Origin of the sequence: Tardiphaga sp., assembly GCF_041424195.1 — a bacterium.
Classification (GTDB): Bacteria; Pseudomonadota; Alphaproteobacteria; order Rhizobiales; family Xanthobacteraceae; genus Tardiphaga.
In genome coordinates, this window is record NZ_JBGMOE010000111.1 from 1 (window position 1) to 57,671 (window position 57,671).

Here is a 57,671-nt window from a genome sequence, read left to right on the forward strand (position 1 = left end):
GCCATCGGTGAGCCAACCAGTTCCTTGCGGCCTTCCTGCGTCGCGCCAATCAGCACGAGGAATGCATTGCTTTTCGTCCTCGAGGTGCGCTTCGAGATGGATGCCGTCCGCCCAGATCTAAACGTAGCGCTTCGCCGACAGATCGCGCTTCTGCCAGGCGGCGTGCTCGTCGAACCAGCCGTCCTTCAGCCGGCCGACGGCTGATGCCGGCAGCATCCTTGCCGAGCAGCGCCGCCAGCGCCTCGGAGAAGTCGCCGGTCGGGATACCCTTCACGTAAAGGATCGGCAGCAACGTCTCGATCGATTTCGAGCGGCGCAAGTAGGGCGGCGGGATCGATGGCGTGAACCGGATGCGGCCGGGATCGCCCGCAGCGGCCTCGCGGTCGCGCACCCGCGGCTGGCGGACGGCGACCGGACCGATACCGGTCATCACCTCGCGCTCCGGCAGGTGACCGTGGCGCACGACGCGCTGGAGGCCGTCCGCGGTCTTCAAATCGGCGTGCTTGCCGAGAAAGTTAGCAACCTCGGCCTCGACCGCCTGGACCAACAGAGCGCACGGGGCTCGAACCACCGACCCCTGTTCCACAAACAGGCGCTCTAACCAACTGAGCTACAATTGCATCGTGCACGAAGCCCCAAACGGAGCACGAAGGGTTCGACACTAGGTGCAAGGGGTTAGCGCCTTCTGCGGGCGAGGATCTACAAGCGACAATCTCCAGATGAGGTCCGCAAAAGCGCCCGGCCGAATACACTTGGCGACCGCAGGCGGCCGGCTGACGCTCACCATGACCAATGACCGGCTGAACGAAGCGGCGAAGTCACACGTCGCGTCACGGCAGGGGCGACGCCACGGCACGGAATTCTCAATTACGCTAGTTGGCCATCAGCAATTGCCAGCTCGCTTGTTGGTGCCTGTGCCTCACTCGATCAATAGGGACACCATAATACTCGCTGACGGCGCGAGTCCTACTCGCATCACCCCAATTCCAGTCGTTCTCTGAACGGTATTTTGCCGCACCACGAAGTTGGCTTTCTGTCGCGGTCGTTCGGTAACCATCAAGGCTCGTATCGTACTTTAACGACTCCCAGGGCAGGGGATAATGATCGTCGCCAATTCCCAGAAAGCCTCCAAACCTTATACGGCGTAAGCGACTTTGCCGCTGGCCTTATCGATCATCACGCGTTCGATAAAACCGATTTTCGTTTCATCCGTACCGTAAACCGCCGTACCTTCAACTTTATCGCTGCCGATCAAATTACTAGTTTCGTTCGCTTCCATCGTCATGGGAATCTCCTCATTTACCTATTGGATGGCAACATGCATTCACCGTCGATGTTCCAATCTGCCCGCGGGGACGAGCTAGAATTTCGAAACAGCGATTATCTCGGGAAACAGCGGGTTGTGGCAACTAAGCTGATAGCTTTGCAGGATCAAATTGAACCAACAATGTGATTCGACCGTTCTGAGCAATCCCTTTGATCAGCGAATTTGCGGGCATCTCCCGCTTCCCCACCAGCTGCCAGCTTGGGAGCGGTGGTTCGTACCTCCTACGTCAGGGCTATTAAACTTATACCGTCCTTGTTCGTTGGAAATTTCTTAGGCGGTTATACCTGCTCAACCGGAATGCGGTGGAACATTCGCATACGCGTCGGGTTGTACAGGAACAATTCTTGGAGGACTTACGATGAAAGCATTCGTTGGCACCGTTTTGGTAAGCGTTTCAGCACTGTACGGCTCGGCTTATGCCCAGACCGCTCCAGCCGCCGCAGATCGCCCGGCTGCGACAGCAACCACGAATTCAAATACACCAATGATGCAAAAGGGTAATTGGCGCGCCTCCAAGCTCATAGGCCTCAAAGTTTACAACGAAGCAAATGAAAGGCTTGGGGATATTAATGAGTTGATCCTGGATAGCGGCGGCAAGGTCAATGTGGTCATTATCGGAATCGGCGGCTTCCTGGGAATGGGAGAGCATGACATCTCGGTTTCGATGGACAAACTTCAATTCCGGGAAAAAGAAGTTCACACGAGTTCGACCGCTACCACGACTGCGTCTAACGAGCGCGAGGCGAAGACCGGACCAGCATCGACGCCTGCAAAGACCGGAGTACCCATCGCGCATTCGCCGGATGCCAATGATTGGAGGCCCGATCACGCAGTCATGAGTGGCACGAAGGATCAGTTAAAGGCGATGCCACAATTTAAATATTCAGATGTAAAGTAGTTTCGGCAACGTTGTTGAAGTGAAGGCGGCGATTGTGGTGTCCGGTTTTGCTTCAAACAAGGTGCGCCTCGCGTGTAGTTGCAACGTACGACCGTTCCGCCGATCCTGCTCGCGCCGAACGAGCAGGATCCGCCAAGAAAGCTGTGCAAAATTTCAGATGCAGGTTTGTTCGCCTGATGTTAGCGCACGTGCAACGTTCTCGATTCAAAAGTGCAGCCCGCTAACACGAGCAGCTGCTACGGCCAGGCTCAGCGCGACAGGGTCCCTAACCCCAGGTAGGCTATTAAATAAACCTTGGCACGACATCAGATGCACGGCATCATATGCTGTAACATCCCCGTCACCCCGAGCGGCAGAGTTAAGCCTGCAATTGCGCAAACGCCGAAGCGTGGCGTCAAAGCAAAGCTGCGTGAGGACCGCAGGGAAGCCGGCGATCAAGGAGACCTGGGCGATGGACTTCGCTCAGGACCAGCCGGGAAAACCGCCGGACAACAGCTTCAAGTTTTCAATGGCATGTTAAGAAGCAGTGTCTGAACACGCATTGAAACCCCGGAAAAATGCCTGCTGGAGGGTTAAGTGAAAGCCGATCCAAACTTTGAGCCTACCTTCCATCCAAGGCTCCGGGGCATCGCCTTCCGAATGAAATCAAAAGAAGATCAGGCGCATTGTAAGGTCAGGGTGATAGTCACCCTTCATGCTCTTGCTGAGATGGGCCGAACAAGCGTTGACAATGAGACAACTGCTCTCGATTCCTTCAAGCGATTTCGAAGTAGGATAGAGGCTGCGGCCAGCATCAAGTTTGGTCTGTTAGGTCCCACAGTTGAAGAATTTGAGGGTCTTCCAACGTTTTTGCTGATGACGGGAGATCAAATCTAACGACATCCCCGCCCTAAGGGCGACAGTCGACCCGCCGGTCTCCGCGCCTGGCATCGTGCGCCGGACTACGACCGCCGCCGTCTACGGACCTGTCGTAAAAAAAGCGGATTGTCGAGTAAGGCCATTCGCCACGTGTTCTGGACTCGCACATCCGGCGACCTCGGTTCTGTAACTGGGCTCCTGTGCAGTACGCGGGGCAGCGCGGGGCACACAAATCGGATGAGCGCGCCCGCTCGCCCCGCAGGCTCATTGCCACCTTTTCAAACCAAATTGTCAGTTAAAGTCGAGACTTCTACACCTTATTCCTACCTGATCGCACCCGTCACACGCTCTTGTCCCGATACGCAAGCAGCCTCAGCGCATTGAAGACGACGAGCAACGTCGAGCCCTCGTGCACGGCGACTGCGGGGCCGATACCGAGGCCCAGGATCGTCGCCGGCACCAGCAGGGCCACCACGCCCAGGCTGACGAACACGTTCTGCAGGATCACCGAGCGAGTCGTACGGCTAAGCCCCACCGCGAACGGCAAATTGGCGAGGTCGTCGGCCATCAAGGCGACGTCGGCTGTCTCCAGCGCCACATCGGACCCGGCGGCGCCCATCGCGATGCCGACCGTCGCATTGGCCATCGCCGGCGCGTCGTTGACGCCGTCGCCGACCATCGCGACCTTGGCTTCGGCCCGCAGTTTCTTGATCGCCTCGACCTTATCCTCCGGCATCAGGTCGCCCCAGGCCTCGTCGATGCCGACCTGCCTGGCCACCGCCTCGGCGACCTTCTGATGGTCGCCCGAGATCATGATCATCCGCTTGATACCGAGCGCGTGAAGGCGGGCCAGCGCTTCCTTGGCGGCCTCGCGGGGCGTATCCATCAGGCCGATCGCGCCAAGGTCGCGATCTCCCTTCCGGACGACCATCGTGGTGCGACCGCCCTCGCGCAAAGTCCCGATCGCCTGTTGCATTGCTTCGGACAGCGGCGCGATACCCCCCGTGCCGAACATCTCGGCCTTGCCGATCAGTACTGCCTCGCCGTCGATACGCGCCGCAACGCCCCGTCCGGTTAGACTGTCTAGATCGCCGGCCTCAGGCAACGGCCGTTCGCCCAGCCGCTTGCGGCCGTCGCGGGCGATGGCCTTGGCCAGTGGATGATCGCTCAGGCTTTCCACCGCGACCGCAACCGCGAGCAGTTCCTCCTCCGTATCTCCCGCCGCCGGCACCACATCGGTAATCCGGGGTTTTCCGGCGGTGAGCGTCCCGGTCTTGTCGAAGGCGATGGCCGAGAGCGAACCGAGATTCTCGAGCGGACCACCACCCTTCACCAGCACCCCGCCGCGTGCCGCGCGCGCCACGCCCGAGAGAACCGCGCTCGGCGTTGCAATCGCAAGGGCGCAAGGACTGGCCGCAACCAAAACCGCCATGGCGCGATAGAAACTGTCGCGGAAGGGTTCGTCAATTACCACCCCGGCGAACAGCAGCAGCACCGCCAGAGCCAGCACCGCAGGCACGAAGAACCGTTCGAATTGATCGGTAAAGCGTTGCGTCGGCGATTTCTGCGTCTCCGCCTCGCTGACCATGCGAACGACTTTGGCTAGTGTCGTGTCGGTCGAGCGCCGCGTGACCTCGATCTCGATGGCGCCGCTTCCATTGATGGTGCCAGCGAACACGCGGTGGACGGCATCAAGCTTGTCAAAATTGGCCCGCGCCTCCCCCTCGTCCGTCACCGGTCGCTTGTCGACCGGAATACTTTCGCCCGTCACCGGCGCCTGGTTGACGCTACTTTCGCCCTTCACCAGGAAGCCATCCGCCGGTAACCGCGCATCCGGCTTGACCGCCACGACGTCGCCGACGGCGAGATCCTCGATCGGCACATCCTGCAATTCGCCATTGCGCCGGACCAGCGCCGTTCGGGGCGCAAGTTCCGCCAGCGCCTCGATCGCGCGCTTGGCCCGTCCCATGGCGTAATGTTCCAGGGCGTGACCGAGGCTGAACAGGAAGAGGAGCAGTGCGCCTTCGGCCCATGCACCCAGCGCCGCGGCACCTGCCGCCGCCACCAGCATCAGCGTGTCGATCTCGAACCGCGCCAGGCGCAGGTTGTCGATCGCCTCGCGCAGCGTAAAGAAGCCGCCGAAGAAATAGGCGCCGAGATAGGCGGTGAACGGCAACCACGCCGGCACCGCCAGAAATTTTTCGACGACATAGCCGCCGATGAGGAGCGCACCGCATGCGAGCGAGAAGATCAGCTCGGTGTTTGGCCCAAGGATTCCGCCCTCATGGGCGTGTCCCGCCTCACCGTCGCCGTGGTCATGTTTGCCTTCTGCATGACGATGACCGGCGTGGTCGTCCACCGGTGCTCTAGCCGTGGCGCCCGCCTGCATTCCGTCGAGTTGTTCTCGAAGCGACGCCTCGGTGGTGACCGATCGATCGAACTCCACCCGCACGTTTCCAGAAGCGCTGGCCTCGGCTTCGAGCACACCCGGGAGCGTACGCAGTCGCCCGGCGAGCGTGCGCGCCCGTCTTTGATGCCGAATGTCGAGTTGCCACAGCACGTGACCGTAGCGCTCCGCAATCCTGGCGCCGGTACCGGTGACGAGTTCGCGAATCCGGGCTAGCGGCAGGATGTCGGCATCGTAGTGAATGCAGAGCTGCGACGGCTCGCCGTCGCGGGCCGCCGTGACATGGACATTTTCAACACCGCGTCGCGCGCGCAGCTCAGACGTTAGGCGCGCGACACACGCATCCGCTGCATCACTCACTTCTGGCAGCAGAATCGGGACGTCGAGACGAAGCTTTTCGGTCATTTTCCATCCAATTTGCGGCGCAACTCTGCCGGAAACCCAGTCTTACTGCTTTTTTGTTTAGAACAAACATCCCAACGTTTTTTGATCTGCTCTCAGAGAAAAAGCGTGCACCTGACTCCTGCCGACCATGGCATCCGTGCGGGGGCGGCCTTTGACCCGCGCGCTGTCCCATAGATGAGGTCGGCAGTGCATTTTCACCAATCTGTTGCCTCCTGAAGACAACGTCGCCCAACCGCGTGCGGCGTTCTCGGGAGACTGCCGCACGTTCCCGTGGAAATCAGAGGTCGGACGGAGCAATTACTCTATTTTTGGCAAGATTGCTGGGGCAGCGATGAGGACCCTTTCCACCGTCCACAAGGAGGCCAGCATTGCCCGCCGTCCAGCCTAGCACAGGGTCGACCAAAGCGTAACCAACGAAGGCGAGCAGCGACCACAGAACGAGACCGACAAGAACGACGGTCATTGGTAGCCGCCTCGGCCGGCGCCGAACTGTATCGTAGGTGCCCGGATCGTCGATCATCCTAGGGCCGCCGCGGTCGTCGGCCGTGGCTGCTGCTAGACCAGCGCTTATCGTAGCCATGCCTTCCCATCTCGACCTCCATTGTTTCGCGGGGCGGGCTTTGGGGAGGCTTCCCTTGCCTATAGAAGTTCAATTCACCCTCGGCCCGCGCAGACTCTGATCCTCGACCTGGATCGTCACATGCGTCAGGCCGAAGCGCTTCATCGCCTCTTGAGTACTCAGAAGGGTCTTTCGCGCCTGGGCCACGTCAGACACGACGAGGTGACAACTCACGGCGTCGAGGCCGGACGTGATCGTCCAGACGTGCCGATCGTGGATGGCTGTCACGCCGGGAATGGCCAGCAGCCTGCGCTCCAGCCGCGCGATGTCGATTTCGGGCGGCGTGCCTTCATCAGGGTGTGAATCGCCTGCTTCAGCAGCATCCAAGTACGCGGAACGATGAAGAGCCCAATGCCGGCGCCGATGATCGGAAGCCAAGGTCCACCCCGTGAACATGACGACGCCCGCGGCGACGATGACGCCGAGCGAGCCCAGCGTGTCGCTCAGACGTGTCGCTCAGAACTTCGAAGTACGCCCCCTTCAGGTTGGCTCCCGAACACCCGGCCGAAAGGAGCTTCATGCTAATGAGATTCACCGCGAGCCCGACCGTCGCCGCCACAAGCTTTGGGCCGGTCAAAATTTTCGCGGGTTCAGAAAGCGCTGGTAGGCTTCGTAGAGGATGTAGATCGTCAGCAGCAGAAGGACGAGAGAACCTCCACGCGGACAAAGCCATACGGTCTCTGCGGCGTCGCGGCGCGTTCTGAAAAGCGGATCGTGACTAGCGTCAGCGCCAGGTCGCCCGCGTCCGTCAACATGTGCGCGGCATCCGCGAGAAGCGCGAGGCTCCACAGGCCGCCGATCACCTCAGCCGCCATGAACGTCGTCGTGAGGGCAAATGCGCCGATCAATCTGGTCTTATATCGGCCCGCTGCAGTGCCGGCCGACACTGCCGCCGAATCTGCATGTCCTGCGCCCATGCTTGGATCTCCTTCATGTCGGCGCAAGGCGGCGCCGCGACGATGGTCGCGCCACTCCGTAGCAAGCCCTCAATCAAACAGCCGCCCGAGGAAGGATCCATGCCGGCGACCGCCACCATGGCCGCCGCCATAGCCCGAGCCATGGCCGCCGTCATAGTAGCCCTGAGACGGATAAGGCTGCCATTGCGGTACCGGTTGCGGCGCATTTGGCTGCGTCGGTGCAGCTCTCGCATCTTGGCTCGCGCTGCGCTCGATGATCTTGTCCAGTTCGCCGCGGTCCAGCCAAACGCCACGGCACTTGGGGCAATAGTCGATCTCGATGCCGTGCCGCTCACTCATAACCAGATCGACCCGGCAGGCGGGGCAAAGCAGCCCGTGACCTTTGGTGTCTGTAGCAGTATTGGTGTCAACCATTTACATCTCCTTAATTCGGAGCAGAGCCGCGTCGATCCGAAGTTTTAAGCGGCCACGAGCGCCTATATAAGATTAGCGCCTTAGGGGATCAGGGGTGGCGACAAGTATTCGAAAACACACCTTTCCGGTGTCTTTTCAAAGCCTTAAGCAAGCCATCGCCGCTCTGCGCGCCTTAGCCCGTCTGATACGATAGCGGAGTTTAGTCGCCGGACATCGCGTTCGGACGAGGCTTCGTCGCACACTTGCGGTTTCGCGAGGGGCCCCCGTTCCGCAATGAATCTTCCCTGAGCCTGCAAATACAAGAATCTGCGCCGGACTCCTCGAACAGCGGAACAATTTGCAGGCGGTCGCGTTCGTCGATTGAACGAAGATGCGGCTGGCGAAAGTCGTTTGTGCCGGTGGTGGTAGCCGATGAGGAAAATGTCAGGTTTGATCGCAGGGATCGCGGGGTGCATTGCCTTCAGTCAAGCCGCAGGCGCGATGTCTGTCGATAACACAATTGCCGTTCGGATCACAGGGGGAACGGACGCATTCTACCGGGTGCATTACCGCCACCGTCACGGGTCTTCCGTCCATCATCGTTATCAAAGTGGGCGGTACATTTATCGACCTGAACCTTACTATTACGGCTCTTCTGGTTATTACGGTTACTCGGCACCGGCCCATATAGGGTTTGACCACGGTTACCCGAGTCACCATTTCGACCATTCCGGCTATCCTGCTTGGTACGGTTACTCGGCGCCGCTGTATAGACCCTTTGACCACGGTTACGGGGGCCACCATTTCGAGGGCCACCTCTTTGAAGGTCATCACCTCTACGGCCATGATGGCCATCATTAAAGCAGCACTCGAACGGAGAGTGAGTACGACCCCGATGAAGCAATGGCGGATTAAGCCGAGTGCGGACACCGCCCGTTGTTTTCATATCTTGTTCAACTCGTCGGCCAATACTCGGGATAGGCCTGATAATAGCAAAGCGCCGTTAGGGCGCCGGTCGCCCGCTGGCGCAAAATCCGTCGACTCTAGGCAATCAGTCCAGACGTACTCTCGCGCAGCAATGGTGCTGATAGTTGGTCTGATTATTGGCGGTTCTGGTGGTCCCGTTTTCGCCGGTCCGTGCTCAGCCGAGATCGCGCAATTGGAAGCCGCACTCGAGGCCTTGCCCGACCCTACTGCTCGTCAATCGACAGACGCGACCTTGCACCGACAGCCAACCCCAGAGTCGCTGGCGCGTGCCAGAAAGGAAGCTGCTGCCCACGAGCAACAGCACCGCGACGCGCTAGCGCGGGCTCGCGCCGCCGATGCCCGAGGGGATCGCGATGCCTGCCGGAAGGTGCTTTCGGAAGCGGGCCATAAGTTAGCACCGCGCTAAATCCATCTGTTTTTTGTCAGACCGTCTGATCCTGGCATTCCATCGGAAGACCGGCATGCATCGCCCCTGGTGGGTCCAAATCTGGAACCCGGCAGGCCTCTCGCAAGGCACTTGCGTCTTACGAAGTCTCCTACATGACATCTATTGATGTGCGGCGTTCGACCGGGTGGGTGCTGTTGGCGATGCTCATTGGCGCTGCATATTCGTCAGCGTGCGCGGTTTGCTTGTTCCGTTCAGCGGGTAGATGTAGATGCGTTTAAAATAGTGCGTCCCTCTGCTTAGATTCATTTTGAAAATTGGATCATGGTCGGCGGCGTTGATCCGCGGGTTTATCGGTAGCGCGCGACAGGTTAAGTGCGGTCCCCAGCAGCGCCAAATGAGTGAAGGCTTGGGGAAAATTACCAAGTTGCCGTCTGGCGCGGGGGTCATATTCTTCTGCCAGCAGCCCCACTTCGTTTTGTAAGGCGAGGATGCGCTCAAAAAAAGAGCGCGCTTCCTCGGTTCTGCCTTGAAGCAACATGTTATCGATGAGCCAAAAACTGCAGGCAAGAAATGCCCCCTCTCGGGGCGGTAGTCCGTCTCCTGAGCTTTCCGTCCTGTAGCGCAATACCAAACCGTCGACGATAAGATTGCGTTCGATTGCGCTGATTGTACCTCGAACACGGGCATCCTCTGGCGGAAGAAAGCCGACCAGAGGCAACAGTAACAGGCTCGCATCGAGCGACTTCGAGCCGTAGGATTGCACGAAGCTGCCCAGCGAGACATCAAAACCATGTTCGCAAACTTCTCGGTGGATTTGCAGGCGCAGCGCACGCCACCGCTTCATCGGGCCTTCGAAACCAAATCTTTCCGCCGAACGAATTGTGCGGTCAAGTGCGACCCATGCCATTACCTTGGAGTGAGTGAATTGACGTCGTCCACCGCGTACCTCCCAAATGCCTTCATCGGGCTTGCTCCAGATTGACTCGAGATGCTCGATTAGCGCTGACTGCAGCATCCAGCCCTGCTTGCTCTCGGTTAAACCGCCGCATCGCGCCTGATGCAAGGCATCCATGAGCTCTCCATATACGTCGAGCTGCAGTTGACCCGCCGCACCATTGCCGATTCTGACGGGAAGCGATCCCTCATAACCTGGCAGCCACGGAACCTCCCATTCCGGCAGCCGTCGCTCACCTCCTATCCCATACATGATCTGAATTTGGGAGGGGTTTCCGGCAGTAGCCCGCAGCAGCCAGTCGCGCCAAGCGCGCGCCTCGTCAAAATAGCCAGAATCCATCAGCGCAAGCAGCGTTAGCGTGGCATCGCGTAGCCAACAGTAGCGATAGTCCCAATTGCGTTTTCCTCCGATCCATTCAGGCAATGACGTCGTCGGAGCAGCCACGACGCCGCCGGTCGGCGCGTAAGTCAAGGCTTTCAGGGTAATTAATGATCGCCTGACGGGGTCTAACCACTCGCCCGCATAGGTGCATCGCTCTGTCCAATCACGCCAGAACGTTTCTGTGTCGGCTAAAGCCTGGTCGGGATCGATCGGCTGCGGGATTGATCCATGTGAGGGAGCGTATGTCAGTACGAACCGGGCTGTCTGGCCGGCACGCAACTCAAATTCGCCAACCGTCTTCTGATCTTCACCGCGCAAAGGAACGTCGGCCTTCAGGACGACCATATCGGGACCGGCAACCGCCTGCAGAAGGCCGTTCTCAAGCCGACTCACCCACGGCACGATCGAACCGTAATCGAAGCGCAGAACCAATTCAGTACGCATCGAGATCCGCCCGCGCCGGCCAACGGCAATGCGCACGAGATCGGAGGCTGATCCGCGGGGTGGCATAAAATCGATCACCGTCACCGCGCCGTCAGCGGTTTCAAAGTGCGTTTCAAGGATTAACGTGTTCTGACGATAAAGCCGCCTCACCTGTGAGGTTGGGTCGATCGGACCTAGGAGCCACCGTCCCTGCTGAGACGTCCCAAGCAATGCAGCGAAGCAGGCACCCGAATCAAAGCGCGGCCAACACAACCAGTCGATGGACCCATCGCGCCCGACAAGCGCCGCTGTCTCGCAATCGCCGATCAACGCGTAGTCTTCGATCCGGCCCGACATCGACAATCCAACCTACAATGTGAAATCGATCGTCACCTTGATATCGTCGTTTCGGCGCTGGAAAGCTTTGTTCCAATCTGCAGGCGCAACACGACGTGTTATCAATTTAGCAAGCCAAAAGGGGTCGGCGCGGGATAGAGCTTGCGCGGCCGCTTCGTAGTGGCGGCGGTTGGCGTTGACCGACCCGAAGATAACGTCGTTTTCTAGGACCATCGTGAGATTCAGTAGCCCCATATCAATGTCGATCTTGTGTCCTCCGGACGAAATCCCCGCAAGGCAAACGATCCCGACGGAAGCGGTGCGATTGATCGCATCTGCAATCACGGACGCAGCGCCTGTGCACTCAACAACTATGTCTGGCTTAAGTTGCAGGCCAGCAAGCGGGCCGCTGTGATAGACGCCACCCAGTTCATTAACCAGCAGGGGCTTCGGGCCGCGAGCGGCGCGATCGAAGACGTGCACAGCCAATCCGCGCTGCGAACCCATCAATGCGGCCAGAAGGCCCACCGGTCCCGCGCCGGTGATGAGAACGGTTCGTGGTTGCCAATCGGCAAGACGTCGTCCAATTCTCTCGATCTGTTCCCATGCCTTGGCAACGACGCTCGCTGGCTCCGTTAGAACAGCCGCGTAACCGAGTTTTGGATCGACCTTCACAACAAATTCCGGCTCAATCCGAAACCTATCCGATGCGAAGCCATGACGCGATTTGATGCCGCATTCGGTGTATAAGCCGTTGCGGCACATATCCCATTCGCCCGCCGCACAGCTTGCGCAAGGAATTGGATCAGGTCTTCGAACAATTCCGACGACACGGTCGCCAATCCTAAATGAACTATCCGACGGAGCATGGAGAACCTCGCCGAGCACTTCATGGCCGACGATCAAGCGCTGGCTCAAGCTGGGCGCCGAACCGTAACGCCCCTGGACAATCTCCAAATCAGTTCCGCAAATGCCGACGGCCAAGGTCCGGACAAGGATGTCGCCTTCGGCCTCGCTTGGCTCAACGACCTGTTCGAGCCTTGCCGAATTGGACTTGCCAGGCGACACGGTTATTGCGCGCAATTGCTTCTCCGTTCAGATGATACGTAGCTGCCCGACATGGTGCGATCTCGCACAGAGAGAGAGTTGCCAGTCCGATATCTGGGCGCAACCAAGGCTTGCGCCGATCCAAGCGCGTTGCTTTGGCAACCCGGCCCGCCGGGAACCCGAGCGCTCAACCTGCGTTATGAACGGAACTGCTATTGCGCCGGCGCGCAGGATGGAGAAAACGTTGCATGCGAATGACGGCGCTGACATTTTGGGAGGTCGCATCTCACCTTGTGGATCTTGCAATCGCATACATTCTTGCTTTGCCCGTAGGGTGGGACCGGGAGCGCGAGGAGCGCAGCGCGGGAATCAGAACCTTTCCGCTTGTGGCGATCGCGAGCTGCGGTTTCGTCTTGATTGCAACGAGGGTGCTCGGTGAAGGTTCCGTGGGGCAAGCGCGCATTCTCGAGGGACTCATGACAGGCGTTGGCTTCATTGGCGGTGGCGCGATCATCAAGCACGCCGGAGCAGCGTCCGGTACCGCAACCGCCGCAAGCCTCTGGGCTACGGGGGCGCTCGGGGCCGCTGTTGGCTACGGGCTTTATGATATCGCTACTATCATCAGCATTGTGACGTATCTGACCCTTCGTACTGTTCTTTTTAAGAAGGCTGCGCGTGAGACTGCGGAGCCCGAGGCGCGAACAAGATCCTAGCTGGCGCGTGCCAGCCCCAGCCACCCATTATTCAGGTAACCCATCAGGCTGTCGAGCTTAGATGATGGGTACATAATTGCCGCTGTTCGCGACCGGCCCGGGCGGCAGAAAGCCCGCGTAGGAGAGCACGGTGGCGCAGCAGCAGGCGGAGAACGTTCATCTCAGGAGAGCGAGACCGAAGACGAGTTCGTTGCCCTTCGCGAGGCGCGCCATTGGGAGTTTCCCATGCCGAAACTGATCCTACACTCGCTGCAGGTGAATATTCGCGGCGGTCAGCTGCCCGAGCCCGAGGACAACGGTAGGCATTATCTTAAGATTCCCCTCGACGCGCTCGAAGGCGCCGCTCGGGACTAGACTAAGGCAGGAAGAACATGGAAAGGAAGAGCGTGAAAGATTTATTTGCGCAAGAAAGCAGATCGAGTCCCTCGCCGCGGACGACGCCGTGAAGCTCACGAACGACCCAAACGTAATGTTCTTGGATATGCGCGAAGGCGAGGGCTTGAAAAAGACCGGAAAGCTCAAAGGCGCCGTGCAGGCGCCCCGTTGGTCTTTATCTCGGGCAGAAGCCAGGAGTAACGCCCGCGATCAAGCGCGAGCTCCGCCGCAGGTCTGCCATCGAGCCCGTCATCGGCCATCTCAAAGCCGAGCACCGCATGGGCCGCATCTATCTCCGGTTCCGGCGAGGCGACGCCGCCAACCCGCTCTCGCCGCCGCCGGCTACAACTGCCGCCGCCTGATCCGCTGGCTCAAACTTTTGTTGCGCCAAATCCTCAGCGCTATCCTCGCCAAGCCATCGATAAATCCGGCCTGAAATTAGGGTTCTTCATGGACGACTGAGGAAAACAGGCTCAAATCATCGAAGTTCGCCTCTGCATCGAGAGCGTGGATTGCGCTTGGCCCAGATATTCAAGTACGTCGGCCTTCCTGATGCGGCATCTTGCAGCGCAGACCAAGCGACCAATCGAAATGATTACTTGGGTATAGGGTTGCGTTTACCGTTACTGCACGCCTTGCCAGAGCCAGAAATGGTTCCGCATCTAGACCCGCAGAGTCGGCTCTGCCATCCGAATTTCCTCATCCTCTACCTGAATGGTCACGTGATCGATCTTGAACTTTTCTTCCAAGACGGCCCTCGCGCCCTTCAGGACCGCGGCTGCGTCTTTCATGTCGGATACGACGACATGTCCCGTGAAGGAGTCCGTGCCCGATGTGATCGTCCAGACGTGCAGATCATGAGCGGCAACGACGCCGGGGATACGCAGCAACGCCTTCTCGAGCTCCGGTAGATCGATTTCGGTAGGTACGCCCTCCATCAGGATATGAACCGCCTGGTTCAACAGCTTCCAGGTGCGCGGCACGATGAAAAGGCCGATGCCCGCCCCGATGATCGGATCCGCCAGCGTCCAACCGGTGTACATGATAATTAGCGCTGCGGCGATCACGCCCAACGATCCCAGCATGTCGCTGAGGACTTCGAAGTAGGCGCCCTGGACATTGAGGCTCTCCGATGATCCTACAGAGAGCAGCTTCATACTGAGAAGATTCACGACCAATCCGACGGCTGCAACGGCCAGCATCGGGCCACCCAGTATTTCCGGTGGAGCGCGAAAGCGTTGGTAGGCTTCATACAAAATGTAGACGGTCAACAGAAGGAGCACCACTGCGTTGACCAGCGCGGCAAGAATTTCAGTCCGGAGATAACCGTAGCTCTTCTGCGGGGTAGCGGCCTTTTGCGCAAAATGGATCGCAAACAGCGCCAATCCCAGGCCACCGGCATCCGTCGCCATATGCGCGGCATCCGCGATCAGCGCGAGACTGCCTGTCCAGATCCCGCCGACGATTTCGGCTGTCATGTAAGTCAACGTCAGCGCCAGTGCCGCATACAGCGGCTTGCGGTGACGTCCCGCCGCTGACGGAATTGCGCCTCCGTGCGAATGACCTTTACCCACCGCAGTACTCCCAAGTTTTTGCGAAATCGGTCGCCGGCCCAGCTAGGGCAATACGGTTGTAAAATCAAATTTACGAAAAACCGCCGAGTTCCCAGGCCTTTTGCCAACATTGTAATAGTGTTCGCCAAGACAATTTGCTAACGCAACCATATGGAACATCAGGTCGGTCAGAAATTGCCGAAACTGCAGGCCCCGGGACTTCGCCGGATGCTGCTGATGTTGCTTGCTTTTTCGTATCTTTTCGTCGGTGTGGCGCATACCATTTCCTGCACGGACGAAGCTGTCGCGGCCACCATCTCATCTGACATTGGCAATATCCCGGATGACGGCCCGGATGAGGATGGCTCGAAGAAAGCGCCCGTGGTCGCCGGGCATTGCTACGTGTGCGCCCCGGTGCTGATGCCCGCCCTCGTACCGGATGTGGGACCCTCCGCACGTCCGGTCAAACTGGCATTCGTATCGCCAAAGTTCCCCTTCGAAGACCATCCTCGGCTGGATACGCCCCCGCCAAAGCATCTGATCTGAATATCGCCGCCGCGCGGTCTCACCGCGCCGTCGTCTTCATGCTTTTCAGGTCGTTTGTATGTTTTTGGTCCGAGATGCTCTGCGCCTGACGTGCGTATTGCTTGTATTTACAATCCCAGTCCAGGCTGCCGAGCGCTCTCCGCGCGCCATCTTGTTGCGAGAAGCGCTTCAGCGTGCGTTGGCGGCGAACCCGCGCCTGACCGCGGCGGAGCGCGATATCGGTATCGCGGGCGGCCTCCGTATTCAGGCAGGTGTGCTTCCTAATCCAGACGTTTCGTTCGAGCTCGACAACGCGTTGGGGTCGGGGCCCTATAAGGGCTTACGCTCGGCTGAAACTAATCTACAACTCAGCCAACTGGTTGAACTGGGCGGCAAGCGGGAGGCCCGGATTGCGGCGGGCGAGGCTGGCATCGGCGCCGCCGTTTGGCAGCGTCGGGCGACACGGTTGCAGGTGTTGTCCGAGGCCGCGATTGCGTTTATTACCATCATCAGTCTGCAGCGCCGCATCGAGATCTTCGACGAGCAGATCGCAAGCTTCGACCCGCTTATCCCATTGCTGCAAAAACGCGTCCAGGAAGGTGCTTCCTCGCCGGCCGAGACTCTAAGGGCGCAGGTTGCAGCCGACCTTTTCCGCGTCGAGCGCGAACGCACCAAGACCCAGCTGGCACTCGCGCGCCGTGATCTCGCTATCCTCATGGGCGACAGTAGCCCGCACTTCGGCAATGCTATCGGGCGGCTCACCAATATCGGTCAGCCCCCGTCATTCCAATCAATTGTCAAGGCCATCGAAGCCAATCCGCAGTTATTGCGCTGGACCGCTGTAGCCGCCCAACGCAATGCCGAACTCCTCATTGCACGCCTGAAGGCCATCCCCGACCCCCGCATTTACGCCGGTTGGCGACACTACCAAGATACCAACGACAACGCGGTCCGGCTCGGCGTCTCGATTCCGATCCCGGTGTTCGACCAGAACACAGGCAACATCATCGCCGCCCAGGAGACGCTCGCGAAGACCGACGCGGAGCGGGCGATCAACAAACTGGTCCTGATCAGCATCGTAGGCCGCGCCTACGACACCCTGACCGGTGCCCTGGCCGAGATCAAGCTACTGCGGTCGTCGGTCATTCCCAACGCACGCAGCGCGTCAGAGACGATCTTCAGCGGCTATTCGCAAGGCCGTTTCACCCTGCTGGAATTGCTCGACGTCAGGGGGGCGCTGTTGCAGGCGCTGCTGCGCGAACAGGAAGCCCTGCAGAATTTCCATGTTGCCATCGCGACCATCGAAGGTCTTGCCGGTAATCCGTTTACGCTAACCCGCGAGAGCGCACGATGATCAAGGGACTTATCCGTTATTTCGTCTTCATACTGGTCGCCGCAGCGCTGGTCTACGGCGGCTACCGCATGCTGATGCCGGCGACCTCAAATCCGACCCCGACCGAAAAATCGGAAAAGGAAGAACATGCCGATAGCATCGCCTTGAGCGACGCCAAGGTCGAGGCGGCCAGAATCGAACTAGCGAAGGCCTCACCCGGCGTGCTGAGGGACAGCCTCCTTTTGAACGGCATCGTCCAGCCGAACCAGGAATCGCTGGTTCAGGTCACGCCGCGCTTTCCCGGGATCGTCCGCGACGTGCGCAAGCGGATCGGCGACGTCGTCCAGAAGGGCGATGTCCTGGCAGTCATCGAAAGCAACCAGAGCCTAACGCAGTATGAACTGAAGGCGTCGCTGGCGGGCACCGTCATTGATCGCCAGATCTCGCTGGGTGAGTTCGTCTCCGAGCAGAAATCGGCATTCGTGGTAGCGGATTTGTCGAACGTCTGGGTGGATTTCTCTGTCTACCGCCGTGATCTGAAACGCGTGAGCATCGGTGATCAGATACTCATCGATCCCGCCGACGGCGGGCCGGCGATAGAAGCCAAGGTTTCTTATTTATCGCCGGTCGGCAGCAGCGACACCCAAAGTGCGATCGCGAGAGCAATCGTAACCAATTCCAGCCAACGACTGCGCCCGGGACTGTTCATTACCGGACGACTGACGTTGTCCGCGAAAAAGGTCGGCGTCGCGGTGAAGTCGTCGGCGCTTCAGACGGTGGAGAATCGCACGGTGGTCTTCGTCCGCAACGGAGAGAAATTCGAGGCGCGCGATGTCGAGGTGGGCGACCGCGATCCGCAGCTCGTCGAAATCCTTTTTGGCGTTCTCGATGGCGATCTCTACGCGGCGCAGAACAGCTTCATCGTTAAGGCGGAGATGACTAAGGGAGCGGGCGGAGATGAGCACTGATAGCAGCAAGACTTTGATTACCGCGTTGATCAGGCCTTACATGGAAGGCCACGTCGTTCGCGCGCTCCACGACCTTCCGGATTTTCCCGGCTTCACCTTTGACGAGGTGCGGGGGCAAGGAAAGGGACGCGGGCAAGGGGGCAGCTATGTCTCGACTGATACCGACCTTACATATCATCAGTACCTGGAATTGAGGCTGGTCTGCCGGTCCGAACTCGCCGATGACATTTGCGGCCGCATCGCTTCGGCCGCGTGGACCGGCAGAAAGGGCGACGGGGTCGTGTACACGACCCCCGTCCAGGCGTTCGCCCGGATCAGGGAAATCGGCAACCGCCCGGAGCAACCCAATGATTGACGGTATCCTTTCCTTTGCCATTCGCCAGCGATGGCTGGTGATGATCGGCGTCCTGGTCATGGCTGCCTTTGGCGCCTGGAATTTCACGCGCCTGCCGATCGACGCGGTGCCGGATATCACCAACGTCCAGGTCCAGATCAACAGCCGGGCTCCCGGCTATTCGCCACTTGAGGTCGAGCAGCGGATTACGTTTCCGATCGAGACCGCGATGGGAGGGCTCCCTCATCTCGAGAGCACCCGCTCCCAGTCCCGTTACGGCTTGAGCCAGGTCACGGTCATCTTTAAGGACGGCACCGACATCTATTTCGCCCGGCAACTGGTCAACGAACGGATTCAGCAGGTCAAGGACCAGCTTCCTCCCAGCATCGAAACAGCCATGGGGCCGGTTTCGACAGGTCTCGGCGAAATCTACCTCTTCACGGTCGAAGCGAAGCCCGAAGCCCGAAAGTCGGGGGGCGAACAATACACGCCCAGCGACTTGCGGACGATCCAGGACTGGATCATCAAGCCCCAGTTGCGAAACGTGCCCGGCGTGATCGAGGTCAACACCATCGGCGGGTTCGAACGGCAGTTCCACGTGCTGCCCGATCCCGCGCAACTGATGGCCTACAAGCTCAGCTTTCGGGAGGTGATGACGGCGCTGGCGGCCAACAACGCCAACGTCGGCGCCGGCTACATCGAACGGAACGGCGAACAGTATCTCGTCCGCACGCCCGGACAAGTCGCCAACGTCGAGGAAATCAAGCAGATCGTGATCGGATCCCGCAACGGCGTGCCGGTGCGGGTCGCGGACGTCGCCGACGTCAAGGAAGGGAAAGATCTTCGCACCGGTGCGGCAACTCTCGATGGCAAGGAAGTGGTGCTGGGCACCGCCATGCTGCTGATCGGCGACAACAGCAGGACTGTGGCGCAGCGCGTTGCCGCGAAGCTCAAGGAGATCGGACGATCGCTTCCGGATGGCGTGATCGCTCGCGCAGTTTATGACCGGACTCGGCTGGTTGAAGCAACAGTCGCGACGGTCGAGAAGAACCTCGTCGAAGGCGCTCTGCTGGTCATCGTGATTCTGTTCCTGATTTTGGGGAATTTCAAAGCTGCGATTGCCACCGCCTTTGTGATTCCGCTGGCCATGCTGTTCACCATCACCGGCATGGTGGAAAATAAGGTTAGTGCCAATCTTATGAGTCTCGGTGCCATCGACTTCGGCATCATCATTGATGGCGCCGTCATCATCGTGGAGAATTGTTTGCGCTTGTTGGCACACGAACAGCAGCGACTGGGCCGCGTCCTTAACCGACAGGAACGGTTCGAAACCATCTTGACGGCTTCCAAGGAAGTAATCGGTCCAAGTCTGTTTGGCACGTTGATCATCGGCGTCGTGTATCTGCCGATCCTGACGCTGACCGGCGTCGAGGGAAAAATGTTCACGCCGATGGCCTTGACGGTCCTGATGGCGCTCACCGGCGCCAGCATCCTGTCGCTGACCTTCGTACCGGCTGCCGTGGCCCTCCTGGTAACCGGCAAGGTGTCAGAGCATGAGAACTGGTTCATGCGCGGCGCGCGCCATATCTATACGCCGCTGCTCGCCGCCTCAATCCGTAACAGATGGGGTGTCGCTGCGATCGCGGCCTTGCTGATGGTCGTATGCGGCATCGCGGCCTCCCGCATGGGTGGGGAGTTCATCCCCAGCCTCGACGAAGGCGATGTCGCCCTGCAGGCGATCCGGATCCCCGGCACCAGCCTTACCCAGTCGCTGGAGATGCAGGCCATGGTCGAGCAGCGGCTGTTGAAGATACCTGAGGTCAAGGAAGTCTTTGCGCGCACCGGAACGGCGGAAGTGGCTACGGACCTGATGCCGCCGTCCACGTCCGACGGATACGTCATGCTGAAGCCGCGAAAAGAATGGCCCGACCCGGAGAAACCGAAAGCTACCGTCGTCTCCGAAATCCAGGAGGCCGCCGAGGAGATTCCCGGAAATGTCTACGAGATTTCGCAGCCTATCCAGATGCGATTTAACGAGTTGATATCGGGTGTCCGGAGCGACGTCGGCGTCAAGATTTTTGGCGACGACCTGGACGTGCTCGTCCAGTCCGCGGCTCAAGTTCAGGCGGTCCTACAGAACGTGCAGGGCGCAGCCGATGTCAAGACCGAGCAGGCGTCCGGATTGCCGGTGCTGACGGTCAAGCTGAACCGTCAGGCGCTGTCGCGCTACGGCATCAGCGTCGGCGATGTCCAGAACCTGGTCGAGATAGCGGTCGGCGGGAAAAACTCCGGGATGGTGTTCGAAGGGGACCGCCGTTTCAATATCGTCGTCCGCCTTCCAGAGTTTCTACGTTCCGACATCGACGCCATCAAAGCGTTGCCAGTGCCACTGCCGCCGCTGGAGAGCAAGGCCAAGGCGGTGACCGCGCTGTGGAGCAACTCGCCTCTTTCTCAAATCCGCTATGTCCCGTTATCGGAACTCGCTCAAATCGACGTCGCGCCCGGACCCAATCAGATCAGCCGCGAAAACGGCAAACGGCGCATTGTCGTCACCGCGAACATACGGGGGCGCGACCTCGGGTCGTTCGTCGCCGACGCCCAGAGCCAGGTCGAACAAAAAGTGAAGCTCCCGGCGGGCTACTGGATTGGATGGGGCGGCCAGTTTGAACAATTGGTCTCAGCCACCCAGCGGCTGACCATCGTCGTGCCGGTCGCTCTGCTTCTGATCTTCCTGCTGCTCTTCATGAGCCTGGGATCAATGCCCGATGCGTTATTGGTCTTCAGCGGCGTTCCGCTAGCCCTGACGGGGGGAATTATAGCTCTGCTGCTGCGAGGCATTCCGCTCTCGATCAGCGCGGGCATCGGCTTCATCGCGCTGTCCGGCGTGGCGGTGCTCAACGGCCTGGTGATCATCACGTTCATTGAGAGGCTTCGCAACGAGGGGCATGCCCTCGTGGACGCGGTCAGCGAAGGTTCGCTCACTCGTCTGCGGCCCGTGCTGATGACCGCCCTCGTCGCGTCGCTCGGGTTTGTCCCGATGGCGATTGCGACCGGCGCCGGCGCAGAGGTTCAACGGCCGTTGGCTACCGTCGTCATCGGCGGAATCATCTCGTCGACTATCCTCACATTGTTGGTATTGCCGGCTCTCTACGTCCTGTTCAGGCGGGAAGACCTGGAGAACGGCGAATCGAAATCACCCGCCACGGAAGGAGCAGCGTCATGAAATACCTCGCTATTGTTTTTCTTGCCCTCATGTGGTCCGCGCCTTCCTATGCGCAGCATGCGCATGGCGGCGAGAAAGGGCCGAACGGCGGCCCGATGGAAGACGTTGCGGGCATCGATGCCGAGCTAGTCACGTCCGGTAACAAGATCACCATTAACGTTTTCGATCCGAAGAACGCAAAGCCGGTGGCGACAAAGAATTATTCCGCTGCGGTGATGATCGCCAGCGGGAGTGCGCGGGAGACGGTGACCCTGGCGCCCCAAGGGGACAACTCGCTTCAAGGCGACGCCAAGAGCCCGGTGGCGCCCGGCTCCACGATCACCCTCACGATCAAGACGGCCGAAGGAAAATCCGGCCAGGCCAAATTCAAAAAGTAAAAGCCGATGGGTTGCAGGACAGGCGGATGTTGAACGAACGTCGAGCGATGTGCCACTGCCTCGGCCGCCTAATTGCGGCCCAGGTCTACGTGCGCGCCGCCGGCCGACGTAAAGGCCGTTTGCTCTTTGTTATGACGGTATCTCTGATCGCCGTATTCGCAACCGACGCATCGCGCGACCTTCGAGCGGAGGCACCCAAGGCAAGAATTGTCGGTCTGGGCGCCACAACATGTCAACGGTTCAGTGACGACGTCAAATCCAATCCCCTGCTTCGGAGAGACTATTTGGCGTGGGCCCAGGGGTTCATGAGCGGCATCATCCTGAGCAGGCCGCCGGGCGTCGATGAGGGGTTGGATCTCAATCCGGTAACCTTCGACCTCATCAATCAACTGCATTTCCTGGAAGATCACTGCGCGCGGAATGTCGCGCTGGATTTTTCCAATGCTGTCGAAGCCCTCTACAAACGGCTGCGTCAGGAGGGCAAGACGTGACCGGGGAGCAGCCCTGCAAACGCTCTCCCGCACTACCCGGAGGCTTGAGCCATGACCGACGCGCCGCATACCGTCAAAGTTCGTCTCCATGTCGAGGACATGGACTGCGCCTCTTGTGCAACAAAGATTGAAACCGCCCTGCAGCGGTTGCCCGGCGTCAGCGATGTGGTCGTCTCGGTGCCCGCGGGCACGGTGACCGTGACGCATGATCGAAGGGAACTAGACGACAGGATCCGTGATCGGATTTACGGCCTGGGTTATCAGGTGGCCGGTAGCGAACAGCTAGGCGTCAAAACGGCTCCGCCTGAACCAGGATATGAAAATCAATCTAGCGATGTTGGGGAAACCCATTCGCACATCCATGACCATACCTCGAGTGGTCAGCCTTGGTGGCAAACGCGGAAAGGCATGCTTACCATCGCGTCCGGATTAACCTTGGCGATGGCCTACCTGCTTGGCAAGTTGATGCCAGCGACGGAGCGTTGGGCGTTTTTGCTGGCAATGCTGGTCGGTCTGATCCCGATCGCGAGGCGTGCGATCTCGGCGGCAAGGGCGGGCACGCCATTCTCGATCGAGATGCTGATGACCATCGCTGCAGTCGGCGCAGTGATCATCGGGGCGACGGAGGAGGCGGCAACCGTCGTCTTCCTGTTTCTGATTGGTGAACTTCTGGAAGGCGTCGCGGCTAGCCGTGCGCGGGCTAGCATTCAGAATCTGACCAAACTGGTACCGAAGACCGCGAGACTTGAGGAAGATGGCCAAGTACGTGAAGTGCAGGCTGACACACTTTCCGTCGGGGCGACGATCCAGATAAGGCCCGGTGACCGCATCCCCGCCGACGGTGTCATCCTTTCCGGAGAGAGCGCGATCGACGAGGCGCCGGTCACGGGCGAAAGCACGCCGGTTCGAAAGGGGCCTGACGAAACTTTGTTTGCCGGCACCGTCAACGGCGATGGCTTGTTGCGGGTACGCGTGACCGCCGCTGCGGCCGACAACACCATCGCCCGCGTTGTACGTCTCGTCGAGGAAGCCCAGGAATCGAAGGCTCCCACGGAGCGTTTGATCGACCGGTTTTCCCGCTTCTATACGCCGGGCGTCGTCGCGGTCGCGGCATTGGTCGCGGTCATTCCGCCGCTGCTGTTCGGCGGGGTCTGGGCCGCGTGGATCTACAAGGGTCTGGCCATCCTGCTGATCGGCTGTCCCTGCGCGCTCGTCATCTCGACCCCGGCCGCGATCGCCGCCAGCCTGTCCGCCGGCGCCCGCCGAGGACTGCTCCTGAAAGGCGGGGCGGTTCTCGAGCAGATCGGCAAGGTCAATGTCGCGTGCTTCGACAAGACCGGTACGTTGACCGCTGGCAGACCTCGGGTCACGGACATCATCGGCTTCACGCGCAGCGAGGCTGATGTCCTGCGTTTCGCCGCGGCGCTTGAGTCCGGTTCAAGTCACCCGCTCGCTACCGCGATTTTATCCAAAGCAGCGGAGCAGCAGATTTCGATTCCCTCAACATCCGGCTCCAACGTCATGGGCGGAGTTGGCATTCGCGCCACTGTGGAAGGGGTTGAGGTGTTCGTCGGGTCACCCAAGGCCGCGGGTGAGCGCGCTCGGATGACCGCGGAGCAGAGATCACGAATTTTCGATCTCAGTCATGAGGGGAAGTCTGTCGCACTGGTCATTGTCGAACATCAAGTTGCCGGAGCAATTGCGATGCGCGACGAGCCTCGTCCAGACGCCCTTGCCGGACTGAAAGCACTCACCGATATGGGTATTAAGACAGTCATGCTGACCGGGGACAATCGGCACTCGGCCTCGGCAGTCGCCGAGCAACTCGGAATCGAGGTCCAGGCGGAGCTGCTGCCTGAGGACAAGCAGCGGATCGTCAGCCAGTTTCAAAGAGCCGGCTGGTCTGTCGCCAAAATCGGGGACGGAATCAATGACGCCCCGGCGCTGGCGGCCGCCGATGTCGGCATCGCCATGGGAGGGGGCACCGACGTCGCGTTGGAAACGGCCGATGCGGCGGTGCTGCACGGGCGGGTTTCCGATGTTGCCGCCATGGTCGACCTGTCGAAACGGACGATGACCAACATCCGGCAGAACATCGCGGTCGCGCTCGGGCTGAAGGCCGTCTTTCTGGTCACCACTGTTATCGGATTGACGGGGTTATGGCCAGCCATCCTTGCCGACACCGGCGCGACTGTTCTGGTGACGATGAACGCTTTGCGCCTGCTTCGCTTTCCCCAACCGAGCCGTCCAAATCTTGAGGAAACCTGCAATTGAGTGCTTTCTCGTGGCTTCGCACCCTCAGTAATTCCATGTCTCAAACATTGAGCCGGTTATCCATGCCAGAAGGGACACACCCAGCGGCGGCCAAACTTGCAGTCGTCACCCTTATCTTCGGGGTGACAACGGACGCCGCATTCGCAGCTACAGGCGAGGCTGCGGGACTACAAGGTTCGATTTGGCGCTGCTTGTCCGGATCGGAGTTGCCGTCGCGCTCGCCTTTCCCATTGGATGGGAACGCGAGTTTCGCGGTTCGGAGGCCGGTGACCGCACCTTCATGCTCGTCAGTCTGGGTGCAGCCGCATTTACCGCCGTCGGCGTTGAGAACTTCCCGGCGAGCGCCGAGAAGGTGATGGCGGGCGTCGTTACTGGGGTAGGATTCCTGGGTGGAGGTATGATCCTTAAGGACGGGGGCGATGTCCGTGGCTTGACCACTGCGGCCGCCATTTGGGCAACGGCTGCAGTCGGCATGCTCGCAGGGGTTGGCGAACTTCTCATAGCCGGACTTGTGACCGGAATGGTGATCCTAATTCTTGAGTTCGAATTCCTGCCTGTGATCGGCCGGCTCGACGCACGGCGCTGGAGGCCAAAGAAAATCGAACGGGAAGGAAACGGACGTGAACTCTAATGGTATGCACGCGCCAGAAACGAAGCGGTTGCAACCATTTTCTAACGCTTGTTTGCAACCGTAAAGCCGAGTGTCGACGAATTTACGCTCCCGGAGGAACGATGACCAACACCAGCGTTCAGAACATCTGCCGGAACTTACGGACGGAACGGACAAAGATCAATTGTTCAGGACGAAGTGTGGCTTAGGCCGAATGGGCCTGCATCCTCAGCGTTAGCAGAACAGATTTTTTATCTAGAATTACCTTCACTCTCGCCTTGAACAACTCAATCTTAGCACATGATTTAACAGGAGACAGACAATGGGCTTCGATCAGTATCACGAACCGGCGGATGAACTTTCGCAGGAAACTCGGACCTTTGCGCGAATGATAACATCGTTGATCGAGGAGGCTGAAGCCATTGGCTGGTACGAACAACGGATGTCGCTCGAAAAGGACAAGGAAGCCAAAGCCATCATGGCGAATGCGCAAAAGGAGGAGTTCAAGCACTTCGGCATGAACCTCGAATTCTTGCTCCGTCGCAATGAAGACTGGCGGACCGAACTCCAAGGCATCCTGTTCACGAAGGGTGATATCGTGAAGCGCGCCGAGGCGGCCGAGAAAAAGGTCGATTGATCCCTTTCTTGAGGCGGTTGCGATGGTCGAGAAAAGGATTATTCCGCGGAAGAAGGTGCTGAAGGCCGGCACGATCGCGTTCGGCGGTGCCGCTATCAACTGCACCGTCCGGAATTTGTCGGGCACAGGCGCCATGTTGGAGGTCGAGAGCCCGCTCGGAATCCCGAGACAATTTGTACTGGATATTGCGGCGGACCACTTCCGGCGTGAGTGTCGAGTCGCTTGGATTCAGGAGAGGCGGCTCGGAGTCGTTTTCTTGGCCGGCAATGATCTGGAAGACTGATGTGTACCGGCGGACCGTGGGGAGGCGATCGATGTTGAAAATCTTTGTTATACTGATGCTTTGCCTTGCCGCTACCGATGCTCGAGCCAGAGCGTCCGGCATCGCGCAGGGCGGATGGTCCTACCTGTCGGCCGAGCAAATGAGCCGTTTTCCGACGGCTGTTAGTCTTGCGCTTAAAAGCGCGCAGGACCTATGCGGCGGCGAAGCGACGAGAATCCGAACTGGATTTCTACGGTACCTGCCGGGCCTTAACGGGGTAGAATTCACAACGATTCACTTCGAACACTTTGATTGCTCTGGCAAAGACTTGCTCTGTTCGACGAGCGGATGCCTTCATCGATTGTTCGTTACGAAAAGCGGACGCATGCGCGAGATATGGCGAGGCCATATCCGCGAGATCGATATGTCTAACGAAAACGGCATTCCGTCGATCGACTTTAACTGCGGCCGAGGTGGCTCATTTTGTCACTTTCGGAGAAAGTGGAATGGCCCGCGGTTGCAATGAATATGCGACGCTTACCCACCATATACGGACTGGTGGGTCCTGCTGGGGTTGAGCTAAAGACGCGGTTGCTATGCTCATGCCTTCGGGAAATCTAGGCGAAGATCGCATGCTGGAACGACGCGAAGACTAGCTAGTGACGACGATGCGATCGACCACGCCACCTTACAAATTGAAGCTAGGGAAACAACGAGTTTGCGTTTGCTCTGGACAATGTCGTCTAAGGAAGCTGGCTGATGGGATGCACGGAAGAAGCCGAACGTGTTGCGCTCGCGCATCGGATCAAGGTATCCGTGGAGGCGAAGCTCGCGGATGGATCTAGCAGGGGCACGCTCTGCTGCCTGGGCTGCGGACATGACGGCGAGTGGTCTCGCCAAGGGTCTGGATGGATCTTTCTCTGCGAGGATTGCGGACTGAACGCGACAGGTATTCTCTCCCCGAGCAAGTCTCGGCACTGACGCGCGACCTAACTGGCAGCCGAACTACAGATCGCGCTCGCCTCCAGGAGATCGAACGCGAAAAGGGAGCCGCACTGAAAATCGCCGACATTCACGATCAGGGGGCAGGCGTCTACCGGAAGGTGATGCTCGATGGCGACATGGATGGCGCCTGGAGGTGCGGATGGTCAGGCCTCATCCATGCTGTACCGACCCTCAAGAAACGGATCGATCGGATCAAGGCGGAAGCCGACCGCATCAATCGCGGCCGGCTGATGGGCCTTCTCCATGGTACCGTCGAGCTAGGGGCCCGATGGCGTGCCGCTTCCTAAGTAGGGGGCGTCAATCGATTGTAATCATGTGAGTACTTGATACAGCTTGCGCAGAGATGGATGAAGGCGGCCGACTGTCCGCGGCCGGCCTCCCCCCGCGAACCCCAATAATGGGGGATTTGCTGCTTTGGAAAGGAACTTCGATGGCAACGCCCCGCCAGATGGATATTGTGCGCCGCGCCTACCAGCTATGGAAGGAAGCCGGACAGCCCCAAGGCAGGGACGAAGAGTTCTATCTTCAGGCGGAGCGAGAGTTGCAAGGAGGGCCCGACAAGGACAAGTCGTCGGACGGCAAGCCGGAGTAGAGCGGGTCCGGACGTGATGAAGCGGCAGAAATTAAGCGTGATTTCAATGATATCTCAGTATCAACATGGCGAAACCGGCCTCAGCGGAGCGTTTTTCCTGAGGACCTACACGTCTACTCTTGGTTCTGAAGAGCCGAGCTTCCGCCAGGCGATCGTTCTCCGCCCCGCCGACGAGATCATCGTCGTTGTTGCCGCCCTTTGAGATAAGTCATTTCCGCCACCCTCAAACGCCACTTCATGGTGTCCGAACCGGATAACGGTTCGTCCTCGCGGTGCAAAGTGGCCGGCGACTGCCTCGTAGCTGGCGGTGGCACTAGAACCGCACGGGGCATACCGCGAACCGCTCATATGAAACTGGTGCTCAAGCGGTCGCGCGAGCGGCCGAGCTTGATCTTCAGACCTCCTTTTTTCGCCCGCTGCGGCGTACTGATGCGCCCGGACGATGGGGAATCGTCACTTTGGCGGCGCTGACGCCAATCACTGATCAGGCGCGGAGTGCCCATTGGCAAGTACCATGAGGTGCCGCGACTCGTTTAATGCCACGCAACCGTGGCGGGCTCACGAGATTTAGACGCCGGACTTGCGCGCTCAAAAAATCAGGCCCCGGATTTCTCCGAGGCCCGCTCTCCGGTGCGCTAATGACGAGGCTCTATTTTTGAGAATGCGAGTGCGCCGTCGTCGTATGTTTGTGAGCTTGTTCGCTATGCTCGTGAGCCGCTTTTGCGTGATGCGTAGCGTCCGCGTGCTCGCCGCGCGCGTGATGATGCTCGGCCTGATGATGATGATGGGCGGCCGCATGGTGATGAGCCGCGGCCGTGTGATGATGCTCTTGAGAGGGGTGCTTTGGTGATTGTGCCATTTGAGTTTCCTGAGTGGTTGATAGATTCCAACAACCATCGTTTCGGCCTTTAGTTCCTACGGACGCCGGAGGTCGCATCAGTGGGCCGTTACATATCCCATTCAAAAGAATGAGGATCTCTAGGTGACAACGAAGGAGCCGTGTGTTGCGACCTCGTTCCTATGGTAGCGGTGTTGTCCAAAGACACGCGGTGCGCCGCCTAGTTCGTTTACCCTCTGTCTCATTTTTGCAACGGTTCTCGATATTCTCACGAAGTCGGGCGAGATTGATCTAAGCTGGCTTTCACGGTGCGGAATTGAGAAATATCGAGAGGAATCGGATTTTAGCCCGCGCGATGGCAGCACCATCCCGGCAACCTGGACCACGTCGGCCGGCGGGGGTGGTAGGAGAACTACCGGAACTTTTGGCAATGCAGGCGGCGCGCTGCCAATGACATGAGCAACACGGCGCGGGCGGCGGCCGGCGGACCGCCTGAGCAAGGATCGAGACGCACTGCTGGCTTTCTACGACTTCCTGGCCGAACACTGGAAAACACTGCTGACGACCAATCCCATTGAAAGCACCTTCGCTACCGTGCGCCACCGCACGATCCGATCGAAGGGATGCTTGTCCAACAGGACGGCGCTCGCGATGGTCTTCTAGCTGTTCGAGGCCGCGCAGAAAAGCTGGCGTGGTCTCGATGCCAGTTGCCAAAACTCGTTCTCGGTGTGACGTCCAACAACGGGATCGAGGTCATCGCAAAGCCGAATGATCGTCCGCCCGCAACCGCTGCCGCCTGACCGGCCCAGGCCTCACCAAGACTTGGCGATACCGCTGCCGGGGGATCGGGAACAATTGGAGGAAGGCAAAAAACCGGTCTCTCCGGAGCGTGGTCAGTGCCGGTGCGGCGCGAACAACCCGGCGATCCTCGACTGGATCGCGGGTGCGGAGACGAGCACCACAGCGCCGATCGCCCACAGAACGACGATAGCCGGCTTCGCAACCACGCGCAGCAACGCGATGGCCTGACTCGTCAAGCTGCCGAGGTTGAGCCTGTCGATCGCACCGACCCCGTCTTTGCCGACGCCGACCGCCGTTGCGAAGTCTTTCCCTTTGTCCACCGCGAGGCCTGCATTGGCCTCGACCCACCCCAGGACGCCGTCGACGGTAACGTAGCCGATCCAGGCACTCAGCGACCAGACCGTTAGGCCGACAACTACAGCGATCCAGGAGATCGGCCTCAGCATTTGCAGCCCTTGCCGACTGTCGGAGCGAACACTAGGATTGCCCGGCTCCGCCGCCTGATCCCGACGGATTGGCTGAATCGCGGAAGATGTGTCAAGGCGCTTTCCGCATTGCTCACAGAATTGATTGCCGGGCGCATTGCCGACCCGGCAGTTCGAACACACGCGCACGGGCTGCACCGGGGCCGGGCCGAGCGATCCATAGCCCTGATGGCCGCCGCCATCCCCTCCTGAAAGACGTCCGAAGGAATCAAAACTCATGATGGCTTCCTTACCGGAAATGCATGGGCCGCGAGGCGCTTCTCACGTTGAGGGCGGATTTCGACCGGGTTGACCAAATGGGTCAGCGCCTTTCATGCGTGCGATATATAGGCTTTTCCCGACGCAGCTGTTTCCGCCAAATTCGCAATAGCTTAAGAGGTGCCCGAATTAAGACATTATGCCGCATTCAAGCAAGAGATTCAGATCAGCGCAGAGCCTTCTGCGCGGGGGTTATCTTTTTGTAATGTTGGTGCTCTAGCTTGCTCTAGCAATTATCGCAATTATCTAGTTGAAAGTAGGCATGGGCCGGAAGGTCGTTTGCGCTCAATTAGCATCGAGATTGACACATGAGTTCGCATTTTCTGGGACGGTTGTTAGGCGGTCATGGCGGTAGCGGTCATGGCGGTGGCGGCCATGGTTCGCCTTGGGATGCTGCCCGCCTGGCCCAGGGCCCGTTTAGCCAGCCGGGGCCACAAGCGCCGGGTCATGGCAGCATCCCCGCCACTGCTCAGCGCGTGCTGGTGTGCCCTAATTGCCGGGGCGACAATTCGCCCGACAGCCGGTTCTGCGGGCAATGCGGACAGCGCCTTGGGCCGCCCGAACAGGCCTGCGCCAAGTGCGGCGTGACGCTCGCGTCGGGCGTCAAGTTCTGCCCATCCTGCGGAGAAGCCGCGGCGGGGGCGAAAGCCTGAAGGCGTCGGCGCCAAGTGCCTGCGTCGCGCGAACTGATGTTGCACCGAAGCGTTTGAGATAGACCCCACCGGAGGAAGGTCCATGCCGCAAGCCCGGCCAGCATCACGATCACCCCGGTCACAAGTCGGGAGACGTGGTGGACCAACACGGCCACCGCGACAGCAGTGGACAGGGTAAAAAGTAGATCTGCTCAAACCGTCAGATGCTATGAAGGCTCCGTGCGTCCGCGCGGAGCCCTTTTGCGGTGATGGTTTGGTGGACGAAGCCCTACGGTCTTGCTTAACTTGGGGGGAGGAGCTCGCCGCGCCTGACAGCGTTTCACGCCGCGCGGCGTCGATTCGTGTCGCTGGCCTCGGCTCGAATGGACTCGTTCTCACAGGTCAAAGCTCTACCCCTCGCTCTGGCCGTGGAGAAAGCCCCTGACTGCGGGCGCCGCATTGGCCGCGAAGCCCTAGTCGGCGAGGACGGGCGATGGGCGTTGCCGTTAATGGCGACCGAATCCGCCACCGCCGAAACCCCCATGCCCACCGCCGAAGCCCCCTCTGCCAAAGCCAAGGCTGATGCTCGGACCTCCATAACCATAGCCGCCACCATAAACCGGGCCACCGTAACCATACCCGCCGCCACCATAATAGGGCTGCGGAGCATAGTAAGAGCGCCGCGGAGCATAGCCATAGCTCTTGTAATATGGACGAGCATAGCCGCGCGAATGAGGGTAACCTCGATGACGTGAACTAAAATCTGTCGATGGAGATGCGTCGGTCGCGGCCTGTGCCTTCTGTGCCTTCACCGTATGGGCCGTGGCGTTTGCTGCGGAACCGCCTAGCAGGGCAGCTGCGCCGATGGCAAGAACGATCGCTCGCTAACCTCGTCATGGAATACTCCAATAGTGTGTGGACGAGTAATTGACGCAGAGCATCTATGTTCCGGCGGGCAACATTAATTTTTTGTAAGTACCTGAACCTCCATTCATATTGAATAGTAAGACGACTTAGAGTTGAGATACTCCGCAATCACGCCGCCCCACCGCCGCCCGGTGCACTCGAACCGCCGCCATTGCCGCCGGTATAAGTCTCGTTCAGCGCGGGGCTGGCGATGTTGAGGGCCGCCGCCGCGCCTTCTCGTGTGGGCTTGGAGCTCTCGATGAAGCGTCGAACGCCAGTTCGGCGCCGGCCTTGGTTTCGGTCATCCAGATTTCCTGCAACGCGCGTTTGGCTTTCGGCGGCTGGCTCTTCGGTAACCTGGCGAGTACGTTGGCGGTCTTGTGCACCCAGCAGCGTTGCTCGCGCGTTTTCGGCCAGACCTCATCGGCGGCCTTCCAAAACCCGAGCGCGCCATCGGCGATGGTAAGCTGCGGCGGCTCGTCGAGCCCGCGTCGCTTCAAAGTCGAGCAGCAGATCGCGCCAGTCCTGCGCGCTCTCGCGGGCGCCTTCGGTGAAGCCGACCAACCTTGCGGCCTTCCGGCGTCGCGCCGATCAGCACAGGATGCACTGCTTTTCGTCTTCGAGACATGTCTGGAGATGGGTGCCATCGGCCCAGCCGTAGACGTAACGCTTCGCCGACTGATCGCGCTTCCGCTGCGCATTCGCGGCATCGTGAGCATGGATTTCAGCGCATCGTGCGCAACGATTTCAGAAAGATCGGGAGCGGCGATTTCAGGTGTGAGCACTTTTTTGGGGTGCTGGACGCTTCGGCTGACAACTCAAGCGGGCTAGGGGTTTCTCATTCAACCAGTGAGGAAGCCTGATGCCTACCGAGAGACTGTCGATGCGCCGGATGAGCAAGGAGGCGTTTTCGATGCCACTTTAAATGTTGTCGGGCGGAAGGTGCCATCAAACGATATCGGCAGACGGATAGCATCAAGTTGAGGCACGCGTCTTAAACCTGTCAAAGATTTCAGCGGGCGATCGTTGCCAGCGTGACATTCGGCGCTTGCCAGGTTGGAGACGCGGCAAGTTAGTACAGGCGGAATTGCAGTCCCGTCCTGGCTCTCACGATCGACGGTTCGCCACAAATTATTCGTAGGCCTTCTGATCCGCTTCCCCTGTTTAGCGATACCTTACCGAGACAGCTCAGGCGCACATCAATGGGCAGGCCAAATTAATATGAACCCGCCGGACGAAGTATGGGTGGACCGAAATTAGCTGACATCCTCGGCAAATGCCTTGTGCTTGGCCAGCTTATGGTCTCCAGGCTCAGCCGCTCAACTAGATTCGATCTGCTGGCAGAAATAACGGCTTTGTACGCTCCTCGTTAGCGGGGGTTCAAAGACGCTTTGATTCCGAAATCAGGATTGATCTTGGCCGCCCTTCACCACTTCGTCCACTGCCCCTGAGATCCGGCCCTGATATTCCTTGAGGTGTTGAGTTGTGGCAGAAAACTGCGAGCGGACAAAATCCGATTGAAGCTGCATCGCTTCGCCAATGTCCTTGGCTTGCAGAAGTCGATGCGCATGCTCGAAAGATGCGGATACATTTTTCTCTGTAATCGCCAGTGCCTCTCTGGCAACATCGCTCATTGGACCACGCGGCACCATGTCGATGGAACTGGCAGCTGATTGTATAAATGTGGAAACAGCCTTTTTGGCCATTTCGACGCTCCTCTCGGCGAAGTCGCGAATATGCACCGGCACGGTCATCGGCATTATTTTTGGGTCAATCACGTCTGGCCTCCTTGGCTAAATTTGTCGAACATCTTACCATAGTATCAATGTCCTTGAGGAAACAGTAAACAGAGGGTAGGTACGGGATTTCCGTACGAGATTATGGAAGCCGTGACGGCGGCTTCCTAACATCGGACCAAATCCTCCTTCGAACTGAGGCCGGTCTTGGGGCTTTCTGCCCATCTCATGCCCGTACCGTCATGGGGAGCGCCGATTTTAGGGGACTTACCGATGCAGCTTGTCATCCGGGCCAGTCATGAAAATATGATCTTGAACTGGCTGTGTCTCGGTCGCGGCGTAGAGGTAGGATCGCGCCCTCCAGCAGCGAATGGTCAGCCTTTTTCAATGATTGCCAAGGTCAAGAGCACCTTGGGTAGCCAGCTCATCCGGAATGTTCTGGACCGCCAGCGAATCTGAGGTTGGTTGTCGGTGCAGAGTTGCGTCTGTCGATTGCACGAGCAGTAGGGTCGGGCAGGGCCTCAAGCGAGGCTTCCAATTGCGCAATCTCGGCTGAACACGGACCGGCCAAGACAGGACCACCTGAACTGCCAATAAGCAAACCAACTATCAGCACTATTGCTGTGCTCTGCCATTGCATCATCGCGCTCGTGCTCTCTGCTTTAATGATGGCCGTCATGGCCGTAGAGGTGACAATCTTCAAAAAAGTGGCCGCTAAAATGGCGGCTCCCGTAACCGGATCAAAGGGTATATTGACCGGGACGAGTACCGTACCAAGCAGGATAGCCGAAATAGCAACGTTCAGGTCGATAAATATAGTGCCCACCTTGATAACGATGATGACTGGAATGCCCGCTCGGCGTGCCGGTATCCTGGACAAACGGACTTGTTCTCCCCGGTGCATCGGGCGGTGGGAATCGCTCAAAGCAGCTGAAGTCAAGTGAGGTGCTGCTGAAGTCGATTTGATAGCAGGATGTCGCCATGGTAGACGATGCATTCCTGGTCGTCGAAACCTCAACGGCAATATAGACATCCGCAGTGTTCGCTCACGATCGACGATCGCGGGCGTCTCGTTACGCTGGCAGGCGATGTCGTGGTGACATCATCGGGCGCATTAGCTTTCGCTGTGTGATGGCGCGGTATCGATCGCTCTGATTGCGGGGTCGCCGCTACATGAAACGCCCCGCGACTTAGCGGGGCGTTATTTGCCGATCACATCTTCTTGGATTTCATGGACGTCATTTTCATCGCCTTACTCATGTGCATCGAGCAGCCGGCCATGTCTTTCTGAGACATCGATGACTTCGCGGCAGTCATTTCCTGCATCGCCATGGTTTTGTTTTCGCCATCCGGCATCTTCATCATCATGCCATCGGCCTTGGCCATGCCAGCCTCGGTGCATCCCGACATCTTCGACTTCGCTGAGGCAGGTACCGCAGACATCGCCACCACCGCGACGGCCGCCACGCAAGCTAATTTGCAAATCATGTTCGTTTCCTCAACCATAGTGGGCCCAATTGCCAACTGAATGGAACGCAGATGCAGGGTCTGAGTTCCATTGAGGGCTTTTTGAGATAGCTGGCTGCGCCTTTAGACCATGTGACGAATTAGACCGACTCGCAGAGACCAGGCTGGTCTACCGGCTTCATTAGGCCCATCGTCCATAGAACGAGCGGAACCGAAAATCGGATACTTCGTTACGTGTTTTCAACTCAAGGAGGACGCCATGGACTGGAATCGCGTTGAAGGAAACTGGAAACAGGTTAAGGGCAAGGTCAAGGAGCAATGGGGAAAGTTGACCGATGATGACCTGGATGTCATCGCCGGCAAACAAGACCAGCTCCAGGGCAAACTGCAGGAGCGTTACGGCTACGCGAAAGATCGCGCGCAAAAGGAAATGGACGATTGGTATGGTCGTCAGACCTGGTGACATCCCGAATAAAAAAGGCCCCGCTTCGGCGGGGCTTTTTGCGAATGGCTGCTTGGGTCATCCGGGTGCCTACCAGTGGTGACGCCAATCTCGATGCCAACCACCATAATAACCCGGTCCGCCATAATAGGCATAGGCCGGTCGATCTACCCTTCGATAGCCATATCTTAGCCGGGCGTACGGGGCATATCCGCCGTAGTACGCAGGGAAGTACCCGCCATAATATCCGGGAGCATAACCCCCGTAATAGCAATATCCGGGACCGTAGCCGTAGGCATTGGACGCGATACCGCCGATAACGGCGCCGGCAATCATTCCTCCAAAAAGGCCGGGACCGAAGCCGCCACGTGCCTCAGCAGGTGCTGATGTGGCTGCTGCGGTTATGGCCAGAGCTCAAAGCCGCAATTAGCGCTACTCTTTTCATCGCTTGAATCCTTTCCGGTTTGGTACTCGCCAACAAGGACTAACCGTAAAAGTTTCAGGGAACTGGTCCGCACTCGCCAATCCCGGTGCAATTTAATTCTAATGAATAACGGTTCAGACAGGCGAATGCGTAGATGGAGACAATCACGGACAAGATGATCGCAGGTTTATTGGACACTGTAGGTGCGCAGACCCTCGCTGACTCTCTGCCACAGGCCGCGGTTGGGGGCGTTCTCGGCGAGTAGAATCGGGTGCTCAAGATTTTTCTTCATCGACGCAAAGGTGAATACAGCTGGTGGACCCACATCCGATAGCTATCGGCACCGTCGACCGCTCGGGATTGAAAGCGAGCGCGTCGTTAAAAACCGCCGCGATTAATGATCGTGTTTTTCGCGCCGCATAACCGATTGAACGGTTTGTCCTGGTCTTGAAAGTGCGCAATGATTAAGAGTTTCGCTAACGTTGCCGAGGTTGAAAGGTCTGACACCATGGAGCGAAAGCAATCGGGCTTGTACCGTCAGAATGCAGAGAACTGTATGCGAATGGCCGAAGCTGCTGAGGCCAAACCTGCCTTCAGACGATTCAAACGGATGCAAGCCGCTTGGCTGGCGCTTGCTGCAGAACAAGACTGGCTGGATGGTGAACGCTCACCGAGCGAACGAACAAAGAGATAAAAGGCGATCCGCCAAGTGGTGGCCTGCCATGATTTCAACGGATTCCAATCCCTCAGCTGTCAATTTAGTCCTTGCAACCGATCATAAGGGCGCGCCATTGAACAATCTCCGCCGGTCATTTCAAACTTGTCCCAGCAGTGCGGTTGCAGCCCTCGCAGTAGAAGGTGTCGCCGTATTGAGAAGAAACGGCCTTAAAGCCTGACGGGAGTATCTTGATATATACCGCATCGTTGCCATTTAGAGACAGGCTTGCCACGCCGGTCAGCGCACAAATGCGGCACCTCAAGATTTCCGTCCACTGATCGGAAACGGTGGTCATGACGCGAACTTACCCACGCGAATGGGGCGTTTTCGAGTTTGAGCACAAGCCTCTTTTCTCAATAACCAGTTCGAAAGTCAAAGTGGCCTAAATCGAAAATCAGCCTATTTCGCGCTACACGTCAAGACGGCTTCCGAGTGCACTCTTCTAGGAATGTATTCCATAATGAAGGTTATGCGAATCAACGTTGGCGAAGCAAGAATTTAAGGTGCTCAAGTCTGCGTCTCTCTCTCGCGGCGTTGCCAGCAAGTGTCGTTGAGCGCGCCACAAATCATTTGGTCGCTGGTATTAACATTCTGAATCGTTGGCCATGATCGATTCAATAATTTAATTGGACGGCCGTTTCGGCGGCTGCGATTCTGGCGTATGTCCGACCTTAAGGTGCACTACCTCGTGCTCGAACGCTGTGATCCGGCCCGTAACATGGCGCGGTTTTATGTGCTCTCGATCGAGCCGACACTCTTTGGTGATACTGCATTGGTGCGCGAATGGGGGCGTTTGGGCCAGCGCGGCCGGCGGCGCCTCGACCTGTTCGCTGGGCGGGTGCAGGCCGTCGAGGCGCTCGACGCCTGGCTCGCGCGCAAGGCCCGTCGCGGCTACGTCCGACGAAATTAAGCAGATTCAGTGAACCGCACCGTCCATCGCGAATGGCCCGACTGGAAAAGTGACCCACCTCTGTCCGGATCAACGGCACCCCACAAGATCAGCACACCAACCCTGCCCTAGGCCACTCTCTTACGTACTGCGCGCTCGACCGAAGGGGCTTCGATAGATCTTGGGTCAGGGCCCGATTGCAACATACCATCATTTCTCACGAAGACCTCGGAATTGGGATCAACCGCCAGCCGGTCAAACAATTCCCGTAGCTCTGGCCTAAGGCCATCACCGCGCAGGGCTGCTATAGATTGACAGTTGCGCATGTCGTGCTCCCGTTTCCCGAGCACGATAGAAGTTCGGACGCACCGCCTTCCACCCGATTTCCGATGAAGAGCCCTCGCAGAGAGGTAGCAAAACGCGCCGGAGCGAAGCGCAGGCAAGAGAAAGAGGCACCCGCAGGAGGGTCAGCATTGCGCCGACGCGATAACGGTGGGACCCGGGACCGAGTGCAGTCGCGAGACCGGTTATACGATCGAAGTATCGAAGACAGTTTTGCCTTTGCTCAAAAGCCGATTGAGCAGGGCACGCCAACCTTCGGATTCTGCCATTACCTGCCTCCTGTACCGACCGTATAGGACTGCCATCGATTCTCGTCCACACGCGAATCGACCGCGCTTTGCCCCGCTCCGTTGCAGCCGATGGTTGAGTAATAGCTATAGTTGGCGCAGACTTCTACCAGGGGGAGATTCGCTGCGTGTCCTATTTTTCGGACAATTATTCCAGGCTTACATTTCCGCTGGCTGACGGTGAAAAGCCCGGTTTTCGTGAAGCTCAACGCGGCGCGTTGTTTGCGATCGGCTCTCATTTCAGCGGGCGCAATGACGCCGCGATCATTACGATGCCGACCGGTACCGGCAAAACCGCCGTACTGCAGGCCAGCGCGTTCCTGTTGCAGGCGAACCGGGTCCTTGTCCTGACGCCAAGCCGGCTGGTGCGCGAGCAGATCGCCGATGATTTCAAGAAGCTTGGCGTTTTGAAGCGGCTCGGCGCCATCCCTGCCGACCTTGCTGAGCCCAGGGTGATGGCGACGACTGGCAGAATTACCGACCCTCTCCAGTGGGAAGGATTGAGGGAATTCGATGTGGTCGTTGCAACGGTGCCCAGCGTCAGCCCCCATATCGAGCAAATCCCTATTCCTCCGCCCGACCTCTTCGATCTGATCCTGGTCGATGAGGCGCATCACAGCCCGGCGACTTCCTGGACCGCGACACTCGATATGTTCAAGGACGCGCGTCGGGTGCTGTTTACTGCAACGCCGTTTCGACGTGATGACCGCGAGATTCTTGGGCGGTTTGCGTATACGTATGATTTAAAGCGCGCCTACCAGGATGGCGTATTTGGCCATATTCAATTTCAGCTGGTCGATCAAATCTCGGCCGGCGACAATCGGCAGCAAATGGAAGATATCGCGACAGCCAAAGCGGCCGAGCGAAAACTAGCGGCAGATCGGGCCGCTGGGTTTGATCACCTTCTGATGGTGCGCACGGATAGCAAGAAGCGGGCTGCCGAACTTGTAGACCTGTACGAAAACCATACTGCCCTACGCCTCAAGCTGATTCAGGGAACGCACTCTCTGTCTTACGTAAAACGGGTTCTCGCGGCCTTGGCCGCCAATGAGCTGGACGGCATCCTCTGCGTCAACATGCTGGGCGAGGGTTTTGATATGCCCCGCCTGAAGGTCGCCGCTGTCCATTCGCCGCATCGGTCCCTTGCCGTAACGCTGCAGTTCATCGGTCGCTTTGCACGGACAGCCGGCGAACGTCTGGGAGAGGCGACGTTCCTGGCAACAGCGTCTGGCGTCAAAGTCGAGGCGGAAAGGCTCTATTCGGCCGGTGCGATTTGGGCCGACATTATCCCCAACCTCAGCGCGGCGCGGGTGCAGCGGGAAGTCGAAGCCCGGGAGTTTATCGAAACGTTCGAACGGGACATGGGCACGATTCCCGATCTGTCCGATATGTCGCTGTATTCGCTTTCGCCCTACGCCCATGTGAAGATTTATCGGCTGCGGGAGCCGTTTGACGTAAACACCGTGCCGAATTTTGGCGCCGACCGGGAACAGATATTCGGTCGGGTCAGCGAGGACACAAATTCGAGCGTTTATGTTACGCGTATGAGGTCGCCAGTGCCCTGGTCGACCGACGATGAACTGATCGATGTCGAATATGACCTTTTCATCTTTTATTTCGATCCAGCGTCGTCCTTGCTTTTTATCTGCGCTTCGTCGCGCGGCGATGGTCTTTACAGACGGGTGGTTCGCGACCTGGTCGGATACGATCCCAAAATTCTTGGTCTTTCGGAACTTAACCGGACCTTGAAGGAGCTTGAGCAGCCGCGCTTTTTCAATGTGGGCATGCGAAATCGCCAGCAATCCAGCCTGACAGAATCGTACCGCATGCTAACGGGTTCGCATGTTGACGAGGCCATACGTGTCGAAGACGCACGGCTTTTTCATCGCGGACATTGTTTCGGCAGCGCGACCGAAAATGGCAACGAGGTGACGATTGGGCTAAGCAGCGCTTCAAAAGTCTGGAGCAACACATCCTATTCGTTGCCTGAGCTGCTTGCTTGGTGCAGGAACCTGGCCCGGAAAATTCTGGACACACGAGCGGCCGTGACTGGCAGCAACCTCGACCTCCTGCAAATGGGCGAGATCGTATCCAAAATTCCTGCCCGGGCGCTGTGGGCGGAATGGGACAAGAATGTCTATATCGATCCGCCCCTGGCCAAGTTTGAAATTGGTGGCAGGCCCTACCAGGACGCGCTCACCCAGTTCAGTCTCGACGTCGAGCAATCGGATGAAAACGGTGTGCTCTTGCTACTAGAGGGACCTCGCCTCGAAACCAGAATCCAGTTCAAGATCGCCGAAAATCCTCAGTTTTCGTACCTCACAGACGAACAGACCAGGGTTGAGCTGGTGTTCGGTCGGCGCGGTGAAGACATTGTCGACTACTTAAACGACAGCCCGCTCAACCTAATGCTGGATGACTGGTCGAGAATTTGCGGCGAGGAGCATTTTCCCGCGCCGGCTGAGCCCTACAATCCGTTCGATCGCGAGCGTATCAAGGTGGTCGACTGGGGCGGGGGCGGTGTCGATATCAGGATCGAGTACGCCGACAACCATGGCAACGTTATTCCCGCATCGATCCAACTTTTTCTAGAGCGCGAATTGAACGTGGAAGCCAATACCGTTGTGTTTTGGGACCACGGCAGCGGCGAGGCCGCTGACTTCGTGGTTCTTAGGCCCGCTGCAGAGGACGGCGTGACCGTCACTTTATACCATTGCAAGGGTGCTGGCGGAGTTGCGCCCGGCAATCGCGTCGGCGATGTCTATGAGGTCTGCGCCCAGGCGGTAAAGTCGATTATCTGGTGCGATCTTCCTCGCCTGGTTGAGCGACTGCTGGATCGCATGGCGCGCGGGAAAGGGGTCGGCCGACTTGTGCGCGGTGATGAAGCCAGCATGCGCGCGCTGGCGGCCCGGCGACCTGTTAAGTTCGGTATGGTCGTCGTACAGCCTGGCATCACCAAGGATGGGCTGGAGCCCCGGCTGGCGGAGGTATTGGCTGCGGCGAACTATCATCTGGTTCGTGCCGGGCACGAAGAACTTGAAGTTTGGGGCAGCGCCTGATGATTGATCCTTTAACCGCCCTGGCGTTTTCGATCTATGAGAACAAGGGCGTCTATTGCCTGCTGCTGGGTTCGGGCGTTTCGCGCCCGGCTGAAATCCCGACTGGCTGGGAGGTCACGCTCGACCTGGTTCGCCGTGTCGCCGCGCTGCAGGGCGTAACCGGCGAGCCGGATTGGGCCAAATGGTACAAGACGACATTCGGCACGGAGCCAGGCTATTCCGAGCTGCTGGATCAGCTGGCGAGTACGCCGGACGAACGGCGCTCGGTTCTGCACAGTTATATCGAGCCAAATGAAGATGACATCGCCGCGGGCAGGAAAACCCCCACACGGGCGCACCAGGCGATCGCGCGGCTGGTCGCCGCCGGTCATGTGCGGGTCATCATCACGACGAACTTCGACCGCCTGATCGAAAATGCCCTGCGTGAGAACGGCGTCGAGCCGACGGTCATCACCTCGGATGACGCCTTGAAGGGCGCGGTCCCGCTCATTCACAGCCGCTGCTACGTCGTCAAAATCCACGGCGATTACCTCGACACGCGTATCCGCAACACGGATTCCGAGCTGGGCGCTTACACCCCCGGGCTCGATACCATGCTCGACCGGATCATTGATGAGCACGGGCTGATTGTGTGTGGCTGGTCGGGTGATTGGGATCCTGCGCTGCGCACAGCGATCACGCGGGCTCCCAACCGCCGCTATCCGATGTTCTGGGCCGCGCGCGGCCAGATATCTCCGGTCGCCCAATCGCTGATTGAGCATCGCGCGGGTAGAGTCATCAAGATCGAAGGAGCCGACGCGTTCTTCGAACGCCTGGAGGCCCTGGTATCGGCCCAAGCGGATGCGCAGCGACCGAATCCCCGTAGTGTTGAGTTGATGGTGGCCAGCGCCAAGAAATTCCTGGCGCGCCCTGAGTTTCGCATCCAACTCGACGAGCTTATCGGCGGCGAACTGCGCCGCATCGACCAGGACGTTGCAGCCGGAGTCACGCACCTGGGCGGAGCCTGGTCAAACGATTATTTCGTTTCGGCAGTTGCGCGCTATGAGGCTCAGACTGAGGTACTTGCTCGGATATTTGGTATCCTGGGGCGTTACGGGACCGGTGGAGAGTTTCGCGACGCGTTAGACGCCATTATCAAGCTCGGCTTTCGTGAGCCTGCAGGTGGCTATGACTTTTTAACGAACCTGAGAACCTATCCGGCGGTACTGTTGTTCTACGCCTATGGGATAGGGCTCCTCAAAGCCCAGCGCTTCGGTGATCTGTTCAAGTTGTTTTCAACACCTATCAATACCGGCCGGGATCATATTCCAACGGTGGCTTCGCATCTCCTTCTCGGCAGGTGGGAAGGCATGGAAAATGATCCGTGGAAGCGGTTCATGCCCGGCCTGGAAAAACGTAAGACTGCTCTCAGCGATCATTTGCACGATCTGTTTGAGAGTTGGACCGTCGATTATCTGTTTACGAAGGGTGAATACGCCAGCCTGTTCGAGCATTTTGAACTGCTGGGGGCGCTCGCTTACATCTCTCTATCAAATGATAAAGCGACGTTGCAGGCAGAAGTACAGAATCCGAGCGGTTTGGTCTGGTGTCCGATGGGTCGGGCAGCATGGCACGGCAGCGTCAGCCGTCCGATTCTTGACAGCTGGAAAGGCGATGTGGGGCCGCTTCTATTGAAAGCTGGCTTCGCGCACGGGGACAAGGACTACCTTCCATTGGCCATTAAAAGTATTGGCCGACTGTCAAGTCGGCTAGGTTAGGAAGAGCCTCGGTCATCTTCAGAGGACTTTTCGAAAGGCGCACGAATCAGGCTTAGACTCGTGTGCCACAGAGAGGGCAAAGATGAGCACAAGCCCGCCGATAAAGCCGCCGGCAAAAGATCATCCCGACGATCGGGCACGCGTGCCACTGGAAGCCGCTCTCTCGCTAATACCGGGCGTGAGCAGCCTATTTAAGCTCATCAACGAGTGGTTTCCAACCCAGGCGCAAAAATCACGCAGCAAGTGGGAAGGCAACGTAACGACCCGGACCAACGAGCACACCGAGCGCCTCGATGGGCACGACCAGGCGCTTAACCCCACAACAACGCTGACCGGCGTGGCGGTACAGCTGGCCGTGGCGTTGGCGCAGGCGCCAGGCAACGGCATGGCCGGAGGGCGGCTGATACTGCCCGATCTGTGTGTGCTGCTGCCAGACGTTGACCGTAAGGAAGTCGAGCAGGCCGCGTTCGAATTAAACTCGCACGGCTTGGTCAAGATCGAACGCCATTGGCCGGGATAACTGGGGGCTGAGGCTGACGCAGAAGTTCTACGAGCAGATCGACCACCAGGTCATGGGTTGGGGATCCACGACGCAGGAAGACGCCCGCGCCCTGGCTAAATTGTTGCTTGAGGATGAAGCCCGCGAATGGACCCCGACGCTGCATGCTGCGAGCGGCTGGGACCTGCGCCGCTTCAACCCGGCGTTTCAGGCGCTGCTACGGCATATTCCCGAGGAGCGGGTGAGCCAAGAGGTCCAGCCTGACTACCCAGCCCGGAGCCTGAGCCTCATTCCGGAAGATAGGGCGGTGCTGCGGAGATTTGCCGGTTAAGCTGACGCTGACACCACTGCCGGGGGCAGTGCTGAATGCCCACGATCTGAACGGTTCTTTTAGGCAAGCCAGCCATATTTGATGCCTAGCTATTGACGAACGCGGTATAATCCCGCCGGAACTGCAGAAATGGCAAAAAGCGTCAAAGCCCTCATCAACCCGACCATGCTGACATGGGCACGGGAGCAAGCCGGGTACAGTCTGGCCGATGCCGCGCACAAACTCGGCATTGATGAAGCGCGCCTGCAGGCGCTCGAAGCTGACCAGGAAACGCCAACCTTCGCCAAGCTGCTGGATATGGCTGACCTGTATAAGAGGCCGGTCAGCCTGTTCTATCTCAAGAAGCCGCCCAAAGGCTGGCAACCGATTCAGGATTTCCGGCGCCTGCCCGGCACCGAAGGCGGATTCTCTCCGCAGCTGACCTATACCATTCGCCAGGCGCGCGAACGCCGCGAGGTGGCCCTTGCCATCAAAAGCGAACTGAATGAGCCGGTGCGCGAATTCACGTTGCGCGCCACGCTCTCCACCAATGTTGAGACCCTGGGCGCCCATATCCGTGAGTTTCTGGAAGTCAGCGAAGCCAACCAGCAGCGCTTTGCCAAAAAGGCTTTTGAAGGCTGGCGAGCCGCGATCGAGGCCAAGGACATTCTGGTGTTCGTGGTCCCTCGCCTCAAGATCAAGGAAATGCGCGGCACGGCCCTGGCCGAAACCACGCTGCCGGTGATCTTGGTCAACGGCAAGGATCGCGGCAACGGCCGCGTGTTCACGTTGCTGCATGAGTTCTGCCACCTGGCGCTACGCCAGAGCGGGGTCAGCAACGTGGGCGGCGACCGGAACGATGCCCCCAACCCTACTGTTGAAAAATTCTGCAACGCGGTCGCAGCCGCGGCGCTGATGCCGAGTGAATGGCTTCTGCGCGAGCATCTGGTCGCGAACAAGGGCAACGCCAAAACCTGGGACGATGACGAACTGGACGCCCTGGCGCGCCGCTTTGGCGTCAGCCCCGAAGCAGTTTTGCGCCGGCTGCTGACGCTCGGCCGCACGACGCAAAGCTTTTACGACAGCAAGCGTCCGGTTTTTCAGAAGTTTTACGACGATCTCGAAGAGAAGAAAGAGAAGTCCACGGGCGGGCCGGAATATCACCTGGCCGTATTGGGCCAGCTCGGCCGCACGTTTACGCAACTGGTTTTTCAGGGTTACCACGATCGCTATTTCACGCTGCGCGATGTCGCAGGTCTTTTGAACATGAAGGTCACGACCGTTCCAGTCATGGAAAAAGCGGCCTTTGGCCTGGCGGGGTAATCCCTCGTGGCAAATCCAATTTACTGCATCGATACCAGCGCGCTGATCGCAGCCTGGTACGAACGCTACAAGCCCAATCGCTTTCCCAAGCTGTGGGAACAACTGGATCAACTGATTCAGGAAGGGCGGCTGGTGTCCTCAACGTTGGTGCTGCGCGAATGCAGCAAACAGCGGTCGGAAGAGCTGCACGATTGGTTGCAACCGCGCTCAGCGATATTTCAGGTGCCGGATGAAACCGTGCAGGGTCAAGTCGACCATATCGTCAACACCTACACCGGCCTGGTCACGGCCGGTAAAGAGAAATTCCAGGCCGACCCGTTCGTCATCGCGCAAGCCAAGGTCAGCGGCTACACGGTCATCACAGAGGAGACCGGGCCGACCAGCCTTGGGAAGATACCTGGCGTCTGCAATGCCATGAAGGTTGAATGCATCAACCTCATGCAGCTGATCGACGCTGAGGATTGGATATTGGGCTAAGTCGAGAGACAGGCGGTCAGACAGCCTCTTTTGAGGATCGACCGCCCCTGTTCAGGAAGGAAATCTCACCTGAAAAGCCCGAGGCAGGTTGAAATATCTTCGATTTTGGTCGAATGTTTCAACCTGGGGAAGAAAAATGGGGCTCCGGTTTCGTAAATCGATCAAACTGGTTCCGGGCGTGCGCCTGAACATTGGGTTGAGGCGTACAAGCCTTTCCTTTGGCGGCAAAGGCTTCACCTATAACCTTGGTTCGAATGGCTCCCGGGTGACGGTTGGACTCCCAGGGTCCGGCCTATCGTATTCCACAAATCTCCAGCACCAGCACCCGGCGACGCTCCTTGCGAACTCACTGCCGGCGCGCAAGCGCTATTCCGCGACACCTTTCGTGGTCATCGCTTTTATTCTTGGGCTGATTTACATCGCCTTTCAGTCGACAAGCCCTGGTGGCAAACCAACCCCAGTGAATGCTTCGGCGGTACCCGCGCTGCCAGCAGACATCACCGGCACTATTTCTCAGCGCGCATCGGACGAAAGCCACGCCATCGAAGGGCCCGTTCCGCTGCCTCGGCCGCGAACGAGGCCCCGCGAGAGTGTCGGTCCACCGTTACAGCTAATACCGCAACAGTGATTGGAACAACGATGTCCGGTTTTGAACAGGTGGGCTTTGGAAGCGATGACGATTTTACGAGGAATCCGGAGCCCCGGTGCCCGTGCCTGCTGCTTTTGGACACCTCTCACTCGATGCAGGGGCGCGCGATTTCGGAACTGAATCGCGGCATCGTGACGCTTAAGGATCAGCTCGCAAGCGATGCGCTGGCGATGAAGCGTGTCGAGATAGCGGTCGTGACCTTTGGTCCCGTCAATATCGACTCCAGTTTCCAAACCCCGGATTTCTGGCAACCGACCACGCTGTCGACAACCGGCGACACCCCTATGGGCGCTGCGATCGAGCAAGGCATCGATTTGCTCAGAGAGCGAAAGCAGCGATACAAGGATAATGGTATCTCGTACTATCGGCCCTGGATTTTCCTGATCACGGATGGCGCCCCCACCGACAGCTGGCAACGAGCTGCGCAGCTTGTCCGCGACGGCGAAGAAAAGAAGGAATTCTCGTTCTTCGCAATCGGCGTAGCGAGTGCAGATATGGGGATCCTTGCCCAGATTGCCCCACGCGGCCCGCTTAAACTGGACGGCCTCAACTTTCGGGAGCTGTTCATGTGGCTGTCGAGTTCGTTGAGCCGCGTTTCGGCTTCGAGTACCAACGAACGTGTGGCTTTGCCGCCTCCAAGCGGCTGGACCGAAGTCTAGTTCGATGACATGGCGGATAGCCGCCACGTCGGCTATTGGCACCTCGCACACCAAGACTGGTCAACCATGCCAAGACAGCGTGCGTGTCCGGCTGGTCAATACGCTGGCTGGACCAATCCTGATCTCCGCGGTCTCGGATGGTGCGGGTAGCGCCGCCCACTCTGAGATCGGATCGCGTGCCGCAGTGACAACTGCCACCTTCCTGGTTGAAAATTTTCTTGAAGCGGACGGTAACGTCGGATCGATTAAACGGGACACAGCGCTAAGCTGGCTCGCCCAAATTCAAACGGTTATATCGACGCTCGCTGCCGAGTCGGGTGCGTCAGTGAGGGAGTTTGCGTGTACCCTCCTCGTTGCAATTATAGCACCCGACAGCGCCGCTTTTTTTCAGGTTGGCGATGGTGCCATGGTCGTTCGCGAGCAGGGCGACGACGGCTGGTCTTACATCTTTTGGCCGCAGCACGGCGAATACATCAACACCACCAACTTCATCACAACGAGCAACGCTTCCGAAGTGATGGAATTTGCGTCAGCGTCCCGCAAGATAGAAAGCTTCTCTTCTTTTTCAGACGGTATCGAGAGCCTGGTCCTGCACTATGCAACCAAGACGGTCCACGACCCCTTCTTCAATCGGATGATTGCGCCCGTTTGCGAGGCCCTGACCGACGGCCTGGACGATGGCCTGTCGGTTAGCCTTTCAAACTATCTGGCCTCCGAAATTGTCTGCACTCGCACCGACGACGATAAGTCGCTGGTGCTTGCCACGCGCCGTGAACACCAACCGCCTGCTGCCGATGCCGACTCCTGAAGTAGTTGACTCGTCTGGTCGCGAAATCCGCCTTAGCGACGTGGTTGGCCGGGGCGGCGAAGGTATCGTCTACGGCATCACGTCATCGGACGAGCTTGTAGCCAAGATTTACCACAGCCCCCTTTCCGCCGAGAGAACCGCCAAAATCCAAGTGATGTCGGCACTCTCAAACGGTATTCTTAAGCAGGTGTCGGCGTGGCCCGCGGGCCTCCTGCTCTCAAAGTCTGGGCGCGTCCCCGTTGGACTGCTGTTGCCACGTGTCAAGAACGCCAAGGACATTCACAAACTATACAGCCCTAAGAGCCGTCTGACGGAGTTTACACGGGCTGATTGGCGCTTTCTGGTTCGCGCTTGCGCGAACACAGCCCGGTCGTTCGGCGCCATCCACGCCACAGGCAGCATCATCGGAGACATCAACGAGGCCAGCGTCCTGGTCGCGACGGATGCCACGGTCAAGCTGATCGATTGCGACAGCTTTCAAATCATCGACCAGGGAAAGCGATATCCCTGCGAGGTCGGCGTCGAGACGTTCACGCCGCCCGAACTCCAAGGAAAACACCTGCGTGAGGTCATTAGAACGGCGAACCATGATGGCTTCGGCCTCGCCATCATGATTTTTCTCCTTCTGTTTATGGGACGCCATCCGTTCGCCGGCCGCTTTCTGGGTCGGGGCGACATGCCGATTCCGAAGGCCATATCAGAACTTCGGTTTGCATACAGCGCAATGCGCGCCGACGTGCAAATGGATCGACCCCCGAACACGCCCGCCCTCTCGATCGTCGGCGACGAAGTCGCGTTTCTTTTTGAGCGGGCCTTCGCGAAGCAGATGGTCAACGGCGGCAGGCCGGAACCTCAGGAATGGGTGCAGGCCTTAACCGGCCTTGAAAAGAATCTTGCCCAATGCCGGGCGAACCCCTCGCATTGGCATCACAAAGCTGGTGCGTGTCCGTGGTGCCCCATAGAAGCGGTCACACGCGTGGAGCTGTTTCCTTTTGTTGCCCTTGCAGGCGAAGTCACAGCTTCCGATCTGACAACCCTCTGGCGCCAGATCGAGGCCCTGCAAAGCCCCGGGCCGGCTCCCGACATCGGCGCTCCTCGCCCGCCGCCGAGCGCTGAGGCTGTTTCTGTGGCGGACTCTTTCCGTCGGGCAAACATTATGGCCTTTGGCCTGGCATTGGCTGTTGGCGCAATAGGTGTCTTTGGCGGCATGAGCGCGCCAGCGCCGCTTCTGTTTCTCATTGCCGCGCTAGTCTCGTTCTTTGGCGCTCGCAGATGGCTCGACAAATCGAGCGACGTTTACAAATTCCGTGATGCCGAGGCAAAAGCGAGAGACACCTGGAAGCGTGCTCATCAGCAGTGGAGCGAAAGGACAGGATCGGCCGGGTTCGATAGCAAAAGGCAGGAAGTCCTAAAGCTAAGAGCAGCGGTCGATTACCTCCCGACCCTTAAAAAAACAAAACTCGATCAACTCAGGGCGTCGGTAAAGCAAGCACAGCTTTCGCGCTATCTCGACAACTACGAGATCGACAAGGCGCGCATTGAAGGTATCGGCGAAGGGCGCAAACGCACGCTACAGTCCTACGGGATTGAAACGGCTGCCGACCTGCTGAGCAGAACGGTCGAGACAGTTCCTGGATTTGGCCCGAAATTATGCGGCGCCCTGTATGCGTGGCGGCAGTCGCTGGAAGCTAGATTCAGGTTCAACCCTGCAACCGGTGTTGACAGGCGCGACATCGATAAGATTGAGCATGAGATGGCCGTAGAACGGCGAAAGCTAGAGCAAGCCGTGCGCAGCGGTTACGAGGAACTGAGGCAGTTGCATGCGCGGGCGTTAAACGCGCGCACGCAACTCCGGGTACCCGTCGAAGCTGCCTACGCTGAATATCTTCAAGCTGACGAGAACTACAAGGCGGTATCGCGTTGACCAACCCTATTGCTTCCAGCCGATGACAATGCCGTTCTCCAAAAAAACGCGATTGCTGAAGCGATTTCGTCCGGTCTGCCCGTATTTCCACGTTTCCTTGGTTGTGGCTTTCTTGATCTCCTGATCCTTATCAACGGGCCCGCCCCAGGACTCTAGCAGTTGCTCTTCGGTCATTCCCTGCCAGATCGTATGCGCGAGGATGCGGTCGGCGATCTCATCACCGTACTTATCGACGAGCCGCTGCCGTTCCGCAGCGCGCCGCCTCTCCTCCTCTCGCCGCCTTATATTGTTGAAAACGACAATGGCACCGATGACACCTCCCACAATGAAAATGCCTACCAGCAGGGGATTGATCCCGCTGGACGGCTCAGGAGTGACATTCGGCTTCGGGGCTACCGTTCCATCGGGACCTCGCTGCGCAACAGAGGGCGAGGCCGCAGGGGGCACGTTCTGCGTCCTCGGCTGTGGGAGCGGTGAAGGTGGGGCTGCCGACGTCGGATCAACACTCGCAGGAGGCGCCTCCGATAGTACCGCGATACGCTGCTTTGTCATATCCAGCACACACGACCAGACGACCGTTCCGGCGGCCCCACCACAAACAGTATTTCTCTGTTGTATCCAGGACCGTTGGCTTACGACCAAGGCCTGATAATCTGGTCCCTTCCTCAGTCCAAGGGCCTGCTGATACTGCTGGCCCATCCGCATATCCCACTCAGAAAGTGTTGTGTCTGCGCAGATCGCGCGCTCAATCGACGTGGTCGCCGCACGACAATCGTAGCTAGGCCCTGATTGCGGTGGCCTGGTTCGAACCGAATTCTGCGCTGGTGGATCGGGTATGTTTCCCCTGCTCTCCAGGCAATCAACTCTCTCGTCCACATTCTGGATAGCCAAACATTTTGCAATGCGGGCGGACTCTTGAGCGATTGCCGGAACTGCAAAGAACCACCCGAAAAGCAGGGCTGTTACGCCGATAAAGAACTTTCGCGCAAGCACAACCTTCCCCGTTCCAAAAAACAGCAGTCAAATAGTCACGCCGGCAATTGGCGACTGTAGCGGCCTCAAGAGCGCATAGATCGAGAGTATCGCCTTACAACTTGAAAGCGCAAGATCGTAAATACGACTGTACGATTTATCGGTAGCCACGCTTCCGTTTCTCCGTCCATTTGGCAATCAACGCGATATCGGCCGCTCCCCGGGTGCGATGCATCTCGAACCGCACGGTCCCAGGTCGACCAACGCGTCCCCATTCCCGGATGAACGACCACTCGCCGAACAGAGTGGGTTGAACATCCAGCTTGTAAAACCGTGCCATGTTGCGGCGATGGATGATGCGATTCATGATAATTGCGGTCATGCGCTGGTTTCCTCCTCGTCTTGTTGTTGTAATTGCAGGGCGCGCGAGACTGTTGAAGCATTGCAGCCAAGCAATTTGCCAATCTCACGCATCCCGCGTCCTTCCCGCTGGAGATCCCGCGCATGCGCGATCTGCTCCTCGTTGAGTTTAACTTTGGCCCGAACTTGCGGCCTTGCGCCCTGGCGCGTTCCGCCCCTCGTGCGTCCTCGCCAGAATAAAAGCGCGCTCCAGCTGCGCAAAAGCTGAAAGCATGGTCAGCATCGGTGGTAGAGACGCGGGCGTATCCGTATTTCAAGACTGCCAATTTGCAACAGACTAATGCAACGGTCAAAGCCGTTGCACTGCCAATTTGCAACAGACTAATGCAACGGTCAAAGCCGTTGCGCAGACTGATGATGACCAGTGTTGCATTTATTTTGATTTATGCAACGCTCGGCCGGACGCTAGCCGCCAAGGCGGCGTGCTTCGGCGGCCTTCACCTTAGCAATCATATCTAGTTCGATTTCAGCACGGCGCTTTCCAAAGTGCGCCTCGCGGTGATCGTCGGGGCATATGGCGATGACGTTGCTCATGCGGTCGGCGCCGTCGTTCGCCAAGGCAATGATGTGATGACACTCAAGGTATCGCGTGCCGTCCTCACAGAGAAAGCCTTCCTCCCCACAATACTCGCATCTGCCGCCCGCACGCGCCTTGACGGCTGCCCTTACCTTTTGATCTCGCGCATACTGCTTGGCTAACACGATCTTGTAACCCGGACTGTCCGCGCCCAGATCATCAAGATCGTTGATCGCGTCATCGGCGAGCGCAACGCCCGCCATGCCTGCAAGTCGACGGCGTCGCTCGGCAGACGGCATAAGGGTCGCAAGATACTTCCACGCCGTTCGATTGCTGTGACCCTTCAATTCCTCCAGGGCGAGCGCAATCGCCTTGAAATCCGCATCGGTGAACGTGTGCCCCTTTGACCGCCTGATAATCCCGTCACGAATGCCCGGTTCGACGTAGTTGGCTGTCCAAGCCTTGGGATTGATCTTGTTTTCCGCGGTCAGCACGACAACCAGGGCCAGCAGCGGCACGTCAGCGAGCGCTGCGGCCGAATCCAGCAAATCGCATACCTGCGCAACCGTGCGGGCGTTGTCCCTCGGTCGGCCCAGTAATTCGGCGGCGTCCTGGTATCTGAGGTACTGGTTTGACCTGGCCGCCTTGACGATAATCGGCAACAGCTTGCGCGCTTCGTCGTGCTGGATGGTCATTGCGGCCTCGGTGACGGAAGTTGCGACTCGATTATTTTCGGCCAGTTTGGCATGCGCGGGCAACGCGTCTCGCGGCACACATACGGAACGGCCAGCTCTTCCGCGATCAGCGTATCCCCTATGTTCTTGCCGTTGAGAGTTAGGATACCGCACTTCCGGCCGCCATTGCATTGCCTGGTGCCGATGGTCTCCTCCGGGCAGGAGCACCTGACCTCTGTCAGATCAAGCGGGCCGCTGTGCAGCAGCTCGACAAACCGTTCTTTGGCAATCGTCGCCAAAGCCTTCTCATCCGCCGACACCTTGCGCCGGGGAGTTTTGATTTCCGGGGTGTCGTAACCAATCATCCGATAACGGTGCAGCCCGACATCGATGGTGTCGCCATCGACCACCGCAATCGCATTAACGCTGATCGGTTCGGCCTGAACCCCGGAAATTGAAAGGATAGAGAGAACGGCCACAAAGGCCGCTTCAAGCCGTTTCATCCGTTCCGCCCCTGCGTTGGTCAGCGATTTTTCGTCAAAGGCTTGTAGAACCGCCCTGGTATTTGGGCCATCCGGACCATGATTCAGTTGCGGATTCAAGCGCCAAATCCAGCATGAAGCCCGCGCTCATGAAGTGAAGGTGATTGCCTCCACCGCGCATAACCATCCCAGCCATGCCAGCGAAGTGGTTGCCTGGGGCGCCCCCAATGTAGAAGACCGGGCCACCACTCATGCCGTCGGCGTCAATCGCCTTTTCTATTGTTACACGCTGCAGATGCGGCGACGACGTCCCGCCGTCGTAAACCGCCTGAACCGAAATACACTTTGCTCTGATGCGGTCCTCGTCGAACAGCTGACGCTGCGAGGGGTAACCAAAAGCCATAAACGGCTTTTGGGCCGTACCGGTTGGCCAAACCCGCGCGTCACCGATTGGAAAAAACTCGTTGGTCAGGTTCGCCACGTCATAGCCGGCCACGTCGAACTCAAATGCGGCGACGTCTATGGCGTCACCGTCCCTGTTCTCGTCGGTCACCATGAGCGCGCGGGTAGTTGCCGCGCTCATTATCTTTGAGTCGAAAGACAGCGGAATCGCTATCCTGTCGGGCGTGTAATCCCGAACCTGATGAACGCAGCAGAAAACAAAGTGCCGGTTAGCGAACCTGACGGCCGTGCCACTTCCGAGCAGGCAATAGGGAAATTGCTCGTCGCCGGTCAGCGCGAAAATCTGCTTGCAGTATTTTTGAAGAACCTGCTCGACGTCCCAAGCGCTATGCCAGAGCGCCCCGACCTGAACCGGCCACGCGCCGCCGGGTCCGGCCTGTTGGGGGATGATCAGCGACACTGAACCCGCTCAACCTGCCAGCTGTTGAAATCCGCCGCGATCCGTACGCGCCAGATATCGGCAACGCCAGCCTCCCGATCCAGCTGCATGACGTTGTAAGAATACTCGCCGTTCTCCACACCATGGAGGCCCACCACCCACACCGCAGCGAAATCGAGGGGCGTTGGCAGCGACTTCGCGACCCTGTTAGGAAACCACGGGCCCCCCTCGGCATTCACGAACACTACAAGGGTTTTTCCACCGGCATAGGCAGCTTCGCCCTTTGCCTGCTTCAACGCGATCTGACCGAGTATCAGCGCCTGAATATCCCCAGCTGCGCCGCCCTTCAAATCCGGCACAAGCACATGCTCGGTCGGAAAAGTTTCCTCAGTAGCGCTATCCTCGATGACGCCGTCGCCGCCGATCGGATCATCCAAGCCGGCAAGCCTGAACCGCTCGGGCTCGCTTTCGAAATTGCCGACGGCGCAGATCAGCAAGTTCGCGAGCACCTCGCGTGGGAGCATACGCGCGAAATTGCCGAACGGCTTGCCCGTCTGGAGAGGCTTGCCAGTCCGGACGTGCGGCTCGATTTCCTTGAAGGCGTGGGCGAGGCTTTTAAAGCGCCGGCCTGGATATTTCATGCTTGTGCCTGACAGCGACGCTGACCGGCGCGACCATACCACATCAACAAACGATAATACGCTTTGCGCACCCGGGAACCATAGCGCTAGCCTGTGCGCAAGTCGCGGGCCCCGCTTATTGCGGCGGCAGCTCTGTGATAACTTTCTAAAAGTCGAATGTACGATGAGGCTACAGCTCATGGCGTCTTTTCAGATTGAAATCTATCCGCAGGTCTTGCTTGCCAATGTCTTAGCAAGCGTAGATATCGCCGTAGAATCTGCCCGACAATTGGAGAAGGTAGGACATTCGATAACGTCCATCAACCGTAACGGCGAACTCTACGCTAACGGTACGACGCTGCGCGACCTGCTGGGCGCAAAGGAAGTCTCGACCTTCAGGAATTTCGCGGTGACAAGCTGCTAGCCGAGGGCAAGCAGCACTAGGCTTCGGGGTCCGACGGCTTCCATTCTTCCTTCAGCATTCCGGCAAGCTCAATCGATTCCGACACGGTGAGGCTGGACAATTCATCGGCCAGTTTCCGAACATCGACCACTCTTCGGCTGCCAGGGTATTCGTCCTCGGAGATGCGGGACAGAACGGCAGTCCTCTCTGTGAAATACCCTAGTTCAGTCCGCACTTTTTGAGCCTTCTCGATCTGCTCAGCGGTCCACTCGCCCGTGTCTATGAACACGAAATCTTCGGACGAGCCTTTTACGCCGCTGGCGTCCATTGCTATTCCCACAATGAACCGTTTCTGCGGATCGGCCGCCTTTGCAGCTGCACAACGAAGCTGCAGAATCTGTGCGCGATCCTTGCGGTAGGCTTCATGATCTTTGCCTTGATCACCGCGCCCGACGTAAAGCACGTAGCTGACGTCCGCCTGCTGTGACGGCAGCATTGCACCGATCTCGTTCTTTCTGGCAATCTCTCGCCGCTCCACGATCGCCTTCGAGAGAATCCTGCGATGAAAGCGGGTTTCACCCGCCAGGATGCGCGCTGCCCTTTCGTAATCGGACATGCTCACTTCGTTGCCTAGTTCCAGTGTTTCTTTGAGATAATAATCTGTGATGTATTCAGTGAGTCCATCCCAGAATTGGCTGATCTTGTTGGCTTCCCGGCCGGCCAAAAACTCCTTAGAGGCCTCGATCTTGGCCCACAGACCGGGCTCGATGAAATAGTCATGATCGTGCGCGGGGAAAGTCCGGCCATGCCAGAGGTAGTAGGCCACGATATCTGTTTCTGATGCGGCGTACTTGAAATGTGCCGTCACAAACAGCGCAACCTTGCTATTCAGGTAGTGGATGAAGTCGTTGATGGTCGAGAGTTCGCTGAGAACCAGTGGCAGGCTTACATCATCGAACCCATGCACCCAGCCGGATGCCTTTTCGATCGTCCCCACTGTAAACCGTTCTTCATCGTTCAAGACCATTGGCTTGATCTTTAGGCCTCGGATGCCCGTTTCAACCTCGGCACGATCCAACGCTCCCAACGCAACGCAAACGCGATGCACTCGCATATCGTCAGCGGCCGGTAGTGCGATTGGCAGCCGTTCAAGGCATTTAGCGTCCAGAAATATTTTCTCGGGAGAGCTGAGGATCGACCTTTCAGCCTTGGCGATTTGCTTTGCAGAATCCGCGATCGACAACCTGAACCAGCGCGACCAGTCAAGGTCAGCGTCGCCAGAATCGGGATAGCTGCAGGCCTTGGCCGAGAATATGATGACGTCGTTGCCGAACACGACCAGAAGATCGGTCAGCTCTTTGCCCGGCTTTCTGAACAGGTTGGGGTATGTCCACAGCTTCAGGAACGATCTTTCGCACAGCTCTGCAAGCATCTGCTCGGAACCATTCAAACCCTCGGATTTCCTGAAGCGCACCTGGCTTTCCCCCCTCGCACAACCTAACTTCAGATTGCGCCTGGAAAAACAGCAATCGAAGGCCTATTGCGTATTTTGCGCAGATTCCGGCTTAGAGCCGATGGCAGCCCCTCGCCTCGCCAGCACGGCCGGGTCAAGGCCGCGCAGCGCCCGGAGGGCCTGGCCTTGATGCGGTTGGGACGGTGTGGCTCTTGCTTCAGAGCGGAGCAACGCGAAGCCGAGACATGCACCCGGACCTGCATCAGTGATAGCGATGCCGAAGGCAGATGCCGGGTCGAGTGCAACCCCGAGACCGGTTAAGAAGGCACCCGGCGCACGCATCAGTGATAGCGGTGCCGCAGGCAGATGCTTGACCGAGTGCCTCCGGCGAGGCGTTCACCATCAAGCGTGAGGGATTGTGACCCGCATGGGCGGAGACAGGGCAGTTCTCGGCTTCGAGATCCGCACGGCTCCGGGCAAAGCCTAAAGCCCGGCCGCGGGCCACGCCCAACTAAACACGCAACAGAATGAGCGCGATTGAGAGATGACTGCGAAGGGTGCAAGGTATCGCCTGCCGCAGGGAGGTGCGGAGGCCGGCGCAAGGACTCCGCTGGCGCGCTGGAAGGCGATCGTTGAGAACATCCCCGCCAAGCGCGGGGATGTTCGTTTTGGGCGTTAGCCTTTGCGCCACTTGAATTTGGTCATGTGCCCGTAGGCGAATGCCTTCTGAGATTCGAGATTTGCGTAAGTCGCATTTCCCCGCGTCGGATGCAGATTGGAAACAACCGCTCGCCGCAAGTCTCGGTAGTCCTTACCGTCTCGCAGTCTAAGTAGAACCGTAGTCCTGGTCGGGGCATATTTGATGCGTCCGACCCGTTTGAGGCTCGCTATAATCTGTGGGTAGCTAATCGGGTTGTCGTAAGTCACGAGTATGCCGTCGCCGCTCATTGGCAGCTCCTTTGCTATTTGGTTGTGAGGGAAATTTTGAAAAAGGTTGCTTTGAAAAGTGCTTAAATATAGTGCTTTGTAGCATTTTTCGTTGACGAAAGCAACAGTCGAGCGAAAGCCGTGCGTGCTGTGGTCGCCGCCAGCGGCTGGTATCACAGCCGAAGTCCGTAACGCCTTGTTCAGTGAGTTGCCGGACATTGGCACGCCATCGTCATTGGGACGTCGAGTAGATCGCGGATCAGCGTCGCGCGATCAGCGCTTTCGGCGTCGGTCTCGCGCCGAGCGGCAATCGAGTCGTCCCCCAAGGTCGTCCAGCACGAGGTAAGTCTCTCGCTCGGCATCGTGGAGGACAACGGATGCGTTACGCATGACGAGAGCCTCCTCTTAACCTCACGGTCGACCCTCCGGGATTTCGGGTCAGAGCCGGGTTCGATGCCGGTCGAGGGCAATTGTGGAGTCCGGAACGGCATAAGCGTGCCCGCTGCGGGAAGCCTGCTGTTTTATTTTTGTCGGCGAATACCGCGCGTCATCCTGTTGGTATTTGTGTTGGTATCGGCAGTAATACAAGAAGAAGTTTACTTTGAATTCAAATGGTTATGGTATTAGAAAGTTGCCGGCCAGGGCAATCGAACCCCTGTTTCAGCCTTGAGAGGGTTAAGCCGATCCGCTCTATAATCATCCTGAAAATAGTTCGCTGATCGAAAACCTATAGATGTCAGTCTCGGCTCGTCTGCCGAGCATGCGTAACTACAGCAGTTTTTCGTACTACAAACGGTGCTCTTCCAATTACTGAGAACGAGCCGACGCGCGAAGCTTTTTGATTGCATCGATCGGATCAAACCCGATGGCCTCTGCAAGATCCAGAAATTCAATAACGTCAATGCGCCGCTGGCCACTTTCCACTGTGGCCACAAAAGATTGATAGCGCCGCAAACGCTTTGCGAGCTGGGCTTGCGTCAAACCGGATTTCTTCCGCTGCTCAATAAGGAGAGCGATCAGGGCCTTTTGCCGAGGAGATCGGAGCGTTCGTGGCATTTT

52 protein-coding genes and 8 pseudogenes are annotated in these 57,671 nt (G+C 58.4%); 37 read left to right on the forward strand and 23 right to left on the reverse strand.

What is annotated here, in order from left to right; genetic code table 11:
- Together ACEK02_RS15800 and ACEK02_RS15805 are read right to left on the reverse strand one after the other, a co-directional pair.
- A pseudogene (locus tag ACEK02_RS15800) lies at positions 1–553 on the reverse strand (transposase); the annotation flags it as partial.
- 319 nt (positions 554–872) lie between these two features.
- A pseudogene (locus tag ACEK02_RS15805) lies at positions 873–1,285 on the reverse strand (PRC-barrel domain-containing protein).
- A gap of 400 nt (positions 1,286–1,685) precedes the next feature.
- Here ACEK02_RS15805 and ACEK02_RS15810 point away from each other — a divergent pair.
- Both ACEK02_RS15810 and ACEK02_RS15815 read left to right on the forward strand, forming a co-directional pair.
- Complete coding sequence (locus ACEK02_RS15810; RefSeq protein WP_371422566.1) at positions 1,686–2,225, forward strand: PRC-barrel domain-containing protein; 540 nt, start codon at positions 1,686–1,688, stop codon at positions 2,223–2,225.
- Between the two features lie 576 nt (positions 2,226–2,801).
- Positions 2,802–3,101 (forward strand): hypothetical protein, encoded by a 300-nt coding sequence (locus tag ACEK02_RS15815; protein WP_371422567.1) that lies wholly within the window; start codon positions 2,802–2,804, stop codon positions 3,099–3,101.
- Positions 3,102–3,423: 322 nt separating this feature from the next.
- Here ACEK02_RS15815 and ACEK02_RS15820 read toward each other — a convergent pair whose 3' ends face one another.
- The 5 genes and pseudogenes from ACEK02_RS15820 to ACEK02_RS15840 form a co-directional block, all read right to left on the reverse strand.
- The gene (locus ACEK02_RS15820; protein ID WP_371422568.1) at positions 3,424–5,895 is read right to left on the reverse strand and encodes a heavy metal translocating P-type ATPase; all 2,472 of its coding nucleotides are present in this window, start codon (positions 5,893–5,895) and stop codon (positions 3,424–3,426) included.
- A gap of 649 nt (positions 5,896–6,544) precedes the next feature.
- Positions 6,545–7,431 (reverse strand): annotated as a pseudogene (locus ACEK02_RS15825) (cation diffusion facilitator family transporter).
- A 69-nt stretch (positions 7,432–7,500) separates the two neighbouring features.
- Positions 7,501–7,845, reverse strand: coding sequence for a zf-TFIIB domain-containing protein (locus ACEK02_RS15830; protein ID WP_371422569.1), 345 nt, complete (start codon positions 7,843–7,845; stop codon positions 7,501–7,503).
- A gap of 1,673 nt (positions 7,846–9,518) precedes the next feature.
- Positions 9,519–11,315: a glycoside hydrolase family 15 protein gene (locus tag ACEK02_RS15835; protein WP_371422570.1), complete on the reverse strand. Its 1,797-nt coding sequence runs from the start codon at positions 11,313–11,315 to the stop codon at positions 9,519–9,521.
- A 12-nt stretch (positions 11,316–11,327) separates the two neighbouring features.
- On the reverse strand, positions 11,328–12,377 hold the full coding sequence (locus ACEK02_RS15840) for a glucose 1-dehydrogenase (RefSeq protein WP_371422571.1): 1,050 nt from the start codon (positions 12,375–12,377) through the stop codon (positions 11,328–11,330).
- 212 nt (positions 12,378–12,589) lie between these two features.
- Here ACEK02_RS15840 and ACEK02_RS15845 point away from each other — a divergent pair, with 212 nt between their 5' ends.
- From ACEK02_RS15845 to ACEK02_RS15855, 3 genes and pseudogenes are all read left to right on the forward strand, one after another.
- The gene (locus ACEK02_RS15845) at positions 12,590–13,054 is read left to right on the forward strand and encodes an MgtC/SapB family protein (RefSeq protein ID WP_371422572.1); all 465 of its coding nucleotides are present in this window, start codon (positions 12,590–12,592) and stop codon (positions 13,052–13,054) included.
- 97 nt (positions 13,055–13,151) lie between these two features.
- Positions 13,152–13,408: pseudogene (locus tag ACEK02_RS15850) on the forward strand (MBL fold metallo-hydrolase); the annotation flags it as partial.
- Between the two features lie 203 nt (positions 13,409–13,611).
- Positions 13,612–13,865 (forward strand): annotated as a pseudogene (locus ACEK02_RS15855) (IS5/IS1182 family transposase); the annotation flags it as partial.
- Between the two features lie 226 nt (positions 13,866–14,091).
- Here the strand turns inward: ACEK02_RS15855 and ACEK02_RS15860 are convergent.
- On the reverse strand, positions 14,092–15,003 hold the full coding sequence (locus tag ACEK02_RS15860; protein ID WP_371422573.1) for a cation diffusion facilitator family transporter: 912 nt from the start codon (positions 15,001–15,003) through the stop codon (positions 14,092–14,094).
- Positions 15,004–15,153: 150 nt separating this feature from the next.
- On the opposite strand from ACEK02_RS15860, the gene ACEK02_RS15865 reads away from it, so the two are divergent.
- From ACEK02_RS15865 to ACEK02_RS15945, 17 genes and pseudogenes are all read left to right on the forward strand, one after another.
- Positions 15,154–15,528: a hypothetical protein gene (locus tag ACEK02_RS15865; RefSeq protein ID WP_371422574.1), complete on the forward strand. Its 375-nt coding sequence runs from the start codon at positions 15,154–15,156 to the stop codon at positions 15,526–15,528.
- A gap of 58 nt (positions 15,529–15,586) precedes the next feature.
- Complete coding sequence (gene ihpA, locus ACEK02_RS15870; protein ID WP_371422575.1) at positions 15,587–16,861, forward strand: divalent metal ion exporter subunit IhpA; 1,275 nt, start codon at positions 15,587–15,589, stop codon at positions 16,859–16,861.
- Positions 16,858–17,808 carry a divalent metal ion exporter adaptor subunit IhpB gene (gene ihpB, locus ACEK02_RS15875; protein ID WP_371422576.1) on the forward strand — a complete coding sequence of 317 codons (951 nt, stop codon included), beginning with the start codon at positions 16,858–16,860 and terminating at the stop codon, positions 17,806–17,808. Before ihpA ends, ihpB begins: the two co-directional genes overlap by 4 nt.
- Positions 17,798–18,163: a P-II family nitrogen regulator gene (locus tag ACEK02_RS15880; protein ID WP_371422577.1), complete on the forward strand. Its 366-nt coding sequence runs from the start codon at positions 17,798–17,800 to the stop codon at positions 18,161–18,163. Before ihpB ends, ACEK02_RS15880 begins: the two co-directional genes overlap by 11 nt.
- Entirely contained in the window at positions 18,156–21,365 is a 3,210-nt protein-coding gene (locus tag ACEK02_RS15885) for an efflux RND transporter permease subunit (RefSeq protein WP_371422631.1), read from the forward strand. The genes ACEK02_RS15880 and ACEK02_RS15885 overlap by 8 nt, the downstream gene beginning before the upstream one ends.
- Positions 21,362–21,742 (forward strand): hypothetical protein, encoded by a 381-nt coding sequence (locus ACEK02_RS15890; RefSeq protein WP_371422578.1) that lies wholly within the window; start codon positions 21,362–21,364, stop codon positions 21,740–21,742. Before ACEK02_RS15885 ends, ACEK02_RS15890 begins: the two co-directional genes overlap by 4 nt.
- Before the next feature lie 26 nt (positions 21,743–21,768).
- The gene (locus tag ACEK02_RS15895; protein WP_371422579.1) at positions 21,769–22,233 is read left to right on the forward strand and encodes a hypothetical protein; all 465 of its coding nucleotides are present in this window, start codon (positions 21,769–21,771) and stop codon (positions 22,231–22,233) included.
- Positions 22,234–22,284: 51 nt separating this feature from the next.
- A complete protein-coding gene (locus tag ACEK02_RS15900; RefSeq protein ID WP_371422580.1) occupies positions 22,285–24,507 on the forward strand; it encodes a heavy metal translocating P-type ATPase in 2,223 nt (740 codons plus the stop codon).
- 181 nt (positions 24,508–24,688) lie between these two features.
- Entirely contained in the window at positions 24,689–25,138 is a 450-nt protein-coding gene (locus tag ACEK02_RS15905; protein ID WP_371422581.1) for an MgtC/SapB family protein, read from the forward strand.
- Between the two features lie 301 nt (positions 25,139–25,439).
- Positions 25,440–25,754: a hypothetical protein gene (locus ACEK02_RS15910; protein ID WP_021078737.1), complete on the forward strand. Its 315-nt coding sequence runs from the start codon at positions 25,440–25,442 to the stop codon at positions 25,752–25,754.
- Between the two features lie 22 nt (positions 25,755–25,776).
- Positions 25,777–26,037 (forward strand): PilZ domain-containing protein, encoded by a 261-nt coding sequence (locus ACEK02_RS15915; RefSeq protein WP_371422582.1) that lies wholly within the window; start codon positions 25,777–25,779, stop codon positions 26,035–26,037.
- Between the two features lie 31 nt (positions 26,038–26,068).
- Entirely contained in the window at positions 26,069–26,542 is a 474-nt protein-coding gene (locus ACEK02_RS15920; RefSeq protein ID WP_371422583.1) for a hypothetical protein, read from the forward strand.
- A 382-nt stretch (positions 26,543–26,924) separates the two neighbouring features.
- The gene (locus ACEK02_RS15925) at positions 26,925–27,308 is read left to right on the forward strand and encodes a hypothetical protein (RefSeq protein ID WP_371422584.1); all 384 of its coding nucleotides are present in this window, start codon (positions 26,925–26,927) and stop codon (positions 27,306–27,308) included.
- A 143-nt stretch (positions 27,309–27,451) separates the two neighbouring features.
- Entirely contained in the window at positions 27,452–27,613 is a 162-nt protein-coding gene (locus tag ACEK02_RS15930) for a DUF2934 domain-containing protein (protein WP_371422585.1), read from the forward strand.
- Between the two features lie 16 nt (positions 27,614–27,629).
- On the forward strand, positions 27,630–27,815 hold the full coding sequence (locus ACEK02_RS15935; protein ID WP_371422586.1) for a hypothetical protein: 186 nt from the start codon (positions 27,630–27,632) through the stop codon (positions 27,813–27,815).
- Positions 27,816–28,280: 465 nt separating this feature from the next.
- Positions 28,281–28,463: a hypothetical protein gene (locus tag ACEK02_RS15940; protein WP_371422587.1), complete on the forward strand. Its 183-nt coding sequence runs from the start codon at positions 28,281–28,283 to the stop codon at positions 28,461–28,463.
- A gap of 471 nt (positions 28,464–28,934) precedes the next feature.
- Positions 28,935–29,251, forward strand: a pseudogene (locus ACEK02_RS15945) (transposase); the annotation flags it as partial.
- Between the two features lie 93 nt (positions 29,252–29,344).
- On the opposite strand, the gene ACEK02_RS15950 reads toward ACEK02_RS15945, so the two are convergent.
- A complete protein-coding gene (locus ACEK02_RS15950; protein WP_371422588.1) occupies positions 29,345–29,956 on the reverse strand; it encodes a hypothetical protein in 612 nt (203 codons plus the stop codon).
- Positions 29,957–30,303: 347 nt separating this feature from the next.
- Between ACEK02_RS15950 and ACEK02_RS15955 the strand changes: the two genes are divergently transcribed.
- Positions 30,304–30,648 carry a zinc ribbon domain-containing protein gene (locus ACEK02_RS15955; RefSeq protein ID WP_371422589.1) on the forward strand — a complete coding sequence of 115 codons (345 nt, stop codon included), beginning with the start codon at positions 30,304–30,306 and terminating at the stop codon, positions 30,646–30,648.
- A 362-nt stretch (positions 30,649–31,010) separates the two neighbouring features.
- A complete protein-coding gene (locus tag ACEK02_RS15960) occupies positions 31,011–31,382 on the forward strand; it encodes a hypothetical protein (RefSeq protein WP_371422590.1) in 372 nt (123 codons plus the stop codon).
- Positions 31,383–31,775: 393 nt separating this feature from the next.
- Here the strand turns inward: ACEK02_RS15960 and ACEK02_RS15965 are convergent.
- The 4 genes and pseudogenes from ACEK02_RS15965 to ACEK02_RS15980 form a co-directional block, all read right to left on the reverse strand.
- A pseudogene (locus ACEK02_RS15965) lies at positions 31,776–32,226 on the reverse strand (transposase); the annotation flags it as partial.
- A gap of 710 nt (positions 32,227–32,936) precedes the next feature.
- Positions 32,937–33,311 carry a phasin family protein gene (locus ACEK02_RS15970; RefSeq protein WP_371422591.1) on the reverse strand — a complete coding sequence of 125 codons (375 nt, stop codon included), beginning with the start codon at positions 33,309–33,311 and terminating at the stop codon, positions 32,937–32,939.
- Positions 33,312–33,693: 382 nt separating this feature from the next.
- A complete protein-coding gene (locus tag ACEK02_RS15975) occupies positions 33,694–34,209 on the reverse strand; it encodes a hypothetical protein (RefSeq protein WP_371422592.1) in 516 nt (171 codons plus the stop codon).
- 272 nt (positions 34,210–34,481) lie between these two features.
- Positions 34,482–34,775 (reverse strand): hypothetical protein, encoded by a 294-nt coding sequence (locus ACEK02_RS15980; RefSeq protein WP_371422593.1) that lies wholly within the window; start codon positions 34,773–34,775, stop codon positions 34,482–34,484.
- 220 nt (positions 34,776–34,995) lie between these two features.
- Between ACEK02_RS15980 and ACEK02_RS15985 the strand changes: the two genes are divergently transcribed.
- Positions 34,996–35,199, forward strand: a complete 204-nt coding sequence (locus ACEK02_RS15985) for a CsbD family protein (RefSeq protein WP_192737474.1) — start codon at positions 34,996–34,998, stop codon at positions 35,197–35,199.
- 1,212 nt (positions 35,200–36,411) lie between these two features.
- Here ACEK02_RS15985 and ACEK02_RS15990 read toward each other — a convergent pair.
- Positions 36,412–36,615 carry a hypothetical protein gene (locus ACEK02_RS15990; protein WP_371422594.1) on the reverse strand — a complete coding sequence of 68 codons (204 nt, stop codon included), beginning with the start codon at positions 36,613–36,615 and terminating at the stop codon, positions 36,412–36,414.
- Between the two features lie 366 nt (positions 36,616–36,981).
- On the opposite strand from ACEK02_RS15990, the gene ACEK02_RS15995 reads away from it, so the two are divergent.
- From ACEK02_RS15995 to ACEK02_RS16045, 11 genes are all read left to right on the forward strand, one after another.
- Positions 36,982–37,230 carry a WGR domain-containing protein gene (locus tag ACEK02_RS15995; protein ID WP_371422595.1) on the forward strand — a complete coding sequence of 83 codons (249 nt, stop codon included), beginning with the start codon at positions 36,982–36,984 and terminating at the stop codon, positions 37,228–37,230.
- Between the two features lie 736 nt (positions 37,231–37,966).
- On the forward strand, positions 37,967–40,897 hold the full coding sequence (locus ACEK02_RS16000; protein ID WP_371422596.1) for a DEAD/DEAH box helicase: 2,931 nt from the start codon (positions 37,967–37,969) through the stop codon (positions 40,895–40,897).
- Complete coding sequence (locus tag ACEK02_RS16005) at positions 40,897–42,654, forward strand: SIR2 family protein (RefSeq protein WP_371422597.1); 1,758 nt, start codon at positions 40,897–40,899, stop codon at positions 42,652–42,654. Before ACEK02_RS16000 ends, ACEK02_RS16005 begins: the two co-directional genes overlap by 1 nt.
- A gap of 82 nt (positions 42,655–42,736) precedes the next feature.
- On the forward strand, positions 42,737–43,174 hold the full coding sequence (locus ACEK02_RS16010; protein ID WP_371422598.1) for a hypothetical protein: 438 nt from the start codon (positions 42,737–42,739) through the stop codon (positions 43,172–43,174).
- Positions 43,175–43,226: 52 nt separating this feature from the next.
- Positions 43,227–43,484, forward strand: coding sequence for a hypothetical protein (locus ACEK02_RS16015; RefSeq protein ID WP_371422599.1), 258 nt, complete (start codon positions 43,227–43,229; stop codon positions 43,482–43,484).
- Between the two features lie 129 nt (positions 43,485–43,613).
- Positions 43,614–44,786 carry an ImmA/IrrE family metallo-endopeptidase gene (locus ACEK02_RS16020; RefSeq protein WP_371422600.1) on the forward strand — a complete coding sequence of 391 codons (1,173 nt, stop codon included), beginning with the start codon at positions 43,614–43,616 and terminating at the stop codon, positions 44,784–44,786.
- A gap of 6 nt (positions 44,787–44,792) precedes the next feature.
- Positions 44,793–45,263, forward strand: coding sequence for a DUF4411 family protein (locus ACEK02_RS16025; protein WP_371422601.1), 471 nt, complete (start codon positions 44,793–44,795; stop codon positions 45,261–45,263).
- Between the two features lie 136 nt (positions 45,264–45,399).
- Positions 45,400–45,891 carry a DUF4236 domain-containing protein gene (locus ACEK02_RS16030; RefSeq protein ID WP_371422632.1) on the forward strand — a complete coding sequence of 164 codons (492 nt, stop codon included), beginning with the start codon at positions 45,400–45,402 and terminating at the stop codon, positions 45,889–45,891.
- Positions 45,892–45,902: 11 nt separating this feature from the next.
- Positions 45,903–46,571 (forward strand): VWA domain-containing protein, encoded by a 669-nt coding sequence (locus ACEK02_RS16035; protein ID WP_371422602.1) that lies wholly within the window; start codon positions 45,903–45,905, stop codon positions 46,569–46,571.
- A 4-nt stretch (positions 46,572–46,575) separates the two neighbouring features.
- Entirely contained in the window at positions 46,576–47,379 is an 804-nt protein-coding gene (locus ACEK02_RS16040; RefSeq protein ID WP_371422603.1) for a PP2C family serine/threonine-protein phosphatase, read from the forward strand.
- The gene (locus ACEK02_RS16045; protein WP_371422604.1) at positions 47,342–49,303 is read left to right on the forward strand and encodes a hypothetical protein; all 1,962 of its coding nucleotides are present in this window, start codon (positions 47,342–47,344) and stop codon (positions 49,301–49,303) included. Before ACEK02_RS16040 ends, ACEK02_RS16045 begins: the two co-directional genes overlap by 38 nt.
- A 6-nt stretch (positions 49,304–49,309) precedes the next feature.
- Here ACEK02_RS16045 and ACEK02_RS16050 read toward each other — a convergent pair whose 3' ends face one another.
- The 7 genes and pseudogenes from ACEK02_RS16050 to ACEK02_RS16080 form a co-directional block, all read right to left on the reverse strand.
- A complete protein-coding gene (locus ACEK02_RS16050; RefSeq protein WP_371422635.1) occupies positions 49,310–49,750 on the reverse strand; it encodes a hypothetical protein in 441 nt (146 codons plus the stop codon).
- 90 nt (positions 49,751–49,840) lie between these two features.
- Positions 49,841–50,296, reverse strand: a pseudogene (locus ACEK02_RS16055) (lysozyme inhibitor LprI family protein); the annotation flags it as partial.
- 136 nt (positions 50,297–50,432) lie between these two features.
- The gene (locus ACEK02_RS16060) at positions 50,433–50,657 is read right to left on the reverse strand and encodes a WGR domain-containing protein (RefSeq protein WP_371422605.1); all 225 of its coding nucleotides are present in this window, start codon (positions 50,655–50,657) and stop codon (positions 50,433–50,435) included.
- 443 nt (positions 50,658–51,100) lie between these two features.
- Positions 51,101–51,907 (reverse strand): HNH endonuclease, encoded by an 807-nt coding sequence (locus ACEK02_RS16065; protein WP_371422606.1) that lies wholly within the window; start codon positions 51,905–51,907, stop codon positions 51,101–51,103.
- Positions 51,904–52,488: a thermonuclease family protein gene (locus ACEK02_RS16070; protein WP_371422607.1), complete on the reverse strand. Its 585-nt coding sequence runs from the start codon at positions 52,486–52,488 to the stop codon at positions 51,904–51,906. Before ACEK02_RS16070 ends, ACEK02_RS16065 begins: the two co-directional genes overlap by 4 nt.
- Positions 52,424–53,230, reverse strand: a complete 807-nt coding sequence (locus ACEK02_RS16075; RefSeq protein ID WP_371422608.1) for a hypothetical protein — start codon at positions 53,228–53,230, stop codon at positions 52,424–52,426. Before ACEK02_RS16075 ends, ACEK02_RS16070 begins: the two co-directional genes overlap by 65 nt.
- Positions 53,221–54,030 (reverse strand): hypothetical protein, encoded by an 810-nt coding sequence (locus tag ACEK02_RS16080; RefSeq protein WP_371422609.1) that lies wholly within the window; start codon positions 54,028–54,030, stop codon positions 53,221–53,223. Before ACEK02_RS16080 ends, ACEK02_RS16075 begins: the two co-directional genes overlap by 10 nt.
- Between ACEK02_RS16080 and ACEK02_RS16085 the strand changes: the two genes are divergently transcribed.
- On the forward strand, positions 54,029–54,253 hold the full coding sequence (locus ACEK02_RS16085) for a hypothetical protein (protein WP_371422610.1): 225 nt from the start codon (positions 54,029–54,031) through the stop codon (positions 54,251–54,253). The genes ACEK02_RS16080 and ACEK02_RS16085 overlap by 2 nt on opposite strands.
- 16 nt (positions 54,254–54,269) lie before the next feature.
- Here the strand turns inward: ACEK02_RS16085 and ACEK02_RS16090 are convergent, their stop codons facing one another.
- Both ACEK02_RS16090 and ACEK02_RS16095 read right to left on the reverse strand, forming a co-directional pair.
- Entirely contained in the window at positions 54,270–55,706 is a 1,437-nt protein-coding gene (locus ACEK02_RS16090; protein ID WP_371422611.1) for a hypothetical protein, read from the reverse strand.
- 1,713 nt (positions 55,707–57,419) lie between these two features.
- A complete protein-coding gene (locus ACEK02_RS16095) occupies positions 57,420–57,668 on the reverse strand; it encodes a helix-turn-helix domain-containing protein (protein WP_371422612.1) in 249 nt (82 codons plus the stop codon).
- Positions 57,669–57,671 lie beyond the last annotated feature (3 nt).

Coding starts and splice junctions, on each gene's coding strand:
- ACEK02_RS16010 (WP_371422598.1), top strand. CDS start 42,737: ATGAGCACAAGCCCGCCGATAAAGCCGCCGGCAAAAGATCATCCCGAC.
- ACEK02_RS15885 (WP_371422631.1), top strand. CDS start 18,156: ATGATTGACGGTATCCTTTCCTTTGCCATTCGCCAGCGATGGCTGGTG.
- ACEK02_RS15895 (WP_371422579.1), top strand. CDS start 21,769: ATGTTGAACGAACGTCGAGCGATGTGCCACTGCCTCGGCCGCCTAATT.
- ACEK02_RS15845 (WP_371422572.1), top strand. CDS start 12,590: ATGCGAATGACGGCGCTGACATTTTGGGAGGTCGCATCTCACCTTGTG.
- ACEK02_RS15915 (WP_371422582.1), top strand. CDS start 25,777: ATGGTCGAGAAAAGGATTATTCCGCGGAAGAAGGTGCTGAAGGCCGGC.
- ACEK02_RS16015 (WP_371422599.1), top strand. CDS start 43,227: ATGGGTTGGGGATCCACGACGCAGGAAGACGCCCGCGCCCTGGCTAAA.
- ihpB (WP_371422576.1), top strand. CDS start 16,858: ATGATCAAGGGACTTATCCGTTATTTCGTCTTCATACTGGTCGCCGCA.
- ACEK02_RS15935 (WP_371422586.1), top strand. CDS start 27,630: ATGAAGCGGCAGAAATTAAGCGTGATTTCAATGATATCTCAGTATCAA.
- ACEK02_RS15835 (WP_371422570.1), bottom strand. CDS start 11,315: ATGTCGGGCCGGATCGAAGACTACGCGTTGATCGGCGATTGCGAGACA.
- ACEK02_RS16085 (WP_371422610.1), top strand. CDS start 54,029: ATGGCGTCTTTTCAGATTGAAATCTATCCGCAGGTCTTGCTTGCCAAT.
- ACEK02_RS16030 (WP_371422632.1), top strand. CDS start 45,400: ATGGGGCTCCGGTTTCGTAAATCGATCAAACTGGTTCCGGGCGTGCGC.
- ACEK02_RS16065 (WP_371422606.1), bottom strand. CDS start 51,907: ATGACCATCCAGCACGACGAAGCGCGCAAGCTGTTGCCGATTATCGTC.
- ACEK02_RS15955 (WP_371422589.1), top strand. CDS start 30,304: ATGAGTTCGCATTTTCTGGGACGGTTGTTAGGCGGTCATGGCGGTAGC.
- ACEK02_RS16095 (WP_371422612.1), bottom strand. CDS start 57,668: ATGCCACGAACGCTCCGATCTCCTCGGCAAAAGGCCCTGATCGCTCTC.
- ACEK02_RS16060 (WP_371422605.1), bottom strand. CDS start 50,657: ATGACCGCAATTATCATGAATCGCATCATCCATCGCCGCAACATGGCA.
- ACEK02_RS15890 (WP_371422578.1), top strand. CDS start 21,362: ATGAAATACCTCGCTATTGTTTTTCTTGCCCTCATGTGGTCCGCGCCT.
- ACEK02_RS15830 (WP_371422569.1), bottom strand. CDS start 7,845: ATGGTTGACACCAATACTGCTACAGACACCAAAGGTCACGGGCTGCTT.
- ACEK02_RS15810 (WP_371422566.1), top strand. CDS start 1,686: ATGAAAGCATTCGTTGGCACCGTTTTGGTAAGCGTTTCAGCACTGTAC.
- ACEK02_RS15910 (WP_021078737.1), top strand. CDS start 25,440: ATGGGCTTCGATCAGTATCACGAACCGGCGGATGAACTTTCGCAGGAA.
- ACEK02_RS15950 (WP_371422588.1), bottom strand. CDS start 29,956: ATGAGTTTTGATTCCTTCGGACGTCTTTCAGGAGGGGATGGCGGCGGC.
- ACEK02_RS16040 (WP_371422603.1), top strand. CDS start 46,576: ATGACATGGCGGATAGCCGCCACGTCGGCTATTGGCACCTCGCACACC.
- ihpA (WP_371422575.1), top strand. CDS start 15,587: ATGTTTTTGGTCCGAGATGCTCTGCGCCTGACGTGCGTATTGCTTGTA.
- ACEK02_RS16080 (WP_371422609.1), bottom strand. CDS start 54,030: ATGAGCTGTAGCCTCATCGTACATTCGACTTTTAGAAAGTTATCACAG.
- ACEK02_RS16005 (WP_371422597.1), top strand. CDS start 40,897: ATGATTGATCCTTTAACCGCCCTGGCGTTTTCGATCTATGAGAACAAG.
- ACEK02_RS15960 (WP_371422590.1), top strand. CDS start 31,011: ATGGACTCGTTCTCACAGGTCAAAGCTCTACCCCTCGCTCTGGCCGTG.
- ACEK02_RS15930 (WP_371422585.1), top strand. CDS start 27,452: ATGGCAACGCCCCGCCAGATGGATATTGTGCGCCGCGCCTACCAGCTA.
- ACEK02_RS15980 (WP_371422593.1), bottom strand. CDS start 34,775: ATGGTTGAGGAAACGAACATGATTTGCAAATTAGCTTGCGTGGCGGCC.
- ACEK02_RS16035 (WP_371422602.1), top strand. CDS start 45,903: ATGTCCGGTTTTGAACAGGTGGGCTTTGGAAGCGATGACGATTTTACG.
- ACEK02_RS15990 (WP_371422594.1), bottom strand. CDS start 36,615: ATGACCACCGTTTCCGATCAGTGGACGGAAATCTTGAGGTGCCGCATT.
- ACEK02_RS15900 (WP_371422580.1), top strand. CDS start 22,285: ATGACCGACGCGCCGCATACCGTCAAAGTTCGTCTCCATGTCGAGGAC.
- ACEK02_RS15865 (WP_371422574.1), top strand. CDS start 15,154: ATGGAACATCAGGTCGGTCAGAAATTGCCGAAACTGCAGGCCCCGGGA.
- ACEK02_RS15820 (WP_371422568.1), bottom strand. CDS start 5,895: ATGACCGAAAAGCTTCGTCTCGACGTCCCGATTCTGCTGCCAGAAGTG.
- ACEK02_RS15995 (WP_371422595.1), top strand. CDS start 36,982: ATGTCCGACCTTAAGGTGCACTACCTCGTGCTCGAACGCTGTGATCCG.
- ACEK02_RS15920 (WP_371422583.1), top strand. CDS start 26,069: ATGTTGAAAATCTTTGTTATACTGATGCTTTGCCTTGCCGCTACCGAT.
- ACEK02_RS15985 (WP_192737474.1), top strand. CDS start 34,996: ATGGACTGGAATCGCGTTGAAGGAAACTGGAAACAGGTTAAGGGCAAG.
- ACEK02_RS16020 (WP_371422600.1), top strand. CDS start 43,614: ATGGCAAAAAGCGTCAAAGCCCTCATCAACCCGACCATGCTGACATGG.
- ACEK02_RS15925 (WP_371422584.1), top strand. CDS start 26,925: ATGGATCTTTCTCTGCGAGGATTGCGGACTGAACGCGACAGGTATTCT.
- ACEK02_RS15880 (WP_371422577.1), top strand. CDS start 17,798: ATGAGCACTGATAGCAGCAAGACTTTGATTACCGCGTTGATCAGGCCT.